At 71.8% G+C, this 57,671-nt stretch carries 42 protein-coding genes (1 of these 42 running past the window's edge); 30 read left to right on the top strand and 12 right to left on the bottom strand.

Features of this window, described 5'->3' with window-relative positions:
- Nucleotides 1-300 precede the first annotated feature (300 nt).
- Nucleotides 301-978, top strand: coding sequence for a phosphatase PAP2 family protein (locus tag P3T39_RS23060; RefSeq protein ID WP_280700498.1), 678 nt, complete (start codon nt 301-303; stop codon nt 976-978).
- Between the two features lie 197 nt (nt 979-1,175).
- Here the strand turns inward: P3T39_RS23060 and P3T39_RS23065 are convergent, their stop codons facing one another.
- The gene (locus tag P3T39_RS23065) at nt 1,176-1,736 is read right to left on the bottom strand and encodes an acetate uptake transporter (RefSeq protein ID WP_280700502.1); all 561 of its coding nucleotides are present in this window, start codon (nt 1,734-1,736) and stop codon (nt 1,176-1,178) included.
- 359 nt (nt 1,737-2,095) lie between these two features.
- Nucleotides 2,096-4,651 carry a SpoIIE family protein phosphatase gene (locus P3T39_RS23070; RefSeq protein ID WP_280700504.1) on the bottom strand — a complete coding sequence of 852 codons (2,556 nt, stop codon included), beginning with the start codon at nt 4,649-4,651 and terminating at the stop codon, nt 2,096-2,098.
- 457 nt (nt 4,652-5,108) lie between these two features.
- Between P3T39_RS23070 and P3T39_RS23075 the strand changes: the two genes are divergently transcribed.
- The 9 genes from P3T39_RS23075 to P3T39_RS23115 all read left to right on the top strand — a co-directional run bounded on the left by P3T39_RS23075 (nt 5,109) and on the right by P3T39_RS23115 (nt 18,563).
- Nucleotides 5,109-9,761 (top strand): HAMP domain-containing protein, encoded by a 4,653-nt coding sequence (locus P3T39_RS23075; RefSeq protein WP_280700506.1) that lies wholly within the window; start codon nt 5,109-5,111, stop codon nt 9,759-9,761.
- A gap of 323 nt (nt 9,762-10,084) precedes the next feature.
- A complete protein-coding gene (locus P3T39_RS23080) occupies nt 10,085-10,720 on the top strand; it encodes a response regulator (protein WP_280700715.1) in 636 nt (211 codons plus the stop codon).
- Between the two features lie 251 nt (nt 10,721-10,971).
- Nucleotides 10,972-13,692 carry a DNA translocase FtsK gene (locus tag P3T39_RS23085; RefSeq protein ID WP_280700507.1) on the top strand — a complete coding sequence of 907 codons (2,721 nt, stop codon included), beginning with the start codon at nt 10,972-10,974 and terminating at the stop codon, nt 13,690-13,692.
- 307 nt (nt 13,693-13,999) lie between these two features.
- On the top strand, nt 14,000-14,908 hold the full coding sequence (locus tag P3T39_RS23090) for a helix-turn-helix domain-containing protein (RefSeq protein WP_280700508.1): 909 nt from the start codon (nt 14,000-14,002) through the stop codon (nt 14,906-14,908).
- Between the two features lie 73 nt (nt 14,909-14,981).
- Nucleotides 14,982-16,427 carry a 30S ribosomal protein S12 methylthiotransferase RimO gene (gene rimO / locus P3T39_RS23095; protein ID WP_280700511.1) on the top strand — a complete coding sequence of 482 codons (1,446 nt, stop codon included), beginning with the start codon at nt 14,982-14,984 and terminating at the stop codon, nt 16,425-16,427.
- Entirely contained in the window at nt 16,424-17,062 is a 639-nt protein-coding gene (gene pgsA, locus P3T39_RS23100) for a CDP-diacylglycerol--glycerol-3-phosphate 3-phosphatidyltransferase (RefSeq protein ID WP_280700513.1), read from the top strand. The genes rimO and pgsA overlap by 4 nt, the downstream gene beginning before the upstream one ends.
- Nucleotides 17,059-17,568 (top strand): CinA family protein, encoded by a 510-nt coding sequence (locus tag P3T39_RS23105; RefSeq protein WP_280700515.1) that lies wholly within the window; start codon nt 17,059-17,061, stop codon nt 17,566-17,568. Before pgsA ends, P3T39_RS23105 begins: the two co-directional genes overlap by 4 nt.
- Before the next feature lie 286 nt (nt 17,569-17,854).
- Nucleotides 17,855-18,223 carry a helix-turn-helix transcriptional regulator gene (locus P3T39_RS23110; protein WP_280700517.1) on the top strand — a complete coding sequence of 123 codons (369 nt, stop codon included), beginning with the start codon at nt 17,855-17,857 and terminating at the stop codon, nt 18,221-18,223.
- A 49-nt stretch (nt 18,224-18,272) separates the two neighbouring features.
- Nucleotides 18,273-18,563, top strand: coding sequence for a hypothetical protein (locus P3T39_RS23115; RefSeq protein WP_280700518.1), 291 nt, complete (start codon nt 18,273-18,275; stop codon nt 18,561-18,563).
- Between the two features lie 99 nt (nt 18,564-18,662).
- Here P3T39_RS23115 and P3T39_RS23120 read toward each other — a convergent pair whose 3' ends face one another.
- Nucleotides 18,663-23,315: an ATP-dependent helicase gene (locus P3T39_RS23120; protein ID WP_280700520.1), complete on the bottom strand. Its 4,653-nt coding sequence runs from the start codon at nt 23,313-23,315 to the stop codon at nt 18,663-18,665.
- 195 nt (nt 23,316-23,510) lie between these two features.
- On the opposite strand from P3T39_RS23120, the gene P3T39_RS23125 reads away from it, so the two are divergent.
- The 7 genes from P3T39_RS23125 (at nt 23,511) to rny (ending at nt 31,143) form a co-directional block, all read left to right on the top strand.
- Nucleotides 23,511-25,106: a S8 family serine peptidase gene (locus P3T39_RS23125; RefSeq protein ID WP_280700522.1), complete on the top strand. Its 1,596-nt coding sequence runs from the start codon at nt 23,511-23,513 to the stop codon at nt 25,104-25,106.
- A 37-nt stretch (nt 25,107-25,143) separates the two neighbouring features.
- Nucleotides 25,144-25,716, top strand: coding sequence for a GNAT family N-acetyltransferase (locus P3T39_RS23130; protein ID WP_280700524.1), 573 nt, complete (start codon nt 25,144-25,146; stop codon nt 25,714-25,716).
- Nucleotides 25,717-25,736: 20 nt separating this feature from the next.
- A complete protein-coding gene (locus P3T39_RS23135; protein WP_280700526.1) occupies nt 25,737-25,931 on the top strand; it encodes a DUF3046 domain-containing protein in 195 nt (64 codons plus the stop codon).
- Between the two features lie 103 nt (nt 25,932-26,034).
- Nucleotides 26,035-27,306 carry an AI-2E family transporter gene (locus P3T39_RS23140; protein WP_348534378.1) on the top strand — a complete coding sequence of 424 codons (1,272 nt, stop codon included), beginning with the start codon at nt 26,035-26,037 and terminating at the stop codon, nt 27,304-27,306.
- Nucleotides 27,307-27,454: 148 nt separating this feature from the next.
- Nucleotides 27,455-28,567, top strand: coding sequence for a recombinase RecA (gene recA / locus P3T39_RS23145; protein ID WP_280700529.1), 1,113 nt, complete (start codon nt 27,455-27,457; stop codon nt 28,565-28,567).
- 5 nt (nt 28,568-28,572) lie between these two features.
- Complete coding sequence (recX, locus tag P3T39_RS23150) at nt 28,573-29,409, top strand: recombination regulator RecX (protein WP_280700531.1); 837 nt, start codon at nt 28,573-28,575, stop codon at nt 29,407-29,409.
- A gap of 273 nt (nt 29,410-29,682) precedes the next feature.
- Nucleotides 29,683-31,143 carry a ribonuclease Y gene (gene rny / locus P3T39_RS23155; protein WP_280700533.1) on the top strand — a complete coding sequence of 487 codons (1,461 nt, stop codon included), beginning with the start codon at nt 29,683-29,685 and terminating at the stop codon, nt 31,141-31,143.
- A gap of 271 nt (nt 31,144-31,414) precedes the next feature.
- Here the strand turns inward: rny and P3T39_RS23160 are convergent, their stop codons facing one another.
- From P3T39_RS23160 to P3T39_RS23180, 5 genes are all read right to left on the bottom strand, one after another.
- Nucleotides 31,415-33,091, bottom strand: coding sequence for an FAD-dependent monooxygenase (locus P3T39_RS23160; RefSeq protein WP_280700538.1), 1,677 nt, complete (start codon nt 33,089-33,091; stop codon nt 31,415-31,417).
- A gap of 149 nt (nt 33,092-33,240) precedes the next feature.
- The gene (locus tag P3T39_RS23165; protein WP_280700540.1) at nt 33,241-34,077 is read right to left on the bottom strand and encodes an amino acid ABC transporter permease; all 837 of its coding nucleotides are present in this window, start codon (nt 34,075-34,077) and stop codon (nt 33,241-33,243) included.
- Nucleotides 34,074-34,724, bottom strand: a complete 651-nt coding sequence (locus tag P3T39_RS23170) for an amino acid ABC transporter permease (RefSeq protein WP_280700542.1) — start codon at nt 34,722-34,724, stop codon at nt 34,074-34,076. The genes P3T39_RS23165 and P3T39_RS23170 overlap by 4 nt, the downstream gene beginning before the upstream one ends.
- 81 nt (nt 34,725-34,805) lie before the next feature.
- On the bottom strand, nt 34,806-35,723 hold the full coding sequence (locus tag P3T39_RS23175; RefSeq protein ID WP_280700544.1) for a glutamate ABC transporter substrate-binding protein: 918 nt from the start codon (nt 35,721-35,723) through the stop codon (nt 34,806-34,808).
- Between the two features lie 153 nt (nt 35,724-35,876).
- On the bottom strand, nt 35,877-36,644 hold the full coding sequence (locus tag P3T39_RS23180; RefSeq protein WP_348534379.1) for an amino acid ABC transporter ATP-binding protein: 768 nt from the start codon (nt 36,642-36,644) through the stop codon (nt 35,877-35,879).
- A 450-nt stretch (nt 36,645-37,094) separates the two neighbouring features.
- Here P3T39_RS23180 and P3T39_RS23185 point away from each other — a divergent pair, with 450 nt between their 5' ends.
- Both P3T39_RS23185 and P3T39_RS23190 read left to right on the top strand, forming a co-directional pair.
- Nucleotides 37,095-37,838, top strand: a complete 744-nt coding sequence (locus tag P3T39_RS23185) for a response regulator transcription factor (protein ID WP_280700546.1) — start codon at nt 37,095-37,097, stop codon at nt 37,836-37,838.
- Between the two features lie 6 nt (nt 37,839-37,844).
- Nucleotides 37,845-39,266 carry a HAMP domain-containing sensor histidine kinase gene (locus P3T39_RS23190; RefSeq protein ID WP_280700548.1) on the top strand — a complete coding sequence of 474 codons (1,422 nt, stop codon included), beginning with the start codon at nt 37,845-37,847 and terminating at the stop codon, nt 39,264-39,266.
- Nucleotides 39,267-39,310: 44 nt separating this feature from the next.
- Here P3T39_RS23190 and P3T39_RS23195 read toward each other — a convergent pair whose 3' ends face one another.
- Entirely contained in the window at nt 39,311-40,321 is a 1,011-nt protein-coding gene (locus tag P3T39_RS23195; protein ID WP_280700550.1) for a TAXI family TRAP transporter solute-binding subunit, read from the bottom strand.
- Between the two features lie 78 nt (nt 40,322-40,399).
- On the opposite strand from P3T39_RS23195, the gene miaB reads away from it, so the two are divergent.
- Complete coding sequence (gene miaB, locus P3T39_RS23200) at nt 40,400-41,977, top strand: tRNA (N6-isopentenyl adenosine(37)-C2)-methylthiotransferase MiaB (protein WP_280700552.1); 1,578 nt, start codon at nt 40,400-40,402, stop codon at nt 41,975-41,977.
- Between the two features lie 179 nt (nt 41,978-42,156).
- Nucleotides 42,157-42,855 (top strand): class III extradiol dioxygenase subunit B-like domain-containing protein, encoded by a 699-nt coding sequence (locus P3T39_RS23205; protein WP_280700554.1) that lies wholly within the window; start codon nt 42,157-42,159, stop codon nt 42,853-42,855.
- 9 nt (nt 42,856-42,864) lie between these two features.
- Here P3T39_RS23205 and P3T39_RS23210 read toward each other — a convergent pair whose 3' ends face one another.
- Entirely contained in the window at nt 42,865-43,161 is a 297-nt protein-coding gene (locus tag P3T39_RS23210; RefSeq protein ID WP_280700556.1) for an antitoxin, read from the bottom strand.
- A 59-nt stretch (nt 43,162-43,220) separates the two neighbouring features.
- On the opposite strand from P3T39_RS23210, the gene miaA reads away from it, so the two are divergent.
- The 5 genes from miaA to hflX all read left to right on the top strand — a co-directional run bounded on the left by miaA (nt 43,221) and on the right by hflX (nt 50,108).
- Nucleotides 43,221-44,153 carry a tRNA (adenosine(37)-N6)-dimethylallyltransferase MiaA gene (gene miaA, locus P3T39_RS23215; protein ID WP_280700558.1) on the top strand — a complete coding sequence of 311 codons (933 nt, stop codon included), beginning with the start codon at nt 43,221-43,223 and terminating at the stop codon, nt 44,151-44,153.
- A 257-nt stretch (nt 44,154-44,410) separates the two neighbouring features.
- Entirely contained in the window at nt 44,411-44,899 is a 489-nt protein-coding gene (locus P3T39_RS23220) for a hypothetical protein (RefSeq protein ID WP_280700560.1), read from the top strand.
- An 81-nt stretch (nt 44,900-44,980) separates the two neighbouring features.
- Entirely contained in the window at nt 44,981-45,892 is a 912-nt protein-coding gene (dapF, locus tag P3T39_RS23225) for a diaminopimelate epimerase (protein WP_280700721.1), read from the top strand.
- 217 nt (nt 45,893-46,109) lie between these two features.
- On the top strand, nt 46,110-48,473 hold the full coding sequence (locus tag P3T39_RS23230) for an HD domain-containing protein (protein ID WP_280700562.1): 2,364 nt from the start codon (nt 46,110-46,112) through the stop codon (nt 48,471-48,473).
- A gap of 129 nt (nt 48,474-48,602) precedes the next feature.
- On the top strand, nt 48,603-50,108 hold the full coding sequence (gene hflX, locus P3T39_RS23235) for a GTPase HflX (RefSeq protein ID WP_280700564.1): 1,506 nt from the start codon (nt 48,603-48,605) through the stop codon (nt 50,106-50,108).
- A 76-nt stretch (nt 50,109-50,184) separates the two neighbouring features.
- Here the strand turns inward: hflX and P3T39_RS23240 are convergent, their stop codons facing one another.
- Nucleotides 50,185-51,348 (bottom strand): hypothetical protein, encoded by a 1,164-nt coding sequence (locus tag P3T39_RS23240; protein WP_280700566.1) that lies wholly within the window; start codon nt 51,346-51,348, stop codon nt 50,185-50,187.
- 47 nt (nt 51,349-51,395) lie between these two features.
- Nucleotides 51,396-52,547 carry a trypsin-like peptidase domain-containing protein gene (locus P3T39_RS23245; RefSeq protein ID WP_280700568.1) on the bottom strand — a complete coding sequence of 384 codons (1,152 nt, stop codon included), beginning with the start codon at nt 52,545-52,547 and terminating at the stop codon, nt 51,396-51,398.
- Nucleotides 52,548-52,926: 379 nt separating this feature from the next.
- On the opposite strand from P3T39_RS23245, the gene P3T39_RS23250 reads away from it, so the two are divergent.
- The 4 genes in view from P3T39_RS23250 to P3T39_RS23265 are tightly spaced (at most 21 nt apart) and all read left to right on the top strand, a layout consistent with a single transcriptional unit that may run on beyond the window.
- Entirely contained in the window at nt 52,927-54,738 is a 1,812-nt protein-coding gene (locus tag P3T39_RS23250; protein WP_280700570.1) for an IucA/IucC family protein, read from the top strand.
- Complete coding sequence (locus P3T39_RS23255; protein ID WP_280700573.1) at nt 54,735-55,337, top strand: GNAT family N-acetyltransferase; 603 nt, start codon at nt 54,735-54,737, stop codon at nt 55,335-55,337. The genes P3T39_RS23250 and P3T39_RS23255 overlap by 4 nt, the downstream gene beginning before the upstream one ends.
- 21 nt (nt 55,338-55,358) lie before the next feature.
- On the top strand, nt 55,359-56,720 hold the full coding sequence (locus P3T39_RS23260) for a SidA/IucD/PvdA family monooxygenase (protein WP_280700722.1): 1,362 nt from the start codon (nt 55,359-55,361) through the stop codon (nt 56,718-56,720).
- Nucleotides 56,698-57,671 carry the 5' portion of an IucA/IucC family siderophore biosynthesis protein gene (locus P3T39_RS23265; protein WP_280700575.1) on the top strand. Its footprint extends 910 nt past the window's final position, so only the first 974 of its 1,884 coding nucleotides appear in the window; the start codon lies at nt 56,698-56,700; its stop codon lies beyond the right edge, outside the window. Before P3T39_RS23260 ends, P3T39_RS23265 begins: the two co-directional genes overlap by 23 nt.

The raw sequence follows: 57,671 nt of genomic DNA on the forward strand, positions 1-57,671 counted from the left end.
TGCAGGGGGGACCCTGTGGGAGAGTAGGACGCCGCCGAACAAATTTTGACAGTAGAAAGCCCCCTCCCGGGATCGGGAGGGGGCTTTCTGCGTTAATCTCTGCGGATGCAGAACCTGACCCTTACGTGGCAGACCTCCGGCGGAACGTCGATGGTCCTGTTCGGAGCGGCGTATGCGGTCAAGTGCGCTACCCGCACGACTCCTACCAGTCGGGTTGCCGGAGCGCCCGCCGTTCTCTGGGAGGCCGGCACTCTGCTGGCGCTCTTCGCACTGTGGCAGCTGGTGGGTCATCTCTCAGTGATGAGTGCGGATCATGCGCTGGATCGGGCGGAGTGGATCCACCGGACAGAGCTTCGGCTCGGCCTGCCCGACGAGGCGTCCTGGCAGCGTGCGGTCGAGCCGCACCCGTGGCTGGTCACCGCCGGCAACTACTACTACGCGACCATGCACTTCGGCGTGATGCTCGCAGTGCTGCTCTGGCTCTTTCTGCGTCATCGCGACCGGTACTCGTGGGCTCGGAACACGGTGGTGCTGACCACGGCTGCCTGCCTGCTCATCCAGTTCATCCCGGTCGCGCCGCCCCGGATGCTGCCGGACAACGGATTCGCCGACCTGGCGGCGGAGTACGGGCAGTCGGTGTACGGCGGTGCCGTGGGCGGGGTGGTCGCCGATCAGTTGTCCGCGATGCCTTCGGTTCACGTCGCCTGGTGCGTGATCGTGGCCGTGGCCGTCGTGCGGGTGGCGCGTGGACCGTGGCGCTGGCTGGTCGTACTGCATCCGCTCATCACCGTCATCGTCGTCGTGGTGACGGCGAATCACTTCTGGGCGGACGGGCTGGTGGCGGTGGCGCTCCTGCTGGTCGTGTACCTGGTGCAGTACGCCGTCAGCGGTTGGAGCACGGCCGGTGACGAGTCGTCGAGCTCGCCTGCGGAGGAGCCGGACCTGCTGGACGCACGGACGCCGGTCGGCCGGCCGTAGAGCCGAGCTGAGCCGAGCAGCGCGAAGTCGGGGGTGAAGCCGAGCGTGAAGCCGGCCGCCAGGCAGTAGCCCGGCGCAGACCCGGCAGCGGCAGTGTGAACAGCGGGCCGGAGCGGCGAAGGGTGGGCCTGGACTCGCCAGGGAGTCCAGGCCCACCCTTCGCCTGCGCAGGTGTAAGTTCTCTCAGCCGTGTCCGCTTACTTCAGCGGCAGGGCGTTCCGCCCCCACCCGCCGTTGGTCAGGGTGGCGGTGGCCCAGTACCAGGCGGCCACACCCGCCAGTGCGGCGGCCCAGCCGGCCACCTTGGCGAGCCCGCCGTTGCCTCCGAGCGTGGCGATGGCGGTGAGCAGCAGCGCGACCGTCAGCAGGCCGTACACGACGCGGTTGAAGAGGCCGGAGGTCCAGCCGGCGACCGCGAGGCTGAGGGCGAGCAGCGTCCACAGCAGCAGGAAGAGGCCTGCGGCGTGCTTGCTTGCGCCGGCTGCGACGGACCAGGTGGCCCAGAACGCGCCGAGGCCGGTGAAGGCGGTGCCGGTGAAGGTGTCGCCGCCGCGGAGCTGCCAGAGACCGGCGATGAAGAGGGTGACCCCGCCGACGACGTGGGCGAGGGCGACTGCGTCCTTGACCCCGGTACCGCTGAGGATGCCGGTGGCGAGCAGGCCGTATGCGAGAAGGGTCAGTCCGAGGGCCAGGTATCCGAGGGGGGCCGCGTCGGCGCCTGTGGGTTGGGCGTTCGCCCCGGTAGCTTCGTTGCTCACCGGAGGCTCCTTTCGCTCTGTGTGCCGGGTGACGGCTTCGGTGCGACAGAGGGTTGGTGCGCGATGCCGAGCCACAGGCGCACGGACATGGCGCGGCATCGCATGAGAAGGCATGGGATGGCGCGGCATGGCGTGCGGGTGGCTGCGGCTGAGTGAAGAACCAGCATGTCCGGCAGGTGGGGCCGGAGATCGGCTGGTGGTCGATGTCCCCTCCGGGGGGATTCCCCGGTGAATCCGGTGTACCCGCCTCCGGACCCTTGTACCCTTGTGAATCTCACATTCTGTACAGTCGTCAGCTGTAGGGCGGCCATGGATGGCCGGTTGCTGAACGGGAGTGAGCGGGCAGGTGGATCAGGCGGTCAGCCGGCCCGCTGGGTGGGCACCCGGAGGGTGAGGATCGCCATGTCGTCCGAGGGCGGCTCCGGTGCGAAGCGTTCCACCGCGCGCTGGACGCGCGCCGCCACGGCTCCGGCGGTGAGCCCGGTGCAGCCGCTGAGGACCTGGGTGAGGCCGTCCTCGCCCAACATCCGTCGGCCCTCCCGGCGTTCGGTGACCCCGTCGGTGACGCAGAGCAGGACTTCGCCGGGACGCAGGACCAACTCCTCGGCCTCCAGGTCGAGTTCGTCCAGTACGCCGAGCAGTGGCTGTGGCGAGGCGGCCTGGTCGACCTGACCGTCGGTACGCAGGCGCAGCGGCAGCGGATGGCCGGCGCAGACCAGGGACAGGGCGGTGCTCCCGTCCGGGCGGGGCGTCAGCTCGCCGTACAGCAGGGTGAGGAAGCGGCTGCGGGCGCCCTCGTCGAGGATGGCGGCGTTGAGCCGGGTGAGTACCTGCGGGGCGTCCAGGCCCTCGCGGGCGAGCAGGCGCAGCGAGTGCCTGGCCAGTCCGGTGACCGAGGCCGCCTCGGGTCCGGTGCCGCAGACGTCGCCGATGGCGAAGCCGTAGGTGCCGGGGCGGATCGGGAAGATGTCGTAGAAGTCGCCGCCGACTTCGTTTCCTTCTCCGGCGGCCTGGTAGAAGACCTCCACCTCGACGCCCGGGATCTTGGGCAACTCGGGTGGCAGCAGGGCGCGTTGGAAGGCCTGGCTGGTGGCGGTGCGCTCGGAGTAGAGACGGGAGTTGTCGAGGGCGAGGGCGGCTCGCCTGGACAGGTCCTCGGCGAGTTCGAGCATCTCCTGGCGGAAGCGGACTCCGGTGCCGACGCCGAGGACGAGCAGGCCGATGACCCGGTTGCGGGCGGCCAGCGGAAGGACGACGGTCTCGCCGAGCAGTCCGGCCAGGTCGGGGCTGTCGGCCAGGCCCGCGCTGCGGGCGGTCTCGGCGGGGGCCTTCCAGAACCGGGCGCCGGGTGCGGGGTCGGCCTCCGGGGCCGGGGTCTTGTCGAGCAGGGCGCGCAGCGGGTCGATCCGGTCCTCGTCCTCGTGCAGGACGAAGGCGAGTCCGGTGCCGCCGTTCTGGTCGGCGGTGGTGTAGACGGCGCACCAGGCGGCCAGCGTCGGCACGGCCATCTGTGCCATCAGTGCGAGGGTCTGCTGGTGCTCCAGGGTGCCGGCGAGCAGGTCGGAGGCTTCGACCAGGAAGGAGAGCGAGCCTCTGCGCAGGCGTTCGAGTTCGGTGAGCCGGGCGCTCTCCAGCGCGAGGGCGATCCGGTCGGCGGCGAACTGGAGGCGGAGCGCGTCCTCGTTGTCGTACCGTCCCGGGACGCCGGCGGCGACGCCGAGTGAGCCGGTGAGGCGGCCCTCCACCTTGAGCGGGACGGTGATCAGCGAACGCAGGCCGGTTCCGGCGAGCAGCGGTGCCGAGCTGGGGCGGACGGAGAGGTCCTCGTGGACGGCGGGCAGCCGGGCGGAGTCGTAGCGGCCTGCGCCGGAGTCGACGGGGATCGGGCCGTGGTGGCGGCCCATGGGGCTCAGCCCGGAGGCGGCGCGGACCTCGAACTCGGTCTCGTCGTCGGTGGTGAGCATCAGGTAGGCGGCGTCGGCGTCGAGCAGGTCGCGGGCTCGTTCGACCACGCGTTGGAGCAGGCCGCCGAGGTCGTGCTGGTCGATCGGGCCGACCAGCAGGTCCAGCGGTTCGATGGCGGAGGGGGTCTCGACGGCGGTGCCGGGGGAGCGCAGTACGCCGCGGTCGGTCTCGCGGACCAGCAGACAGAGCGTGGACGGCGTGCCGTGGGTGTCGCGGACGCGGACCTGGAGGCCGTACACCTCGGTGACCTGGCCGTCGGCGCGGCGCAGTCCGAAACTGCCCTCCCAGCGGGCCAGGCGCAGCGTCTCGGCGAGGTCCAGGCCGATTCCGGCGGACTGCGGCCAGGCGGCCAGGTCGCTCCAGGGGCGGCCGACGACCTGTTCGGTGGGGTGCTGGAAGAGCGCCTCGGCGTCCGGGTTCCAGGAGCGGACCAGGCCGTGCTCGTCGACCTGGACGACGCCGACCCTGACCGGCCCCTCGGCATCGGGGAGTTCACCGCCGGGCAGGCTGGGGAGGGCGTAGCGGGTACCGGCCTGGTGGGCGGGGAGCGGCAGGCGGAACCAGACGGTCTTCTGTCCGGCTGCGTACTCGACGCCCCAGCGGGTGGAGAGCGCGGAGCACATCAGCAGGCCGCGGCCGCCCTCGCCGTCCGGGTCGGCGTAGCGGTCGGAGGAGGCGGCGGGGACGTTGGCGAAGGAGGGCAGGCCGCGCTCGGGGTGGCGGTCGGTCACCTCGATCCGTACGGAGTCCTCCTCGCGCAGGCAGGCGACCTCGGCGGCGGTGCCGGCGTGCACCACGGCGTTGGTGACGAGTTCGCTGACCAGTACCACCGCGTCGTCGACGACTTCGGGCAGGCCCCAGCCGAGCAGGGCGTCGCGGACGAAGCCGCGCGCGGCGGCGGCCGACCGGCCGACCGGTTCGAAGGTGGCGGTTGCGCGCGCGGTGACCACGTGCCACTTCTCCCATCAGGTCGATCGACAGCTCTGCTCCGGCCCGTTGGTACCGTCCGGGAATGCCTTCCCGGTGGTACCGGCCGGGAACCCCTCCCGGCCTGGCCGACCTGGCACCGGGTGTCGGAGGCGGGCGCCGGCAGCGCCCGTGGCCAGGTACAGCGCTCCACCCTACTTTCCGCTCGGTGCCCCGTGGGCCCTGGGCGGGGAAACAGGCACCTGCGGGTGAACCGGGGCCGGAGTTTCCACAGGTTTCATCATCGGCTGGTGGAGACCCTGTGCAACGGGCCGGACACGGAGCGCCGGGGCTGACAGACTGGGGGGTCCGCAGCATGCGGCCGACGCAGTACGGTCGATGAGGCGTCGGTGGCTGTCCGCAGCGGCCGGGGCGGTGTTCGGGGTCGGGCCGTTGCCCGCTGCCGAGCAGTACGGAGCAGTCACGATGTGGGAGGGCCCGTTGAGTTCGGCCACCAAGGACGTACCCGGTACGACTCCGGCGACCGCGCGCGGCAGCCGGGCCGGGCAGACGCGCGCCGGTCTGGGGCGACGCGTGAGCCACAACCGGGGGGCCGAGCCCGCCGACCTGCGCAAACTGCTGGCGGCACTGACGGCGATGCGGGACGGCAACTTCCGTCGCAGGCTGACCGTTCCGGGGGACGGTCCGCTGGCCGAGATCGCGGCGGTGTTCAACGAGGTCGCCGAGCGCAACCAGCATCTGACCGGCGAGCTGGCCCGGGTCCGCCGGGCGGTGGGCCGGGAGGGGCGGCTCTCGGAGCGGCTGGAGAGCGGGGTCGGCGAGGGCGCCTGGATGGCGGCCGTCGACAACTGCAATGCGCTGATCGACGACCTCGCCCGGCCGATGGCCGAGGTGGGCCGGGTGCTCTCCTCGATCGCCGAGGGCGACCTGGACCAGCGGATGGAGCTGCGCTCGGTCCATAGCAACGGGGTGAGCCATCCGCTGCGCGGTGAGTTCCTCAAGGTGGGCCGGACGGTCAACGGCCTGGTGGACCAGCTGTCGGAGTTCACCGACGAGGTGACCAGGGTCGCCATCGAGGTGGGTACCGAGGGCAAGCTGGGTGGCCAGGCCCGGGTGCGCGGTATGTCGGGCAGTTGGAAGGACCTGGCGGACTCGGTCAACACCATGGCCGGTCGGCTGACCGCCCAGGTGCGCAATATCGCCGAGGTGACCACGGCGGTGGCCAAGGGCGATCTCTCGCACAAGGTCACGGTGGACGTGGCCGGCGAGATGCTGGAGCTGAAGAACACCGTCAACACGATGGTGGACCAGCTCAACTCCTTTGCCGCGCAGGTCACCAGGGTGGCCCGGGACGTGGGGACCGAGGGTCGGCTCGGTGGTCAGGCGCAGGTGCCCGGCGTGGCCGGGGTGTGGCGTGATCTCACCGACTCGGTGAACTTCATGGCCAACAACCTGACGGCGCAGGTGCGCAGTATCGCCCAGGTGACGACGGCGGTGGCCCGGGGCGATCTGTCGCAGAAGATCGAGGTCGATGCGCGGGGCGAGATCCAGGAGCTGAAGAACACCATCAACACGATGGTGGATCAGCTCTCCGGCTTCGCCGAGCAGGTGACCCGGGTGGCGCGCGCTGTGGGCACCGAGGGCATTCTGGGCGGCCAGGCGCAGGTTCCCGGCGTGGCCGGGGTCTGGAAGGACCTCACCGAGAACGTCAACTCGATGGCCAACAACCTCACCAACCAGGTGCGAAACATCGCTCAGGTGACGACGGCGGTGGCCAAGGGCGATCTGTCGCAGAAGATCCAGGTGGATGCGCGGGGCGAGATCCTGGAGCTGAAGAACACCATCAACACCATGGTCGACCAGCTCGGTGCCTTCGCCGACGAGGTGACCAGAGTGGCCAGGGATGTCGGCACCGAGGGCATCCTGGGCGGGCAGGCGAGCGTTCCCGGAGTGTCCGGGACGTGGAAGGACCTGACCAACAGCGTCAACTTCATGGCGTCCAACCTGACCAGTCAGGTGCGCAACATCGCCGAGGTGACCACGGCGGTGGCCCGTGGCGACGTCTCGAAGAAGATCACCGTCGATGCCCGCGGTGAGATCCGCGAGCTGGTGATGACCGTGAACACGATGGTCGATCAGCTCTCGGCGTTCGCGGACGAGGTGACCCGGGTCGCCCGTGAGGTCGGTACGGAGGGGATCCTGGGCGGTCAGGCCCGGGTGAGCGGAGTCTCCGGTATCTGGCGGGACTTGACCGACAACGTCAACTTCATGGCCTCCAACCTGACCAGCCAGGTGCGGAACATCGCCGAGGTCGCCTCGGCGGTGGCCCGGGGTGACCTCTCCAAGAAGATCACCATCGAGGCGCAGGGCGAAGTCGCGGCCCTCGCGGGCACCTTGAACACCATGGTCGACCAGCTGTCGGCCTTCGCCGTCGAAGTCACCAGGGTGGCCCGTGAGGTGGGCACCGGCGGCATCCTGGGCGGGCAGGCCAGTGTGCCCGGTGTCGCCGGGATCTGGAAGGACCTGACGGACAACGTCAACCAGATGGCCAACAACCTGACGGGTCAGGTCCGCAACATCGCGCTGGTCATCACGGCCGTCGCGCGCGGCGATCTCTCGCAGAAGATCGACGTGGACGCCAGCGGTGAGATCCTCCAGCTCAAGACCAGCATCAACACCATGGTCGACCAGCTGAGCGCCTTCGCGGACGAGGTCACCCGAGTCGCCCGCGAGGTGGGTACCGACGGCCGCCTCGGCGGCCAGGCCCGCGTCCCCGGCGTGGACGGCACCTGGCAGGACCTCACCGAGTCGGTGAACGAGCTCGCCAACAACCTGACCCGCCAGGTGCGGGCCATCGCCCAGGTCGCCACCGCCGTGACCAGGGGCGACCTGAGCCTGCGGATCGACGTGGACGCGTCCGGAGAGCTCGACGAGCTCAAGGACAACATCAACCAGATGATCGCCAACCTGCGCGAGACCACCCGCACCAACCAGGAACAGGACTGGCTCAAGACCAACCTGGCCAGGATCTCCGGTCTGCTCCAGGGCCGCCGGGACCTGGAGGCCGTCGCCTCGCTGATCATGACCGAGCTGACCCCGGTGGTCTCCGCCCAGCACGGCGCCTTCTTCCTCGCCCAGCCGGCCGGCCGCACCGCCGAGCTGATCACCGAGGACGACGACGAGAACGACACCGTGCTCCGCCTGATCGGCAGCTACGGCTACCAGCGCCGCGCGATGCCGACCACCTTCCGGCCCGGCGAGGGCCTGGTCGGCCAGGCGGCGGTGGAGAAGCGCTCGATCATCCTCAAGGAGACCCCGCCCGGCTATCTGAAGATCGCCTCCGGTCTCGGCGAGGCCAGTCCCGCCCATGTGGTGGTGCTCCCGGTGCTCTTCGAGGGCCGGCTGCTCGGCGTGATCGAGCTGGCCACCTTCAGCTCCTTCACCACCGTCGCGCTGGACTTCCTCAACCAGATCGCCGACCTGATCGGCGTCACCGTCAACACCATCAGCGTCAACACCAAGACCGAGGGCCTGCTGCTGGAGTCCCAGCGGCTCACCGCCGAACTCTCGATGCGGTCCGCCGAGTTGGAGGCCCGTCAGGAGGAGCTGGAGCGCACCAACGAGGAGTTGCAGGAGAAGGCCGAGCAACTCGCCCAGCAGAACCGCGACATCGAGATCAAGAACAGCGAGATCGAGGAGGCCCGCCAGGTCCTGGAGGAGCGCGCCGAGCAGCTCGCGCTCGCCTCGCGCTACAAGAGCGAGTTCCTCGCCAACATGTCGCACGAGCTGCGCACCCCGCTCAACTCGCTGCTGATCCTGGCCAAGCTGCTCTCCGACAACAACGAGGGCAACCTCTCCTCCAAGCAGGTCGAGTTCGCGGAGACCATCCACGGCGCCGGCTCCGACCTGCTCCAGCTGATCAACGACATCCTCGACCTCTCCAAGGTCGAGGCGGGCAAGATGGACGTCCGCCCGGCCAAGATCGCCCTCGTGCAGCTGGTCGACTACGTCGAGGCCGCCTTCCGCCCGCTCACCGTGGGCAAGAACCTGGACTTCGCCGTGGTGGTCGCCTCCGATCTCCCGGTCACCCTGCACACCGACGAGCAGCGGCTTCAGCAGGTGCTGCGCAACCTGCTCTCCAACGCCTTCAAGTTCACCGACTCCGGCGCCGTCGAACTGCGGATCCGCCGGGCGGGCAGCGGAGTTCCGCAGCACGTACGGGAGCAACTGCTGGAGAACGGCGCGATCACCGACCCCGACGAGCCGCTGATCGCCTTCTCGGTCTCCGACACCGGTATCGGCATCCCCGACAACAAGCTGCGGGAGATCTTCGAGGCCTTCAAGCAGGCCGACGGCGGTACCAGTCGCAAGTACGGCGGCACCGGGCTCGGGCTCTCCATCAGCCGGGAGATCGCCCGACTGCTCGGTGGCGAGATCCACGCCGAGAGCGAGCTCGGCCAGGGCTCCGCCTTCACCCTCTACCTGCCGCTGCGCAGCGAGGCGCCGGGCCTCGCCGTCACGCTGGAGCGCCAGTCCCCGTCGATCCGGGCGGCCGTCGCGGTGACCCCGGCCGGCACGCCGGTGCCCGTGGGGGAGAACCCGGCCGAGCACTGGGCGCAGGAGGTCCGCGAGCTGGCGGAGGAGCGCAGGCGGGGCGAGGCCGAGCGGCGCCGGGTGGCGGCCGAGGAGTCGGCGAACGGGTCGGGCGCCGAGCCCGCCGCGCGGTCGAGTGCCTGTGCCCAGTTCCAGGGCCGCTTCGACGGCCAGCGGGTGCTGATCGTGGACGACGACGTCCGCAACGTCTTCGCCCTGACCAGCGTGCTGGAGCAGTACGGGCTGACGGTGCTGTACGCCGAGAACGGGCGGGAGGGCATGGAGATGCTGGAACAGCACGAGGACGTGGCCCTGGTGCTGATGGACATCATGATGCCGGAGATGGACGGTTACGCGACCACCGAGGCGATCCGCCGGATGCCCCAGTTCTCCGGCCTGCCGATCATCGCGCTGACCGCCAAGGCGATGAAGGGCGACAAGGAGAAGAGTCTGGAGGCGGGTGCCAACGACCATGTCACCAAGCCGGTCGAGACCGACCACCTGCTGGCGGTCATGCGCCAGTGGCTGCCCGGCAAGTAGTCGCCACCGCGAGCGAGCGGCGCCTGTGCCGGGGCGGAGCGCCCCGGCGAGGCCGCGCCGCAAACGGGAATCCGGGTTTCCGGCTGGGCTGGCGGGTCGAGCCGGGAACCCGGTAGGGTCACCCATCGTTGCGAACAGTGACCGAATGGTGACAAGGCGCTCTGGCGGCCCGGCCACGGTTCGGCGGTGTCTCCACGAAGTCTGCGGGCCGCATTTGCGCACAGCGATGTGGCGGGCGAGGGGGTGCGGCTAGCATGACCGGGGCAGTGGTGGGCGGCACACGGGTGTCTTCCCTCGGAAAACAACCGGCAGGAGGGCGGGTCCTGGTGCAGAAGGCGAAGATCCTCCTGGTCGACGACCGGCCGGAGAACCTGCTCGCGCTGGAGGCGATCCTCTCGGCGCTCGATCAGACCCTGGTCCGCGCCTCGTCCGGCGAGGAGGCGCTCAAGGCGCTGCTCACCGACGACTTCGCGGTGATCCTGCTGGACGTCCAGATGCCCGGCATGGACGGCTTCGAGACGGCCTCCCACATCAAGCGCCGGGAGCGCACCCGGGACATCCCGATCATCTTCCTGACCGCGATCAACCACGGGCCGCACCACACCTTCCGGGGCTATGCGGCCGGTGCGGTGGACTACATCTCCAAGCCCTTCGACCCGTGGGTGCTGCGCGCCAAGGTCTCGGTCTTCGTGGACCTCTACACCAAGAACTGCCAGCTCAAGGAGCAGGCGGCGCTGTTGCGGCTGCAGCTGGAGGCGGGTGAGCAGTCGTCGATCGGCGGTGGTCTGCTCGGCGAGCTGTCCGCGCGGCTGGCCTCGGCGGAGGAGCAGGTCGAGGCACTCACCAAACAGCTGGCCGGTTCCAGCGAGGCCGGGGCGGCGGTCACGGCCGCGCACCTGGAGCGCAAGCTCTCCAGTCTGCGCCAGGCGCTCGAAGCTCTGCGACCGGGCGCGAGCTGAGCGCCGGGGGCGCGTAGGCGGCTTCACGCGCGCCGGTGCACCTCCAGCGCCGCCCGCGCGCTCCAAGCGCCCTGACGGCGCTGCAGGGGGCTTCTGGCGGATGCCGCCACAGGCGGCAGGTATGACCGCGCCCCGGACCGTGTCCGCCGAACGGGTGGCTGTGCCGGACTGACGGGGTGTCGGCGACACGCGACCGGGCCGGTGATCGGTCACATGTGCAGGGAAGACGCCCCCCGGTAGGCTGCTGACCCATGGCCACACGTACGCCCGGAAGTGACATCAGCGGCTCACGCCGGGGGGCGGCACGCAACTCGAAACCCGGGTCGGCCAAGAAGACCTCCGCCGCCAAACCCGCCGTGAAGAAAGCCCCCGCCGCCAAACCGGTCGCCAAACCGGCCGCCAAGGCGCCGGCCAAGCGGGCACCCGCGAGGCGGGCCGCCGCCAAGCCGCCGGCGGGCCCGCCGCCACCCGCGCCGAGGCCGATACTCTTCCGGGCCGTCCGCGCCCTCTGGCTGGGCCTGGCGCACAGCATCGGCGCGGTCTTCCGGGGTTTCGGCGACGGCGCCAAGAATCTCCACCCCGCGCATCGCAAGGACGGGGTGGCGCTGCTGCTGCTCGCGCTGGCCCTGGTCACGGCGGCCGGTACCTGGTTCAGCCCGCAGGGCTGGCTGGGCGAGGCGGCGACCAGTGTGGTCTCCGGCCTCTTCGGCCGGCTCGACGTCCTGATCCCGCTGCTGCTCGGCACCCTGTCGATCCGTCTGATGCGCCACCCGGGGCTGCCGGAGTCCAACGGCCGGGTCGCGATCGGCCTGAGCGCCCTGATCGTCGGCACCCTGGGCCTGGTCCACATCGGCTGCGGGGCGCCCGCCATGTCCACCGGTGCGACCCGGATACGGCTGGCCGGCGGCATCCTCGGCTGGGCCGTCTCGACGCCGATGATGGCCGCCGCCGGACCGCCGCTCGCGGTGCCGCTGCTGCTGCTGCTCGCCTTCTTCGGCCTGCTGGTGGTCACCTCCACGCCCGTCAACCGCATCCCCGAGCGGCTGCGCCTGCTCGGTGAGCGCCTGGGTGTCGTCGAGCCGTCGTTCCTGGAGGACTCGGACGAGGCGTACGGCCACGAGTTCTCCACCGAGCCGCCCGAGGACGCCGACCCCGGCGCGCTTCCGTTCACCATCGAGGACACCCCGGGGGACGAGGTGGCGGCCCGGCGCCGGCGCCGTCGCAAGAAGGTGGACGAGCCGGAACTGGCCTCCGCCGTCCCCGACGTGTTCGTCAAGGACCCGTACGCGACCAGGGACATCGCCGCCGGGGTCGCCGCCGACCTGGACGGCGCCCTGGTGCACGGCGTGCCCGCCTCCCCGGCCGTGGCCAGCATCATGAACCAGGTGCAGGACCGCACCGCGCCGCCGGAGGAGCCCGCCGTCCCGGCCGCCCGGGGCGCCGGCGCGGTCGATCTGGACAAGCACGGGGCGGCCCCGGTGCGGATGGAGCAGCTCCAGCTGTCCGGTGACGGCACGTACACGCTGCCGCCGCTGGACCTGCTGGAGTTCGGAGCGCCCGCCAAGGCCCGCAGTGCGCTCAATGACGAGGTGGTGGCGCAGCTCTCCGGTGTCTTCGCCGAGTTCAAGGTGGACGCCCGGGTCACCGGCTTCACCCGGGGCCCGACGGTCACCCGCTACGAGGTCGAGCTCGGCCCCGCCGTGAAGGTCGAGCGGATCACCGCGCTGGCCAAGAACATCGCCTACGCGGTGGCCAGTCCGGATGTGCGGATCATCAGCCCGATCCCCGGCAAGTCGGCGGTCGGTGTGGAGATCCCCAACCGCGACCGGGAGATGGTCAACCTCGGCGACCTGCTGCGCTCGCGCACCGCCGCCGAGGACACCCACCCGATGGTGGTCGGCATGGGCAAGGACGTCGAGGGCCACACCGTGATGGCCAACCTCGCCAAGATGCCGCACATCCTGGTGGCCGGTGCGACCGGCGCGGGCAAGTCCTCCTGCATCAACTGCCTGATCACCTCCGTCCTGGCCCGGGCCACCCCGGACGAGGTCAAGATGGTGCTGGTCGACCCCAAGCGGGTCGAGCTGACGGCCTACGAGGGCATCCCGCACCTGATCACTCCGATCATCACCAACCCCAAGAAGGCCGCCGAGGCCCTCCAGTGGGTGGTCCGTGAGATGGACCTGCGCTACGACGACCTCGCGGCCTTCGGCTTCCGGCACGTGGACGACTTCAACGCGGCCGTCCGGTCGGGCAAGGTCACCCCGCCGCTGGGCAGCGAGCGCGAGCTGAAGCCGTATCCGTACCTGCTGGTGATCGTGGACGAGCTGGCCGACCTGATGATGGTCGCCCCGCGCGACGTCGAGGACTCGGTGGTCCGGATCACCCAGCTGGCACGCGCGGCCGGTATCCACCTGGTGCTGGCCACCCAGCGGCCCTCGGTGGACGTGGTCACCGGCCTGATCAAGGCCAACGTCCCGAGCCGGCTGGCCTTCGCCACCTCGGCGATGGCCGACTCCCGGGTCATCCTGGACCAGCCCGGCGCCGAGAAGCTGATCGGCAAGGGCGACGCGCTGTTCCTGCCGATGGGCGCCAGCAAACCGGTCCGGATGCAGGGCGCCTTCGTCACCGAGGCCGAGATCGCCAGGGTGGTCCAGCACTGCAAGGACCAGCTCACCGCGAGCTACCGGGACGACGTCACGGTCGGCGGCGGCCCGAAGAAGGAGATCGACGAGGAGATCGGCGACGATCTGGACCTGCTGATCCAGGCGGCCGAGCTGGTGGTCTCCACCCAGTTCGGCTCGACCTCGATGCTCCAGCGAAAGCTGCGGGTTGGCTTCGCCAAGGCCGGGCGGCTGATGGACCTCATGGAGTCGCGCGGCATCGTCGGGCCGAGCGAGGGCTCAAAGGCCCGCGATGTGCTGGTCAAGCCGGACGAGCTGGACGCCGTCATCCTCACCATCCGGGGGTGACACCGCTGGCGCCCGCCCGCCCGGCTCACCCCTGCGGCGGAGTCGTCGGCCGGCGCCGGCGGCGTCGGTGCGTCCTTCGGCCCAGCGGGCAGGGGTCTCACTCGTTCGGACGAACCGGGTGAGCCCTGCCGTCGCCCGGCAGGGCGGGAACCGGCGGCCGGGGCCGTACGTCCCTGCCAGGGCAGGGGAGTTCGGTGGGCCCGCCCGGCTGACTGCACATCGGCACCGACCGGCCGTGGCGCGCACTTTCGGGCCCGTTCCGCTTGAGAAAGGCTCGGCCTCCGCCCCTAGACTGTCTTCTCAGCAGATGGCCAATGCTCGAAAGGCGCGCCCAGTGACCATCGGCAAGTCCCCCCGCCGCGACAGCCGCCGGCTCCCCGCCGATTCTGAGGGTGCCGCGCCGGAGCAGCAGGCGCCCGCTGAGCCCGCCGACGAGACGGAGAGCATCGGTCGGCTGCTCTGTGCGGCCCGGCTGGCAGCCGGGCTGACGGTCGATCAGGTGAGTGCCGGCACCCGGGTGCGGGTGCCGATCGTGTACGCCGTCGAGGAGGACGATTTCAGCCGCTGCGGCGGTGACTTCTACGCCCGCGGCCACATCAGGGCGATCGCCAAGGCCGTCGGCGTCGACGGCGAGCCGCTCGTCGCCCGGTACGACGCCGCGCACGGCGGCGCGCCGGGCGTGCAGCGTGCCACCCAGCTGCTGGACACCGGCTCGATCAAGGTCACCGACCACCGGCGCCCGAACTGGACGGCCGCGATGGTGGCCGCGATCGTCGCGGTGGTCGCGCTGATCGGTTTCAACCTCCTCGTCGGCAAGCCGACCCGCTCGACGGCGGGCGACGCCAGCTCCCCGCGGTCCGCCGTCTCCGCGCCGGTCACGCCCACCGTCCAGCCGCCCGCCCTGGTGCCGAGCACCGCCGCATCGAGTGTCGCGGCGATCGCGGCCGCCCCGGCCGACAAGGTCACCGTCAAGCTGGTCGCGGAGAAGGACACCAGCTGGGTCTCGGCGGTGGACAGCAGCGGCAAGTCGCTCTTCCAGAACAACCTGGACCAGGGTGCCGACCAGACCTTCACCGATCCCAAGCAGATCAAACTGGTGATCGGCAACGCGGCCGCCGTACACGTGTACGTCAACGGCAAGGACCTCGGACCGGCGGGCCAGGACGGCCAGGTGGTGCACCTCACGTACACCCCCGGAGACCCGCAGGCAGGCTGAGCGGAACCGTACATTCGGGGCGCGCGACCTCCGGGGCGAACGACACCTGAGGTCGCGCGTTAATCTTGGCCCTATGCCTGAACGCCGTACAGTCGCCCTTGTCACGCTCGGATGCGCCCGCAACGAGGTGGACTCCGAGGAACTCGCCGGGCGACTGGAGGCCGATGGCTGGCAGCTCGTCGACGACGCCTCCGAAGCCGATGTCGCCGTGGTCAACACCTGTGGCTTTGTCGAGGCCGCCAAGAAGGACTCCGTCGACGCCCTGCTGGAGGCCAACGACCTCAAGGGCAACGGCCGCACGCAGGCCGTCGTCGCGGTCGGCTGTATGGCCGAGCGCTACGGCAAGGAACTTGCCGACGCGCTGCCCGAGGCCGACGGGGTGCTCGGCTTCGACGACTACGCCAACATCTCCGACCGGCTGCAGACCATCCTCTCCGGCGGCCACCACGCCGCACACCTCCCGCGCGACCGGCGCAAGCTGCTCCCGCTGACCCCGGTCGAGCGCCAGGCGGCCGCCGCCGAGGTCGCCCTGCCCGGTCACGGAGCCCCCGAGGACCTTCCGGAGGGCGTGGCCCCCGCCTCCGGCCCGCGCACCCTGCGAAAGCGCCTGGACGACAACCCGGTCGCCTCGATCAAGCTGGCTTCCGGCTGCGACCGCCGGTGCTCCTTCTGCGCCATCCCCGCCTTCCGCGGCTCCTTCATCTCCCGCCGTCCCTCCGACGTGCTGCACGAGGCCCAGTGGCTGGCCGAGCAGGGCGTCCGCGAGGTGGTCCTGGTCAGCGAGAACAACACCTCCTACGGCAAGGACCTCGGCGACATCCGGCTCCTTGAGACGCTGCTGACCGAGATCGCCGCCGTCGAGGGCATCGAGCGGGTCCGGGTGAGCTACCTGCAGCCGGCCGAGATGCGCCCGGGGCTGATCGACGCGATGACCGGCACCCCCGGCGTCGTCCCGTACTTCGACCTCTCCTTCCAGCACTCCGCCCCGGCCGTGCTGCGCCGGATGCGTCGATTCGGCAGCACCGACCAGTTCCTGGACCTGCTGAAGACCATCAGGGACAAGGCCCCGCAGGCCGGCGCCCGCTCCAACTTCATCGTCGGCTTCCCCGGTGAGACCGAGGAGGACTTCGCCGAGCTGGAACGGTTCATCACGCACGCCGGGCTGGATGCGATCGGTGTCTTCGGCTACTCCGACGAGGACGGCACCGAGGCCGCGACCTACGACGGCAAGCTGCCCGAGGACGTGGTCGCCGAGCGCCTGGCCAAGCTCTCCCGGCTCGCCGAGGAGCTGACCGCGCAGCGTGCCGAGCAGCGGATCGGCACCGAGGTCCTGGTGCTGGTCGAGTCGGTCGAGGACGGAGTGGTCGAGGGCCGGGCGGCCCACCAGGCCCCCGAGACGGACGGCCTGACCACCCTGCTGGGCGCCGAGGACGTCAAGGTCGGCGAGTTCCACCGCGCCCTGGTGGTCGGCACCGAGGGCGTCGACCTCGTCGCGGAGCTGCTTGGGGCCGAGGCATGACCCAGGGGCCAGGCGCCCCGGCAGCGCCGCACCCGGGCCGCCCGGGTGCGGCGCTGCCGCCGCAGCCGGGCCTCTGGAACATCGCCAACATCCTGACGATGGTCCGGCTGCTGCTGGTGCCGGTGTTCGTGGCGCTGCTCTTCGCGGCCGGGGGCCACGACCCCAAGTGGCGCTCGGTGGCCTGGGCCGCCTTCGCCATCGCGATGATCACCGACCTGTTCGACGGGGAGCTGGCCCGGCGCAAGGGCCTGGTCACCGACTTCGGAAAGATCGCCGACCCGATCGCGGACAAGGCGATCATGGGTGCGGCGCTGGTCGGCCTCTCCGTCCTGGGCGACCTGGCCTGGTGGGTCACCGTGGTGATCCTGGCCCGTGAGCTGGGCATCACCGTGCTCCGCTTCTGGGTGATCCGCTACGGCGTCATCCCCGCCAGTCGCGGCGGCAAGCTGAAGACCCTCACCCAGGGCATCGCGGTCGGCATGTACGTCCTGGTGCTCACCGGCTGGCTGGCCACCGGGCGGGCCGTGCTGATGGGTCTGGCCGTGCTGCTCACCGTCGGCACCGGGCTCGACTACATCGGGCAGGCGATCAGGCTGCGCCGAGAGGGCATGGCCAGGGAGCGCGCCGAGCGATGAACGACACCGCCCCCTCCCAGGACCACCGGCTCGCCGATCGGGCGCATACGGCGCTGCGCGGACGCGGTGCCACGGTCGCCGTCGCTGAGTCGCTGACCGGCGGGCTGCTGGCCGCCGCCCTGGTGGACGTCCCCGGTGCCTCGAAGAGCTTCCGAGGCTCGGTCACCGCGTACGCCACCGACCTGAAGGCGTCCGTACTGGGCGTGGACGAGGGTCTGTTGGCCGTGTACGGACCTGTGCACCCCGTGGTGGCCCGTCAGATGGCCGACGGCGTACGCAGACTGCTCGGCGCCACCTACGGCCTGGCCACCACCGGCGTGGCCGGTCCCGACCCGCAGGACGGTCAGGAGGTCGGCACCGTGTACCTGGCTCTGGCAGGACCCGGGGGCACCCAGGTCGTCTCGCCCGGGCTGTCCGGGGCACGTGACAGAATCCGTGCCGATGCGGTGACCGCGGCGCTGGAGCTGCTGAGCGATCACGTATCGGTTGAACCCCCGTCGTGTTGAGGTTTCCGGCTGTTTTCCTGAATTGGCACTGAACTGGCTGCCAGAGCTGGAGGATCGTGTTACACCAGATGGCCTGGTTGGGCAGATACCAGGTAGCTGACGAGTCGCGTGGCCTCGGCCGCGGGCCCGGAGCGGGCGCGCGGACAGTCCGGGCGGGGAACAAACAGGGGAGGGGACAGCCTTGCAGCCCAGAGTGAACACGACCATGGTCCCCGCACGCGATGCGGACAAGGCGGTACGGTGGGGGCGTGACATCTCGATCCGCAGTCCGAGGAGGGAGGCACCGATGATCCTGCTCCGTCGCCTACTGGGCGATGTACTGCGTCGGCAGCGCCAGCGCCAGGGCCGCACACTCCGCGAGGTGTCGGCGGCCGCCAGGGTTTCGCTCGGTTACCTCTCCGAGGTCGAGCGGGGGCAGAAGGAGGCGTCCTCCGAGCTGCTCTCCGCCATCTGCGACGCACTCGATGTCCGGATGTCCGAGGTTATGCGCGAGGTCAGCGACGAGCTGTCGCTCGCCGAACTTGCGGCAATGGCCACCCTCTCGGAGGGTGAGCTGCTGAGGCCGGTACTCGAACCGGTTCCGCTGCCCGCTCCCGGCGACCGGATGAGCGGCATCTCGCCCAAGGCTGCGGCCGTGGACGTGGTGGCGGCCTGACCGGACCTCGCCCTCCCCGTGCGCTGCGGGGGACGAGTGAAGGAGGCCGATGGTGCGAAGGGTCCGGTCGGCGTGTGCCGACGTACGACTGAACGTCCTCGGGCGAATAGGCCAGGATCGGCGCTGGGGCACGGCCGTGGTGCTCGGTGTGCTGTGCTGGGGGCTGCTGCTGGGCACCGGGCTCCGGAGCGGTGGCGCAGCGCTGGGAATGCTCGCTGCGGGAAGCTGGGGAATCGGCTTCGTCCCGGTGCACAGCAACCGTCGGCTGACCGAACCACAACGCCGTACGGGTGAACCGTCGGCGGGGGAACCGGCTGCGCCACTTGACCGACACCTCTGAGCCGTTCCGAAAGCTTTTCCGGATCTCCATCCGGCCGGGGAGCCCGCAGGACCGTGCCCCTACCGGGCGCACGGTGCTGCGGGCTCCCCTGCGTGCCGGTCAGCTGCGCAGGCGCAGGCCGCGCGGGGTGGGGTGGAAACCGGCCTCCTCCAGCAGGCGGCCGAGCTCGGAGGTGAGTGCGGCCTCGCCGTTGGCGCGCTCGATGGTGACGCTGCTGCCCAGGGCGCCGTGGCGGACCGCCTCCGCCAGCGCCTCGACCGGGGCGGATCGGCTCTGCCAGGCCAGCAGGGACTTCCCGCCGCGCTCGACGTAGAGGGCGAGCTCGCCGTCGACCAGCACCACCAGGGCGCCTGCCTTGCGGCCGGGGCGATGGGCGGCGGCAGCGGGCTTGGCGCCCGGTACGGCCGGTGGCTCGGGCCAGGGCAGCGCGGCGCCGTACGCATTGGCCGGGTCGGCGGCGGCCAGCACCAGGACCTGGGGCGGCTCGGTGCCCGTGCCGCTGCCGGGCCATTCGGTGGCGGCGGCCCGCTCCAGCCGGCCGTTGACCGCGCGCAGGCGGTCGGCGGCGCCGTCCATGGCGAACTGGGCGCCACCGAGACCCTCGACGAAGTAGCCCCGCCGGGCCCGCCCCCGCTCCTCGAAGGCGGACAGCACCCGGTACACCCCCGCGAAGCCGCCCGGGACGCGCTCGGCCGCCACCGTGCCCCTGGTGAGCACACCGTGCCGGTCGAGCAGGCACTGCGCCTGTGCGGCGGCCCGGGTGGTCAGGTCATCGGAGAACTCGGGCAGCAGCGACCAGCGCCCGGCGGCCGTGGAAGGACCGGAGCGCAGCGCGCTCGCCGGGCGGCCGAAGCCCCGGCCCGCCCCGCCGTACCGGCCGCGCGGCGTCGACCTGGGCGCGCGGTGCGCCGTCGCGCCGGCGGTACGGCCGGAGCCGAGCAGGGCACGCAGCGGCGCCAGAGTGTCGTTGGTCACGTAACCGGCCCAGACCAAGTCCCAGAGGGCCTCGACGATTTCGGGCTCGGGTGTGTCGGGCACGCGCTCGGCAAGCTGCCGGAAGAACAGGCCGTACCCGCCGGCGAGGGCGTCCAGCAGGGCGGTGTGCACCGGTGTCACGGCGGGGGGTACGGGTTCGGGGCGCAGCAGGTGGGCGGAGTCGGGCAGGTGCAGGCTGATCCAGCCGTCCTTGCCGGCCAGGGCGCCCGCGCCGGACCAGCCGACCTCACCGGCCGCCGTGAGCTCGTCCAGCATCCCCGGGGTGTAGTCGGCCAGCCGGGCCGGGAGGATCAGCTTCTCCAGCGCGGAGGCGGGCAGTGCCGTCCCCTGGAGCTGCTCGACCACGCGCAGCAGGCCGTCCGGGCCGCGCAGGCGGTGGCCCGCGAGATGCTGCCACTGCGGCAGGAAGGCGGCCAGTGCACGCGGCGGGACGGGCTCGACCTCCTGGCGCAGCGCGGCCAGTGAGCGGCGGCGTAGTCTGCGCAGCACTTCGGCGTCGCACCATTCGACGGTGGCGGTGTGGCCCTCGACCGGGCGGAACTCGCCCTGGACCAGGCGGCCGGCGGCGGTGAGCCGGTGCAGGGCGCCGGTGACCACGGCTGTGCCCAGGCCGAATCTCGAAGCGGCCTGGGCCCCGGTGAACGGGCCGTGCGTACGGGCGTACCGGGCGAGCAGATCGCCGAGGGGATCCTTGACGGGCTCGGTGAACGCCTCCGGGACGCCGACCGGCAGCGGGGTGCCGAGGGCGTCGCGCAGCCGCCCGGCGTCCTCGATCGCCGCCCAGCGGGGCTCGCCGGCGATCCGGACCTGGATGGCGCCGCGGGTGGCCTCCAACTCCAGCGGCCAGAGCGGTTCGGCGCCCCGTGCCGTCAACTCGGCCTCGCTGAGCGGCCCGAGCAGCCGCAGTGCGTCGGCGACGCCCTCGACGTCCTTGATCCGGCGGTCGGGGGTGAGGCGTTGAAGCTCGGCCTCCAACTCGGCCAGCACGGCCGGGTCGAGCAGCTCGCGCAACTCGGCCTGGCCGAGCAGCTCGGAGAGCAGCCGGGAGTCCAGCGAGAGTGCGGCGGCGCGCCGCTCGGCGAGCGGGGAGTCCCCCTCGTACAGGAACTGGGCGACGTAGCCGAAGAGCAGCGAGCGGGCGAAGGGGGAGGGTTCGGGGGTGGTGACCTCCACCAGCCGTACGGCGCGCGACTCCAGATCGCGCATCAACTCGACCAGCCCAGGTACGTCGAAGACGTCCTGGAGGCACTCGCGGACGGCTTCGAGGACGATCGGGAAGGAGGCGTACTCGGCTGCCACCTCAAGGAGTTGGGAGGCGCGCTGGCGCTGCTGCCACAGGGGCGTGCGCCGCCCCGGGCTGCGCCGGGGGAGCAGCAGGGCGCGCCCGGCGCACTCGCGGAAGCGGGAGGCGAACAGCGCGGAGCCGCCGACCTGGTCGGTGACGAGCTGTTCGATCTCCTCGGCGTCGAAGAGCGCGGCGTCGGCGCCGACCGGGGCCTCGTCCGTGACGGGTTTCTCCGACGGAAAGTCGAGGAGGTCGGCGTCCGGGAGGCGGAGCACGATGCCGTCGTCGGCGTGCATCACCTGCGGATCGAGGCCGTGCTTCTCGCGCAGACGGGCACCGAGGGCGAGCGCCCAGGGGGCGTGCACCTGGGCGCCGAAGGGGGAGTGGATGACGATCCGCCAGTCGCCCAGCTCGTCGCGGAAGCGCTCGACCACGATGGTGCGGTCGTCGGGCAGGTGGCCGCAGGCGGCGCGCTGCTCGGCGAGATAGGTGAGCAGATTGCCCGAGGCCCAGTCGTCCAGCCCGGCTGCGCGCAGGCGCGCGGTGGCCTCCTCAGGTAGGAGGGCGCCCAGCTCGCGGACGAAGGCGCCCACGGCGCGGCCGAGTTCGAGTGGGCGGCCGAGGGTGTCGCCCTTCCAGAACGGCAGCCGCCCGGGGATGCCGGGTGCCGGGGTGACCAGCACCTTGTCGTGGGTGATCTCCTCGATCCGCCAGGAGGTCGTCCCGAGGGTGAAGACATCGCCGACCCGGGACTCGTACACCATCTCCTCGTCCAGCTCTCCTACTCGGCCGCCTCCCTTCTTCGGGTCCGTGCCGGCGATGAAGACGCCGAACAGGCCGCGGTCGGGGATCGTCCCGCCGGAGGTGACGGCGAGGCGCTGGGCGCCGGGGCGGCCGGCCACCGTCCCGGCGACCCGGTCCCAGACCAGGCGGGGCCGCAGCTCGGCGAAGGCGTCCGACGGGTAGCGGCCGGCGAGCATGTCGAGCACGGCGTCGAAGGCGGACTGCGGCAGGGAGGCGAAGGGCGCGGCCCGCCGGACCAGGGTGAGCAGCTCGTCCACGTCCCAGGTGTCGAGGGCGGTGATCGCCACGAGCTGCTGGGCCAGGACGTCCAACGGGTTGCGCGGGACGCGCAGGGCCTCGATCCGGCCCCCGCGCATGCGTTCCGTCACCACCGCCGACTGCACCAGGTCGCCACGGTACTTGGGGAAGACCACGCCGGTGGAGACCGCGCCGACCTGGTGCCCGGCCCGGCCGACCCGCTGCAGGCCGGAGGCGACCGAGGGCGGAGACTCCACCTGGACCACCAGCTCCACCGCGCCCATGTCGATGCCCAGCTCCAGGCTGGAGGTGGCCACCACGGCGGGGAGCCGGCCGGCCTTCAGTTCCTCCTCGACCAGGGCGCGCTGCTCCTTGGAGACCGAGCCGTGGTGCGCCCTGGCGAGTACCGGCGGGGCGCCCTTCGCGACGCCGGACTCGGCCATCAGCTGTGCCGGCGCGTGCGACTCGGGCAGTGGGCGACCGGTGGCGCGCTCCACGGCGATCTCGTTCAGCCGGTTGCAGAGCCGCTCGGCGAGGCGGCGGGAGTTGGCGAAGACGATGGTCGAGCGGTGGGCCTGGACGAGGTCGACGATGCGCTCCTCGACGTGCGGCCAGATCGACGCCTGCCGGGACGGGTCGTCGTCGGCGTTGGCGGGCAGCTCGTCCAGATCGGGCACCGGCACGACCACCGAGAGGTCGAACTGCTTGGCGGAGGGCGGCTGGACGATCGCGGCCCCGCGCTGCGGACTGAGGAACCTGGCCACCTCCTCGACCGGGCGGACGGTCGCGGAGAGGCCGATCCGGCGGGCCGGGCGCTCCAGCAGCTCGTCCAGCCGCTCCAGGCTGAGCGCCAGGTGCGCACCGCGCTTGGTGCCCGCGACGGCGTGGACCTCGTCCAGGATCACCGTGTCGATGCCGCGCAGCGCCTCCCGGGAGGCGGAGGTGAGCAGCAGGAAGAGCGACTCGGGGGTGGTGATCAGGATGTCCGGAGGGTGGGTCGCGAAGCGGCGGCGGTCGGCGGCCGGGGTGTCGCCGGAGCGGATGGCGACCTGGACCTCGGGCTCGGGCAGCCCCAGCCGGACGGCGGCCTGACGCAGCCCGGCGAGCGGGGCGCGGAGATTGCGCTCGACGTCCACCGCGAGGGCCTTGAGCGGCGAGATGTAGAGGACCCGGCAGCGGTGCTTGGGATCGGCCGGGGGTGGGGTGCTGCTGAGCCGGTCGAGTGCGGAGAGGAAGGCCGCCAGCGTCTTGCCGGAGCCGGTGGGCGCGACCACCAGGACGTCCGTCTGCCGCTGGATGGCGGCCCAGGCCTCGGACTGGGCCGTGGTGGGCGCGGTGAAGGCGCCCGCGAACCAGGCCCTGGTCGCGGGGGCGAACCCCGCGAGCGGGTCGGGGGCGTCGATCGGGTCTGCGGTGGTGCGTCGCGCCATGCCCCCATGGTGCAGCGTGCCACTGACAACGGGGCCGCCGCCGCTTCCTGCGTGCGCAGGGCGCCGGTGACGACGGGGCTCGGAGCCTCGGTGAGGGGCCGTCTGACCTAGCCGATCAGGCAATTAGGACAATCCGCTCATATCGTGATGTCTCAGCCAGGTGATCACGGGGTCCCGAGGAGCGGAGGCGGCGCGATGGAACGGGTAGACCCGGCCGACGGCAAGCCCGCCAAGCATCCGAGCGTCCCGGTGCGAGCCCTGTTCGCCATGCTGCTGACCGCCCTGCTGCTGGGCGGCGCCGTCCCTTACATGTCCGGCTCGGGCCGCTCGTACCTCAGCTACCTGGTCCTGGCCGACCGGCAGGATGCCCAGGGCACTGCGCAGGCGGCCGAACAGGCCAGGTCGGCGGGCGGGCGGGTGGTCCAGGAGTACCCGCAGATCGGGGGCGTGCTCGCGTACGGCAGCGGCGGCTTCGGCGACCGGCTGCGCGGTCGGCCCGGGGTCGTGGCCGTCGGGGCGACCAGGACGTCCGCCGTACCGGGCCCGCCCGGCCCGCTCACCGGCGTCGGCGACTTCCGGCGCAGCGGCGGCACTCTCGGTGCCGCAGGGAGAGGCCGGGCTCCGGTCGACGGCGGGGGTGGCCCGCAGCCGGCCGCCGGTGGGGGGTCCGGCGAGGCGGGGGACGAGAGCGAGGCCACCATGCCCGACCCCGCCGAGTCCGCCGACTGGAACCTCGCCATGATCGGTGCGGTCGACGGCCCGAGGGGTGACACCGCGCTGCTGCGCACCCCGGCCCCCGACCGGGCCCCGAACCGGCCGCTGCCCTCCGTCCAGCAGCTGCGCCGGGTGATCGTGGCGGTACTGGACTCCGGCGTCGACGACACCCACCCCGACCTGCGCGGCGCCGTCGACCCCCAGGCCTCGGCCTCCTGCGCCGACGGCCGTCCCGATCCCCGGTACGGCGCCTGGCGCCCCGACCCGGGCGTGACCGAGAGCGGGCACGGCACCCATGTCGCCGGGATCGTCGGCGCGGCCCAGGACGGCAAGGGCGTGACCGGAGTCGCCCCCGGCGTACGGATCGCCGCCGTCCGGCTGCTCGGACCGCTCGGCCAGTACTACGCCGAGAACATCGTCTGCGGCCTGCTCTGGGCGGCCGACCACGGTGTCAAGGCGATCAACGACAGCTACTTCGCCGACCCCTGGAAGTACAACTGCCCCGAGGACCCGGACCAGTCCGCGCTCATCATGGCCGTCGGCCGGGCCGTCGCCTACGCCCAGCGGCAGGGCGCCGTGGTGGTGGCCTCCGCGGGCAACGACGGGCAGGACCTCGGCGCCGCCCGGGCCGACCAGCGCAGCCCGAACGACCGGGTGTCGGGACCGGCGCAGGACCGCCACCTCGGCACCGAGTGCATCCGCCTGCCCGGCGAACTGCCCGGAGTACTGACGGTCGGCGCGGTGGACCGCAGCGGGATGCCGACGGCGTACTCCAACTACGGGCGCGGCCGGATCTCGCTGACCGCCCCCGGCGGCGATCCGGACGGCGGGGTGCTCGGGGCGATCGTCTCGGACTGGCCCGGCGGCCAGTACGCGGCGCTGGCCGGTACCTCGATGGCCGCGGCGCACGTCACCGGGGCCGTCGCCGTGGTGGCCGCCGAACACGTCGACTGGGGGCCGGGCCAGACGGTCGCGCTGCTGCTCCAGGCGGCTGCGGCCAACTGCCCGCTCGGCAAGGGCCGCTGCACGGAGCGCGACTACTACGGTGCGGGGGTGCTGGCGCTGCCCGGAAAATAGCGGGCGGCGGGGCGGCCGGCTCGGGCATCATCGGCCGATGATGGTTCATCTGGAGACCGAACGCCTGGTCCTGCGCCGGTTCACCCCCGGAGACACCGACCTCCTGGTGGAGCTCGACTCCGATCCCGAGGTGATGCGCTGGCTCACCGGCGGCCGGGCCACGCCCCGCGAGGAGGTGGAGGGCACAGTCCTGCCGGTCTACTTCTCCTCCTACCGGCGCTTTCCCGCCTTCGGCCACTGGGCCGCGCTGGAGCGGACGAGCGGTGAGTTCCTGGGCTGGTTCGAGTTCCGGCCGCCGGAGCCCGACCGCCCCCGGGAGGTGGAGCTCGGTTATCGGCTGCGGCGTCCGGCCTGGGGGCGCGGCTACGCCACCGAGGGCTCGCGCGCGCTGATCCGCAGGGGGTTCACCGAGCTCGGCGTGGAGCGGGTGTTCGCACAGACCATGACGGTCAACCACAGGTCGCGGCGGGTGATGGAGAAGTCCGGGCTGCGCTACGTCCGCACCTTCTTCGCGGACTGGCCCGAGGCCATCGAGGGCTCCGAGCACGGTGAGGTCGAGTACGTCCTGGAGCGGGCCGAGTGGCAGGAGCTCCAGCGGGCTGCGCGGTAGCGGAGGGGATACTGGAGCGCATGAGGCTGACCGAGTTCTGGCGACGGATGTACGAGCACTTCGGTGAGGCGTACGCGGAGTCCTTCGCGAGCGACCATGTGATGACCGAGCTCGGCGGGCGGACGGTCCGGCAGGCGCTGGAGGCCGGCTGGGAGGCCAAGGACGTCTGGCGGGTGGTCTGCGACAGCCAGGGGGTCTGCGGACTGCTGCGCTGAGCGTCCGGCACCGCTGCGCCGAGCGGTCCGGCCCTGGGCGGGGCCCGACTCACCGGGGCGGGGGCCGCCCGGATCGGATCGGGCGATGGGTGAGACTGGGCGGGTGGTTAGCAGCGAAGAGCCCCAGAATACCGACCGGACCTCCTCCTCCACCGCCGACTCCCCACCCGCCCGAAGAGGCGCCCTGTGGGGCGAGGCGATGCCCCGCTGGCTGCCGAAGGCGATGATGCTGGCGCTGCTGCTGGTCGGCGCGTTCAAGCTCGCCGACTGGGCGTTCCACCAGCTCATCGACCTCTTCGTGATGCTGCTGGTGTCCTTCTTCCTGTCGCTGGCGATCGAACCGGCGGTGGACCGGATGGCCGCCCGTGGCATACGGCGCGGGCTCGGTACCTTCCTGGTCTTCATCGGCCTCGCAATTGCCGTCGCGGGCTTTCTCACCTCGCTCGGCACCCTGCTGGTCGACCAGGTGGCGAAGATCGCCGGCGATCTGCCGCACCTGGTCAACAATCTGATCGACTGGATCAATCGGACGTTCCATCAGAATCTGTCGATGGATCAGCTCCACGAGCGGGTGCTCAAGGACTCCGGGAGCATCGAGAAGTACGCCCAGCAGGCCGCCGACAATGTGTGGGGCCTGTCCAGCACGCTGATCGGCGGGCTGTTCCAGGCGTTCACCGTCGGCCTGTTCACCTTCTACTTCACCGCCGACGGCCCCCGGGTGCGGCGGACGGTCTGCTCGCTGCTGCCGCCCGCCAAGCAGGCGGAGGTGCTGAGGGCCTGGGAGATCGCGCTGGCCAAGACCGGCGGCTACCTCTACTCCCGGGCTCTGCTGGCGGTCGCCTCGGCCATCGCGCACTGGGTGGTGTTCGTGATCCTCGGCCTGCCGTACGCGGGAGCGCTGGCGGTCTGGGTCGGCGTGATGTCGCAGTTCGTGCCGACCATCGGCACCTATCTGGCCGGGGCACTGCCGGTGATCGTCGCGCTCACCCTGGAGCCGGTGGACGCGCTCTGGGTGCTGGCCTTCGTGATCGTCTACCAGCAGATCGAGAACTACCTGCTGCACCCCAGGATCACCGCGAAGACGGTGGACGTGCACCCGGCGGTGGCCTTCGGTGCGGTGATCGCCGGGGCCGCGCTGCTGGGTGCGGTCGGCGCGCTGATCGCGATCCCGGCCGCCGCCACCCTGCAGGGCTTCGTAGGGAGCTATGTCCGGCGGTACGAGGTGGCGACCGACCCCCGAATCGACCGCGGGGAGGAACGCAAGCGGGCCGCCAGGGAGCGCAGACTGGAGACCGCGCGCCGGTTGCGGCGGATGGTCGGCGGCGGCGGAGTGGACGATTCCGCAGGTCAGGGCGGGGACGGCGAGAACAGGTAGCCGCTCTCGGTGGATTCGAACGCCTGTTCCCTATACTGTTCGGCGACGAGTTTTCCACAGGCGGAGCCCGATCTGGGTCGATTGTCGGTGGGACGCGCTAGCGTCGAGGACGATGAAGCGCACAGCACAGAACCCGAGGGTGGAAGCCATGGCAGGTACGGACCGCGAGAAGGCTCTTGAGACCGCACTCGCCCAGATTGAGCGGCAGTTCGGCAAGGGCTCGGTGATGCGCCTCGGCGACCAGTCCCGTGCCCCGATCGACGTGATCCCCACCGGGTCCACGGCCCTCGACGTCGCCCTCGGCGTGGGCGGTATCCCGCGCGGCCGAGTCGTCGAGATCTACGGCCCCGAGTCCTCCGGTAAGACCACGCTGACCCTGCACCTGGCGGCCAACGCCCAGCGCATGGGCGGCACGGTCGCGTTCGTGGACGCCGAGCACGCGCTCGACCCGGAGTACGCCCGCAAGCTGGGCGTGGACACCGACGCGCTGCTGGTCAGCCAGCCGGACACCGGTGAGCAGGCCCTGGAGATCGCCGACATGCTGATCCGCTCCGGCGCGATTGATCTGGTGATCATCGACTCCGTCGCGGCGCTCGTCCCGCGCGCGGAGATCGAGGGCGAGATGGGTGACTCGCACGTCGGTCTGCAGGCCCGGCTGATGAGCCAGGCGCTGCGCAAGATCGCCGGCGCGCTGAACCAGTCGAACACCACTGCGGTCTTCATCAACCAGCTGCGCGAGAAGATCGGTGTGATGTTCGGCTCCCCGGAGACCACGACGGGTGGCCGCGCGCTGAAGTTCTACGCCTCGGTGCGTCTGGACATCCGCCGTATCGAGACCCTGAAGGACGGCACCGAGGCGGTCGGCAACCGTACCCGGGTCAAGGTGGTCAAGAACAAGGTGGCTGCACCGTTCAAGCAGGCCGAGTTCGACATCCTCTACGGCGTCGGCATCAGCCGCGAGGGCGGCCTGATCGACATGGGCGTCGAGCACGGCTTCATCCGTAAGTCCGGCGCCTGGTACACCTACGAGGGCGACCAGCTCGGCCAGGGCAAGGAGAACGCCCGCAACTTCCTGCGGGACAACCCGCAGCTGGCCGACGAGATCGAAAAGAAGATCAAGGACAAGCTGGGCATCGGCGTGAAGGCCGACCCGGCCGGTGAGACCGCCGCTCCGGTCGCCGAGGCCGAGGGCGCCGCCAAGCCGATCACCGCCACGGCAGCCAAGACCGCGGCGAAGAAGACGGCGGCCGCCAAGGCCTGAGCACGTTGATCTACGAGAATGAGCGGTCGCCGGGGGCCGAGCCCGGCGACCACGGCCCACCGGACTGGTGGACCGGCAGCGCCGAGGAGGAGCCCCCGCCGGACGTGGCCTCGGAGCTCGGGGTGCTCCGTGCGTCCGAGCTGCCTTCGGGCCGGCGTCGGCGACGTACGGCGGTGGCGGCCGAGGGGGAGCCCTCAGCCTCGGCCGAGTCGTCCGTCTCGGCTGTTGCCGGAGCCGCTCCCGACCGGCCCCGACGGGAGCGGAGTCGCAGCGCCCGGGGGGAGGGGCGCGGCGCTCGCGCGGAGCGGTCGACGGCGTCGGCGCGCCCGCTGCGGGAGGAGCCGGCCGATCCTGCGGCCAAGGCGCGGGACATCTGCCTGCGCCTGCTCACCGGCACCGCCAAGACCCGAAAGCAGCTGGCCGATGCCTTGCGCAAGCGCGAGATCCCCGACGACATCGCCGAGGAGGTGCTCTCGCGGTACGAGGAGGTCGGGCTGATCGACGACGCGGCCTTCGCCGAGGCGTGGGTCGAGTCCCGGCACGCCGTCCGAGGCCTGTCCCGGCGGGCGCTGGCCCAGGAGCTCCGGACCAAGGGAGTGGCGGGGGAGGTCGTCGAACAGGCCGTCGCCCAGCTGGATGCCGACGACGAGGCACAGGCCGCCCGCGCACTGGTGGATCGCAAGCTCCGGGCCACCCGAGGGCTGGAGCGCGACACCAGGGTCCGGCGCCTGGTCGGCATGCTGGCCAGGCGTGGCTACTCCGAGGGTCTGGCCTTCAGGGTGGTGCGGGAGGCGCTCTGTGACGAAGGAGCGGAGGGCGGCGAGCCCGCGCAGGAGTGGTGACAGTGGAACAGGGCAGGGGCGGTCGAGTGGCGATCGCATCTTGACCGTTTCGTAACCCGCACCTAGCCTCACAAGCAGTGAGGGATCACTTCGATCATGCATCCTGCCGGGCTTCTGCTCCGGCACGAACGCATCGGATCGTGTGTGCAGGACCGTAAACGTCGGGCCCAGCGGGCCGGTCGGAGCCGGTCCGATGCTGCTCATCGCCCTGCGGGACCTCGGGCTCCCTCACCACGGGGGCGGCCGAGCGCGCAGGGACGGGGAGTGGTGCGGATGAAACTCGCGACGGGTGTCGGGCCAACGGCCGCCGTTCTCTCGGTGAGTCTGCTCTGTCTGCTCCTCCTGGTCCTGGTGGCCGTCCTGATGGTGAGCCAGTCGCGGGCGGCCCGGCGGCGTTCCGCCGAGGAGGCGGTCAGGGCGCACGAATTGGCCGAGGGGCACGCCGCGCAGCTGCGCGCCGAACTCGATCGCCGGGAGGAGCGACTCTCCGAGGAGCTTCGCCATCTGCATGCGCAGGAGGCCGGACTGGCCCTTCGCTCCGCCGAGTTGGACAAGCGGCAGTCCGAGGTGCGGGCGTTGGAGGCGCAGTCCCAGGGCGCGCTTGAGCGGGCTGCCGGGCTGACGGTGGACCAGGCCAGGGCAGAGCTTGTGCAGACGGTCGAGGCCGAGGCGAGGCGTGAAGCCGTCCTGGCCGTACGGGAGATCGAACGGCGGGCCAAGGCGGAGGGGGACCAGCGGGCGAGGGAGATCATCGCCGCCTCGATCCAGCGGCTGGCCGGGGAGCAGACCGCCGAGACGGTGGTCACCGCGTTCCGGCTGCCCAGCGAGGACCTGAAGGGCCGGATCATCGGACGCGAGGGCCGCAATATCCGCGCCTTCGAAGCCGTCACCGGGGTCAACCTGGTCGTGGACGACACCCCCGGGCTGGTCCAGCTCTCCTGCTTCGACCCGGTGCGCCGGGAGACGGCCCGGCTCACCCTGGAAGCGCTGGTCGCGGACGGCCGGATCCACCCGGTTCGGATCGAAGAATTCCATCAGCGCAGCCGGACCGAGGTCGAGCGGCTCTGCCTGCGGGCCGGTGAGGACGCGTTGGTGGTCACCGGAATCGACGATATGCACCCCGAACTGGTCCGTACCCTGGGTACGTTGAGGTACCGGACGTCGTACGGGCAGAACGTGCTCGGGCATCTGGTGGAGTCCGCGCACATCGCCGGGATGATGGCGGCCGAACTGGGCGTGGACGCGGGGGTGGTGAAGCGGGCCGCGCTGCTGCACGACATCGGGAAGGCGATGAGCCATGAGATCGCGGGCAGCCATGCGGCGATCGGGGCGGAGTTCGCCCGGCGGCACGGGGAGTCGGCCGAGGTGGTGCACGCGATCGAGGCGCACCACGGCGAGATTGATCCCCGTACGGTCGAGGCGGTGCTGACCCAGGCCGCCGACGCCTGCTCGGGTGGCCGGCCGGGGGTGCGGCGGGAGTCGTTGGAGGCGTATGTGCGGCGGCTGGAGCGGCTGGAGGAGATCGCCGCGGCCCACGACGGGGTGGCGAAGGTGTTCGCGATGCGGGCCGGTCGGGAGGTGCGGGTGATGGTCCAGCCGGAGGTGGTGGACGATCTGGGTGCGCAGCTGATCGCCCGTGAGGTGGCCAAGCAGGTGGCGGACGAGCTGACCTTCCCCGGACAGATCCGGATCACCGTGGTACGGGAGAGCCGGGTCACCGAGTTCGCCCGCTGACACGCGGCCCCCTCCGGCGCGGGCGAACCACACAGGGGCGCGGGCGAACCTCAGGGGCAAGGGCGAACCAATAGGGGCGCGGGGAACTGCGCGAATCGGAAGGCAACGGCGCCGCACCGACCTGCGGTCGACAAGTTGCACCACCTCACCGATGGGTCACGAGGCGCAACTGGCCCGCCGGGCCCGGCTGCACGTGGTCACCTTCCGTTTCGCGCAGTTCCTCGCGCCCCTGGAGGGTGCATGGCTGACCTCGTGCCCGGGGGTGGGGCAGTCAGCTTTCTGCGCCGGTGAGGGATGCCGGGCCGCCACGGGCGCGGTCGGCGAGGGTCTGGAGGTCCTCGGCGTGGCAGCCGTGGGTGGTACCGACCAGGTGGCCGTCGGGGCGTACCAGTAGGACGGTGTGCGGCTCGGCGCCCGGGTACCTCTCGGTGACCAGTACCTCGGCGGGTACCGGCAACGCGGCCGCGACCTCGGCGAGTTGGGGCATCAGCCCGGCGCTCAGCCAGTGCTGGGAGGACCAGACGGCGGTGCCGGGGGCCACCAGTAGCAGCAGGAATCCGGCACCCAGCCGGGCCCGGAGGAAGTCGGCGGAGCCCTCCATGGTGACCACGGGTACGTCCGGGACGAGTACGCCGGGGGCGGTCGCGGGCAGGCGCTCGGTGAGCGCGGTGCCTCGGCGGGCCCCGCGCTGCACCGGCACCCGGCCGGGTACGCCGGACGGCGCCGCGGGGTACGCCGGCGCGCCGCCGAAGCGGCCGGTGCCGAGCTGGCCGTCGGCGAGCAGCGGGGCGTGCTTGCGGAAGGAACCGGTGAGCAGCGAACGCCTGGTCTGCTGCCAGCCGCGCAGCGGCCGCAGCAGCGGCATGGCCTGGTCGACCGCGCGCAGCCGTGCGCCGACCGCGCCGCGCCGTTCGGCCTCGTACCCGTCGAGCAGCGAGCCGCCCGGCTGCGGTCCGCCGGAGTGCAGGTGCCAGGCGAGGGCGAGTCGCCAGGAGAGGTTGTCGGCGTCCCGGAGGCCGTCCACGAGGTTCTGCATGCCGAGGGCGCCGTGCAGGTGGGCGGCGTCCCCGGCGAGGAAGCAGCGGCCGACCCGGAAGCGGGCGGCGAGGCGCTGCTGGTAGGTGTGGTCGGCGGCGGCGAGCAGCTCGTACTTGGGCAGTTCGCCGCACCAGCCGGTGAGGGTGGAGTTGACCCGGGTGAGCAGGGTGTCACCGGTGACGATGCCGGGCCAGGTGGCGTGCGGGTCGACCGGAGCGGTGGGGGCGGGGCGGCCCGGGGGCAGCCGCCAGTCGAGCCGCCAGAGGCCGTCGGGCAGCGGGCGGGCGGCGGCTTCGCGGTCGCCGCGCCACGGGGGTTCGCGGTGGATGCGGGCCTCGCCGGGGAAGGGCAGGTCGACGCGGACGGTGGCGACGGCGTGCCGGTCCACGGCCGGGCGCCCGGGAAAGCGGATCTTGAGCAGCCTGCGGACTCCCGAGCGGGCGCCGTCGCAGCCGACCAGGTGGCTGCCGCGCCACCAGGTGTGGGTGCCGTCCTGGGTGTGCTGGGTGCGGACGCTGACGCCGTCCCGGTCCTGGTCGAGTTCGATCACCCGGCTGAGCGGGCTGAGTTGGATCAGCGGGGTGGCGGTGACGGCGTCTCTGAGGCCGCGTTGCAGGCGGTGCTGCGGGAGGTGGAGGACCGGGGTCTCGTCCAGGGCGAGCCGCAGCACCTCGGAGCGGCGGCGCCAGATGCCGAAGGTGTCCCAGCGGGCGGCGTCGGAGGCGGCCCTGGTGTAGCCGAGCCGGGTGAGCAGGGTGGTGCTGTCGTCGCCGAGGACGACGGTGCGGGGGCCTTCGGGGCAGACGCCCGCGCCTTCGTCCAGGACGATACTGGGGACCTCGTGCCGGGCCAGGGCGAGTGCCAGTGCCAGGCCGACCGGGCCGGCGCCGACCACGATCACGGGGTCCACGTGGGGACCTCCGTCCGGGCCTGGGCAGGCGTCGGGACCTCCGCGCACGCGCGGCGGACGAGGGAGGCGGCCGATGCGGCGCCGGCTGTCGCGCAGGAGGTCCCGGGTGGTGTCACGAAGAGCAATGCAACAGATCGCCTGCGTGTCCGTCAAGCAGCGACCGATGTACGCCGGTTCGCGCCGCGGCGTCCGCGCGCCTCGATCCACTTCGCCAGCGCCGTCAGAGCCAGGCACATACCGATGTAGATCACGCTGATCACGATGGTAACCGGGATGTAGGGGTAGCCCTGTGGGGTCGAGGTGTTGCTCGCGATCAGCTTCCCCACGTAGAGCAGCTCGGAGTAGGTGATCAACCACCCGAGCGAGGTGTCCTTGAGGGTGACCACCAGCTGGCCGATGATCGCGGGAAGCATCGATCGGACGGCCTGCGGCACCAGGATGGTCAGCATCACCTGGCTCTTGCGCAGTCCGAGCGCGAAGGCGGCCTCGCTCTGGCCGCGCGGCACCGCGTTGACGCCGCCACGGATGATCTCGGCCTGGACGGCGCCGTTGTAGAGCGTCAGACCGGTGACCAGCGCCCAGAACGGGGAGGTGGCGAACATCGAGTGGTAGAGCGCGAAGATCATGATCAGCAGCGGCATCGCGCGGAAGAACTGCACGATCGCGGTGGCCGCCGCGCGGACGGGCCGGTGGTCCGAGAGCCGGCCGGCCGCCAGCAGGGCGCCCAGGACGAGCGAGAGGGCCGCGGCAACGCCGAAGGCGCTCAGGGTGTTCAGCAGGCCGTCGACGATCCGCTGCTGAACTGCCGTGTACTGGAACGGATTCCACATCGCGGCGCTGAACTGGCCGGTACTGGCGAGGCGGTCGTACGCGTACCAGAGCAGGGCCGCGATGCCGAGCAGCGAGAGGACCCCGAAGCCGCGGTAGCGGACCTTGGCACGCGGGCCCGGGGCGTCGTACAGGACGGTCGAGGAGGAGGAGCTCATCGGGCCACCGCCAGTCGGTTCTCCAGGAAACGGAAGATCAGGCCGATCACAGCGCTCAGGAACAGGTAGGCCAGGGCCACCCAGAAGAAGATCGTGAGGATGCTGTAACCGCGCTCGTTCAGGGTCTGCTGGGCTCCGTACAGCTCGGAGATGCTGAACGCGCCGGCGATCGCCGAGTTCCTGGGCAGGGCGATGAAGACGCTGCTCATCGGGCCCAGTACGGTGCGCGCCGCCTGCGGCAGCACGATCAGGGTCAGGGTCTGGCCGAAGCCCATGCCCAGGCTGCGGGCGGCCTCGGCCTGCCCCAGCGGCACCGTGTTGATCCCCGCGCGCAGCACCTCGCAGACGAAGCTGGCGGTGTAGATGCCGAGCGCGAGCACCGCGAAGACGAAGCTGGAGTAGTGGACGTCGAGCCTGGGGAGGCCGAAGACCACCGCGAAGAACAGCAGCGTCAGCGGGGTGTTGCGGAAGACGTTGACCCAGACGGTGCCGAAGGCGCGGAGCGCCGGTACCGGGGAGACCCGGAAAGCCGCCAGCAGGGTACCGATCAGCAGCGCGAGCAGTGCGCTCAGCGCGCTGAGCTCGACCGTCTGCAGAAAGCTGTCTCGGAACAGCGCGAAGTTGCCGTCCTCGAAGAGTATGCCCATGCCGGCGGCCCTCCTCTCGATCAAAGGGACTGTCAGATAGTCAGGGGGATCTCAGACCTGAACGGTCGTCGATGTCCGGGCTCAGTAGCGGTCCAGGGCGGGGACGGGCGGGGCGCCGGCGCCGGAGCGCCCGAGGGTGGCGTCGTACGCCTTCTTCCAGTCGCCGTTGTCCTCGTGGGCCTTGAGAGCGTCGTTGATCGCGTCGCGCAGGACCTTGTCGTCCTTGGCCAGGCCGACGCCGTACGGCTCCTGGGTGAAGCGGTTGCCGACCACCTTGAGCTTGTCGGGGTTCTTGGCGGCGTAGCCCTTGAGGATCGCGTCGTCGGTGGTGAGCGCGTCCACCTCGTTGGTCAGCAGCTTGTCCACGCACTGGGAGTAGGCGTCGTACTTGGTCACCTTGGCGCCGTACTTCTCGATGTTGGCGATCGAGGTGGAGCCGGCGACGGTGCAGACGGCCCTGCCCTTGAGCGAATCGGGCCCGGTGATGTCGGTGTTGCTCTTCAGCACCAGCAGGTCCTGGCCGGCCACGTAGTACGGACCGGCGAAGGAGACCTGGGCCTTGCGGCCGGCGTTGATGGTGTAGGTGCCGACGTAGTAGTCGATCTGGCCGCTGGAGATGGCGTTCTCGCGGTTGGCCGAGACGATCGTCTTCCAGTCGATCTGGGAGGGGCTGAAGCCGAGGTCGGCGGCGATCATCTTGGCGATCTCGATGTCGAAGCCCGACCGGGCACTGGCACCGGAACCGGCCGAGAGGTCCTCGAAGCCGAGGAAGGGCTGGTCGGACTTGGCGCCGATGACCAGCCTGCCGCGCTTCTTGGCGGCGGCGTAGGTCGGCGAGTTGTCCAGCTTGACGTCGGTCTTCACCTGGTACGTCGGGAGCTGCGGAGCGGCGCTGGTGCCATCGGCCGAGTCGTTGGGCGAACCGCTCTTGCCGCAGGCGGCGACGGCGGTCAGGGTGAGCACGGACATGGCGATGGCGATGGTGCGACGGGTCCTCATGAGGGTTTGCTCTCCTCGGTCTTGGCCGCGGGTCAACCGGGCTGCTGGGTCTTGGAGTTCCTGGCGCGGTGCCCACGCGCCCCACCGGTGTGGCAGGGCACGCCTTCGGGCCCGGCCGCCGGGATCGGCTCTGACGCTAGATCAGAGGAGCTCTCAGTGGTGCAGGATCTTCGAAAGGAAGTCCTTGGCGCGGTCGCTGCGCGGTGCGGTGAAGAACGCCTCCGGGGAGTTCTCCTCGACGATCCGGCCGTCCGCCATGAACAGCACGCGGTTGGCCGCAGAGCGGGCGAAGCCCATCTCGTGCGTCACCACGACCATCGTCATGCCCTCGGCGGCGAGCGAGCGCATGACCTCCAGCACCTCGTTGACCATCTCGGGGTCGAGGGCCGAGGTGGGCTCGTCGAAGAGCATCACCTTGGGCTTCATCGCCAGCGCGCGGGCGATCGCCACGCGCTGCTGCTGACCGCCGGAGAGCTGGGCCGGGTACTTCTCGGCCTGCGCGCCCACGCCGACCCGGTCCAGCAGGGTGCGGGCGGTCTGCTCGGCCTCGGCCCTCGGCACCTTGCGCACCTTCACCTGGGCGAGCACCACGTTCTCCAGCACGGTCTTGTGCGCGAAGAGGTTGAAGCTCTGGAACACCATGCCGACCTCGGCCCGCAGCCTGGCCAGCTCCCGGCCCTCGGCGGGCAGCGGCCTGCCGTCGACGGTGATGCTGCCGGAGTCGATGGTCTCCAGCCGGTTGATCGTCCGGCACAGGGTCGACTTGCCGGACCCGGAAGGACCGATCAGCACCACCACCTCGCCCCGGGCGATCTCCAGGTCGACGTCCTGGAGCACGTGCAGTGCCCCGAAGTGCTTGTTGACGCCGCTCATTACGACCAGGGGAGTGCGCTGGGAGTCGTCGACGGTGGTCTCGGTCATCGCGCCATGCTCCCTCGGGTCCGACCCGGGGAGTCCCCCGGACTGCGGTGCTGGTGGTGCCAGTGGTGCCAGTAGTTCCGGGGGCCGAAAGCCGGCGGAGCCCGCAGCCCCCGGTGGGCAGACCATAGGAGCGCCGACGATGTCATGTCAGCCGATCTGAGGGGAACTTGAGCATCACGATCCGGCCACGCAGTACGCACACACCGGCGCCGAGAGCGACGGGTGGGAGGCGGCCGGGCCGAAGGAGGGAGCGCCGGTGCCGGGCCGAAGTGCCCGGGGGCGGGCCGACCCCGGAGAATGGGCGCCGGAACCGGGTGAAGCACCCGGAGACGAACGAGCGAGTGACCGCGGCCTGATGACAGGAGGGAGGGGACTCGACCATACTCCGCAAGGACCGGGCCAGGACCCGGAACGTTCACCCACAGGACAGGCCACGGAAAGGAGGCAGGGATGCGCTTGCTGCTCGTCGAGGACGACGAACGAGTCGCCGCGGCACTGGTGGCCGTACTCGGCCGGCACGGTTTCCAGGTCCGCCACGCCCGCAGCGGGCACGAGGCGCTGGATGCGCTGGTACCCGACGGCAACGAGCCGTACCGGGTGGTCCTGCTCGACCTCGGGCTGCCCGACCGGGACGGTTTCGAGGTGTGCAGCCGGATCCGCGCGCACAGCGCGGTGCCGGTGATCATGGTGACCGCGCGGGCCGACGTCCGCTCGCGGATCCACGGTCTCAACCTGGGCGCCGACGACTATGTCACCAAGCCCTACGACATGGGCGAACTGCTCGCCCGGATCCACGCGGTGGCCCGCCGCGGCCTGGCCGCCGCACCCGCCTCCGAGTCCGGTGAGCGCCCCGCGCAGCCCGGATCGCTGGAGTCGCGCGGCATCTCGATCGACCGGGAGCGCCGCCGGGTCAGCGTGGACGGCCGCGATGTGCCGCTCACCCGCAAGGAGTTCGACCTGCTCGCACTGCTCGCGCAGAGCCCGGGCGTGGTCTACCGCCGCGAACAGATCTTCAGTGAGGTCTGGCGCAGCGGCTGGGAGGGCAACGGCCGCACCCTGGAGGTGCACGTCGGGTCGCTGCGCAACAAGCTCGGTCTGCCGGGACTGGTCGAGGCCGTCCGGGGCGTGGGCTACCGGCTGATCCCCGAACAGCCCGCCGGGACGGATGCGACCGCCCCCGAACCGGGGCGCTGACCGCGGGTGCGCAACCGTCTGCTCGGCATCCTGCTCTCCCTGATGGCCTGTGTACTGGCTGCCCTCGGGGTGCCGCTGGCGGTTGCCATCGCGGCGGCCGAGCAGAGCCGGGTCGTGGTGGACCGGATCGACGACGCGGCCCGCTTCGCCCAGGACCTGCCCACCCAGGGCCGCCCCAGCGCGGACACCGCGATCAAGGGGGACCCCGTCCCGGACCCGGGCGACAACGGCCGCACGCACGCACTGGCCGTCGAGGCCGTGCGCTACCACGACCTGTACGGCATCCGGATCGGCATCTTCCAGCGCAACGGCAGCGTCGTGGCCAGCGCACCCGAGGGCTGGCGGGTGCCGACGAGCGGTGTCGGCGCCCAGGCCTTCCAGGAGGCGCTGGCCGGCCGTCGCAGCTACAACCCTCCGCCGGTCTGGCCCTGGACCCCGAACCGGACGCTGACCGTCGCCACCCCCGTGGTCCGCGACGGCGACGTGGTGGCCGTGGTGGTGACCGACTCCCCGACCGGGCCACTGCGGTCCCGGATACTGCACCGCTGGCTGCTGCTCGGCGCGGGTGAGGCGCTGGCCATGAGCGTCGCCGTGCTGCTCGCGGTACGGCTCACCGGCTGGGTGATGCGCCCGGTCCGCACCCTGGACCGGGCCACCCACGACATAGCGACCGGACGGATGAACGCCCGGGTCGCGGCCAGTGCGGGACCGCCCGAGCTCCGGCGCCTCGCCCGCTCGTTCAACCACATGGCGGACAACGTGGTGCTGGCCATGGACCAGCAGCGGGCCTTCGTCGCGGACGCCTCGCACCAGCTGCGCAACCCGCTCGCAGCCCTGCTGCTGCGGGTCGAACTGCTCGGCCTCGAGCTGCCCGAGGGCCATGAGGAGGAGCTCGGCGGCGTCCGCGAGGAGGGGGTCAGGCTGGCCCGGGTGCTGGACGACCTGCTGGGCCTGGCCACCGCGGAACACGCCCGCCCCGAGCCCGAGCAGATCGACCTGACCGCCCTGGTACTGGCCAGGATCGACGCCTGGCGCCCGGTCGCCGAGCAGCGCGGCCAGCAGCTGGACTGGGAAGGTCCGTCGTCGGCCCGCGCGCTGGCCGACCCGATCGGCCTCGGCAGCGCGCTCGACGCCGTGCTCGACAACGCGCTCAAGTTCACCCCGGCCGGGGGGCGGGTCCTGCTGGGCATCGAGACGCGCAAGCGCGAGGTCGCCCTGACCGTCACCGACGAAGGCCCCGGGCTCACCGAGGACGAACTGGCCAGGATCGGCGACCGTTTCTGGCGCAGCCCCAGGCACCAGAACATCGACGGCTCCGGGCTCGGCCTCTCCATCGCCCGGACCCTGCTGCTGGCGGGCGGCGGCTCACTCGACTTCGCCCCGGTGGAGCCGAGCGGCCTCGCCGTGACCCTCACCGTTCCTCGGTGACCCTCGGAGAGATCTTCCGCAGAGCCTCGCGCCCCTGAAGAACCTCAGGGCTTGACCGAGGTGTAGTAGCGGCGGGCGCCCTCGGCCAGCGGCAGCGGGTCGGTGTAGACGGCGGTGCGCAGGTCCACCAGCTGGGCGGCGTGCACCTTGGCACCGATCGAGTCCCGGCTGTCGATCACCGCCTTGGTCAGGCCCTGCACCAGGCGCGGATCGACATCGTCCCTGGTCACCAGGAGGTTGGGCACCGCGAGCGTGGGCACCGCCGTATCGCTGTTCTGCGCCTTGGGGTAGGCGTCGGGCGGGATGGTCGCGGCCCGGTAGGCATCGGTGCCGCCGCCCTCCTGCTGGTACACCGATTCGGCCAGGTCGCCGAGCGGGACGATCCGGATCGGGAAGCGCTCGGAGAGATCGGTCAGCGCCGAGGTCGGCAGGCCGCCGGACCAGAAGAAGGCATCCAGCTTTCCCGCGCTCAGCTGGTCGGCAGCCTCCCCGACACCCAGCATGGACGCGCGGATGTCGCGGTCCGGGTCGAGACCGGCGCCGGCCAGCAGCCGTCTGGTCACCAGGTTCACCCCGGACAGGCCGCCGCCGACGCCCACCCGCAGCCCGCGCAGGTCCGCAGCCCGGTGCACCGGCGAGTTCGCCGGGACGACCAGTTGCAGGTAGTCGTCGTACAGCCGGGCGATCCCCCGCAGCCGGGACCTCTTCGCGGCCGGGTAGTCCGCGACGGCGTCGGCGGTCGCTATCGCGAAGGCGTCCTGGCCGGAGGCCACCCGCTCCAGGTTGTCGATCGAGCCCTGGGTGTTGTCCAGCCGCAGCTTCAGCCTGGGCATGTTGTCGGCCAGGTACACGTGCAGCAGCAGCCCGTACCGGTCGTACACCCCGCGTGACACCCCGGTCGCGAGAGCGGCCTCGCCGCTGGGGTAGCCGTCCGTGTTCCCGCTGCTCCGCCACCAGCCGACCAGCGCGCCGAACACCAGCAGCAGCGCGGCGGCCACCCGGCCGAGCCGGCTGCGGGCCACCGCGCGCAGCACGGTGCCCGGCGCGGAAGTCATGCGGGGGATCCTGCCAGGCGCGGGCCGTGAACGGGAGAGGGTCACGCGGGCGGACTGCCGTCTCGTACGCTTGGGTCCGTGGGTACGAGCCAGGATTCCAAGAGCTACAAGGTCGTCACGTACGGCTGTCAGATGAACGTCCACGACTCCGAGCGCCTCGCCGGTCTGCTCGAGGACGCCGGGTACGTGAAGGCCGAGCAGGGAGGTGACGACCCTGACCTGGTCGTCTTCAACACCTGCGCGGTGCGGGAGAACGCCGACAACAAGCTGTACGGCAACCTCGGCCAGCTCGCGCCCGTCAAGAGCCGCCACAAGGGGATGCAGATCGCCGTCGGTGGCTGCCTGGCGCAGAAGGACCGCGACACCATCGTGCGGAAGGCACCGTGGGTGGACGTGGTCTTCGGCACCCACAACATCGGTCATCTGCCCGCGCTGCTGGAGCGGGCCGCCGTCGAGCGCAAGGCCCAGGTCGAGATCCTGGAGTCGCTGGAGACCTTCCCCTCCACGCTGCCCACCCGGCGTGAGTCCGCGTACGCCGCCTGGGTCGCGATCTCGGTCGGCTGCAACAACACCTGCACGTTCTGCATCGTGCCCGCGCTGCGCGGCAAGGAGGAGGACCGCCGTCCCGGCGACATCCTCGCCGAGATCGAGGCCCTGGTGGCCGAGGGCGTTGTCGAGGTCACCCTGCTCGGCCAGAACGTCAACGCCTACGGTTCCGACCTGGGCGACCGCGAGGCCTTCTCCAAGCTGCTGCGCGCCTGCGGGCAGATCGAGGGCCTGGAGCGGGTCAGGTTCACCTCGCCGCACCCGCGCGACTTCACCGACGACGTGATCGCCGCGATGGCCGAGACCCCGAACGTGATGCACCAGCTGCACATGCCGTTGCAGTCCGGCTCGGACACCGTGCTCAAGGCGATGCGCCGCTCGTACCGGCAGGAACGCTTCCTCGGGATCATCAAGAAGGTGCGCGAGGCGATGCCGGACGCCGCCATCTCGACCGACATCATCGTGGGCTTCCCCGGCGAGACCGAGGAGGACTTCGAGCAGACCATGCACGTGGTCCGCGAGGCCCGCTTCACCAACGCCTTCACCTTCCAGTACTCCAAGCGGCCCGGCACCCCCGCCGCCGACATGGAGAACCAGATCCCCAAGGCCGTGGTGCAGGCGCGCTACGACCGGCTGATCGCCCTCCAGGAGGAGATCTCCTGGGAGGAGAACAAGAAGCAGGTCGGCCGCACCCTGGAGGTCCTGGTCGCCGAGGGCGAGGGCAAGAAGGACGACCGCACCGACCGGCTCTCCGGCCGTGCCCCCGACAACCGCCTGGTGCACTTCAGCCAGCCCGCAGAGCCGGTGCACCCCGGCACCGCGCTGTCGGTCGCCGGCTCCGCTCTGCGGCCCGGCACTGCGCTGTCGGTCGCCGGCTCCGCTCTGCGGCCCGGCGACATGGTGACCGTCGAGATCACCTACGCCGCCCCCCACCACCTGCTTGCCGAGGGCCCGACACTGGCCGTACGTCGCACCCGGGCGGGCGACGCCTGGGAGAAGCGCCAGGCCACCCCGGCCGCCAAGCCCGCGGGTGTGATGCTCGGCCTGCCGACGATCGGCGCTCCCGCGCCGTCGGCCGTCGCCCCGAGCAGCGGCTGCGGCAGCTGCTGACCGGTTGACCCGGTGCCGGGCCTGCCGGGAGTTCGCTCCCGGCCGGTCCGGTGGACACCCCCGAAGACGGCGACCAGGCCGCACCCCGGGGTGCCGCGTGGTCACGTCGCTCTCCTGCGCAGGGCCTGGTGCCTGAGAGTGGCGCAGCGCGGGCGGGCTTCGCGGTTAGAGTGATCGGCATGCTGGTTGCCGCCGCCGTCTGCCCCTGCCCGCCGCTGCTCGTACCCGAGGTGGCCGCCGGGGCCGCTCCCGAGCTGGAGCCGCTGCGCGCGGCCTGCGCCGAGGCGGTCGAGGACCTGCTGGGCTCGGGCGCCGAGCTGATCGTGGTGGTCGGCACCGGCGAGCAGGCGGAGGTCTGGACGGAGGGCGGCGCAGGCTCCTTCCGCCGCTACGGCGTGGACCTGGCCGTCCGGCTGCCTTCCGGCGGGGTCGAAGGGCCGCAGCTCGCGCCCTCGCTCACCCTCGGCGCCTGGCTGCTGACCCAGGCCGAGGCCAAACTGCCGACCCACGCCTGTGCGGTGCCCGCCGACGCCGCGCCCGCGCGGATGCTGGGCCTCGGCAGGGGCCTCGCCGAGCTCGCCGACCGGGTCGGTCTGCTGGTCATGGGCGACGGCAGCGCCTGCCGCTCGGTCAAGGCGCCCGGTTACCTGGACGAGCGCGCAGAGGGCTACGACGCGGACGCCGCCCGCGCCCTGGAAACCGCCGACACCGAGGCGCTGGCCGCCCTGGACCCGGTTCTCGCCGCCGAGCTGCTGGCCGACGGCCGCGCACCCTGGCAGGTCCTGGCGGGCGCTGCTCAGGGCACGGGACTCGGCGCGAAGCTGCACTACGCCCAGGCGCCGTACGGAGTCGGCTACTTCGTCGCCTCCTGGCGCTGACCCGGCCGGTCAGTTGGCCGGGGGCTGACCCTCGTCCTTGGGCTTGGCGGCGAAGCCGTCCACCGCGTCCTTGGCCTTGGCCGTGCCGTGCTCGATCTTGTCGGTGTACTTGTGCTTGGTCGCCTTGTCCACGGCCTGGCCGGTCTTCTCCACCATCTCGTCGATCTTCTCGTTGTGCTTGCCCGCGAGCTCGCTGGCCTTCTCCCTGAGCTCCTCGGCCTTGCCCTTGAGGTTGTCCATCAGGCCCATGGCAGTCTCGCTCTCCTCGTGCTTCGGCTGTTCCGACTGGTTCAACGTCGGGAACACTCTCGTTGTTCTCCGGTGCCGGGGCACGGTGCCACTCCCGACTTTGCGAGACTTGGTCCGTGAGTAGCTCCCGTGTCATCCCGCCTCGCGTCGTCTCGGTCGTCGGTGCGACCGCCGCCGGCAAGTCCGACCTGGCGGTCGCCATCGCCCGCAGCCTCGGCGGCGAGGTGATCAACACCGACTCCATGCAGCTGTACCGGGGCATGGACATCGGCACGGCCAAGCTCACCGAGGCCGAACGCGGCGGCATCCCGCACCACCTGCTGGACATCTGGGACGTCACCGAGGCGGCGAGCGTCGCCGAGTACCAGCGCCTGGCGCGGGCCGAGATCGACCGGTTGCTGGCCGCCGGGCGGACACCGGTGCTGGTCGGCGGCTCCGGGCTGTACGTCCGGGCGGCGATCGACGAGATGGAGTTCCCCGGAACCGACCCCGAGGTCCGGGTCCGGCTGGAGCAGGAGCTGGCCGAGGAGGGCTCCGGTCTGCTGCACCGGCGCCTGGCCGGTCTCGACCCGGCCGCCGCGGCGGCGATCCTGCCCAGCAACGGCCGTCGGATCGTCCGCGCGCTGGAGGTCATCGAGATCACCGGCCGCCCGTTCACCGCGAACCTGCCGGGCCACAACTCCGTGTACGAGACCGTGCAGATCGGCGTCCAGGTACCGCGCCCCGAGCTGGACGCGCGGATCGCGCTCCGGGTTGACCGGATGTGGGCGGCGGGACTCCTTGACGAGGTGCGCGAACTGGAGAAGCTCGGCCTGCGCGAAGGCCGGACGGCCGGCCGGGCCCTCGGCTACCAGCAGGTGCTCGACCACTTCGCGGGCGAGTGCACCGAGGACGAGGCCCGGGCCGAGACGGTCAGGGCGACCAGGCGATTCGCCCGCCGCCAGGAGTCCTGGTTCCGCCGTGACGACCGGATCCACTGGCTGGAGCGCCCCGCCGGGGCCGACCCGGTGGAGCTGCTGGAGCGCTCGCTGGAGCTGATCGCGGACTGAGTCCGTCGCACCTCGGGACCTGATTCGGCCTCAGAGCCGATGGATTCCGGCCAACAGGCAGTGCACCTGCATGTGCATGACGAACCGGGGGTTACGACCGCATCACGTCCTGGCCACGGATCACCCGCCGACCCCTCGGGACGCCCTGTCGGAAACCCCGGACATGCCATCATCGAAAGCATCTGGGGTCGGTCGCGCGGGCCGACCTCACCGTTCGCGAGTCGTCAAGCTCGTGTCGAAGCGTCAGGGGAGGCCGCGTGTCGCCGGGTACCGGCCCCGAGACCGAGCAGTTGCAGAACGGCGCCAACGACAGCGCCGAGGTCACGCTGCCCGAACTGGCCGTGCCGACGACGTCGTACGCCGTCGCCCTGCCCGCGATCGCGGATCTGGCCACGCCCGGTGTGGTGCGCGAGCGGGAGATCCGCCCCCGGCGCAGACTCCGCTGGTGGCAGACCCTGCCCATCGTGCTGGTCGCCACCCTCGGCTCGCTGATGTTCGCCTTCCCGCTCGCCTTCGGTTCGAGCGACAGCGCTTCGGCCATGATCGGGATGCTCGGCCTGCTGCTCACCGCCGCCTCGGTCGGCTGGGGTGCGATGGCGGCCCGGGTCGCCGGGTACAAGTGGCCGGGCCTGCCGCGCCGGGGCACCGGTCAGCGGGCCAGCCGCCGGGCGATCGCCGTCTACACCCTGATCGCCGTCGTGTCGGTGGTACTGGCCCTCTGGCGGGTCGTCCGCCTCAGCGGCTGAGCGCTCCCGGCGGTGCGCCCGGGGGCCGGACACGGTGACCGGGCCGGTTCGAAGGTCAGTACCATCGGCTCTGTGAGCACCATCAGTACTTCGAGCGCAGCCGCCGGCACGGGTCTGTCCTTCCTCAAGGGACACGGGACCCAGAACGATTTCGTGATCATTCCCGACCCGGAAGGCCTGCTGGACATCGGCCCGGCCGCCGTCGCCAGGCTGTGCGACCGCCGGGCCGGGATCGGTGGCGACGGACTGCTGCGAGTGGTGCGCTCGGCCGCGGACCCGGCCGCCGCCGCGCAGGCGGGCCAGGCCGAGTGGTTCATGGACTACCGCAACTCCGACGGCTCGATCGGCGAGATGTGCGGCAACGGCGTCCGGGTCTTCGCGCGCTACCTGGTCCAGGCCCGACTGGCCGAGCCGGGTGCGCTGGCGGTCGCGACCCGGGCCGGGGTGCGGCAGGTGGTGGTCGCCGAGGACGCCGCCGACGGCACGCCGGGCGAGGTCACCGTGGACATGGGCCGTGCGCTGCTGCCCGGCCCCGACGGGATCGAGGTCACGGTCGGCGCGCGCAGCTGGCCGGCCCGCAACGTCAACATGGGCAACCCGCACGCGGTCGCCTTCGTCGCCGACCTCGGCCACGCGGGCGATCTGCTGTCGGCGCCGCTCACCAGCCCGGAGGGTGTCTACCCGGAGGGTGTCAACGTCGAGTTCGTGGTGGACCGGGGGCCGAAGCACGTCGCCATGCGGGTGCACGAGCGGGGCTCCGGCGAGACCCGCTCCTGCGGGACGGGTGCGTGCGCGGTTGCGGTGGCCGCCGCGCGTCGGGACGGTCTCGACCCGGCGGTCACCGGCGAGCCGGTGACCTACACGGTGGACGTCCCCGGCGGCCGGCTCGTCATCACTGAGCACCCGGACGGCCGGGTGGAGAAGACCGGCCCGGCCGAGATCGTCGCCACCGGCACCATCGACCCGACCTGGCTGGGCGGGCTGCTCGCCTGAACACCTCGCCCGGGCCGGCCGCGGTGCCGTTTCGTGGGACGGCGGCGCGAGTGGTGCTCCGGGTGCAGCGCTTTCCCCCGTTGCAGGGTGGGCGAATCCCCCCGATCGGGTGATCTCGGTGACGGGTGGGAAGCAGGGCATCGCGGAACGTGTTGTGCTCGGTAGCATGGACCACCGGGGTCGGGAGCCGCTCCGGTGATCGCTGCCGGAGGTGCAGATGACCATCGACGCGGACCGGCCCCTGGCCGGTCAACCAGCAGTCGGCCTACCCTCGATCAGCCAGCCCTCGATCGGCCACCACGGCGAGGCCAAGGCGCCGCCAGGGCGGCTCAACCGGGCCGCTTTCGGCCGCGCCGCGCTCGGCCGGGCCGGGCGCGCGGCCCTGCTGGCCACCGGCCGTACGCCGGTCCCCGACGCCATCGAACCGATCGTGGAGGCGCACCGCCGCCACCACCCGCAGGCCGATCTGACCCTGCTCGGCCGGGCGTACCGGACGGCCGAGACCAGTCATCGGGGCCAGCTGCGCAAGAGCGGCGAGCCGTTCATCACGCACCCGCTCGCGGTGACGATGATCCTGGCCCAACTCGGCGCCGGTACCACCACGCTGGTCGCCTCGCTGCTCCACGACACCGTCGAGGACACCGAGATGACGCTGGCTCAGGTCGGTGCCGAGTTCGGCCCCGAGGTGGCGTACCTGGTCGACGGCGTCACCAAGTTGGAGAAGGTGGACTTCGGCGCGGCCGCCGAGGCCGAGACCTTCCGCAAGATGCTGGTGGCCACCGGGGCCGACGTCCGGGTCATGGTGATCAAGCTGGCCGACCGGCTGCACAACATGCGGACGATCCGTCATATGAAGCCCGCCAGCCGGATCAGGATCGCCAAGGTCACCAGGGACGTCCTGATCCCGCTGGCCGAGCGGCTCGGGATCCAGGTGCTGAAGGCCGAGTTGGAGGACATCGTCTTCGCGACGCTCCACCCGGAGGAGCACGCCCGCACCCGCGCGCTGGTGGCGGCCCACGAGGCGGAGCCGGACGGGTTGCTCCAGCCGTTCGCCGAGGCGCTCACCCGGCAGCTGGCCGAGTCGGGGGTGGCGGCGAGCGTCACCGTCCGGGCCCGGCACTGCGTCTCGGTGCACCGCATCCTGCTCAAGCGCTCCGCCGCCGCCGGGCCGGACGGCCTGCCCCAGGCGCTCCAGCCCGCCGACTTCGGCCGGCTGCTGGTGACGGTCGAGGAGAACGCCGACTGCTACGCCGTCCTCGGCGAGCTGCACACCTGCTGGACACCGCTTCCGGGCGAGTTCAAGGACTTCATCGCCACGCCCAAGTTCAACCTCTACCAGTCCCTGCACACCGCTGTGGCGCTGGACGGGGGAGCGGTGGTGGAGGTGCTGGTCCGCTCCAGGCAGATGCACCGGGTGGCCGAGTTCGGGGTCGTCGCCCTGGGCGATCCGCACCACCCCGGCGGCCAGCAGCAGCCCGGCGAGCAGGCAGGTCAGCAGCCCGTCGGCCGGCCCGGCGAGCCGGAGCGAACCGAGGGGGGAGACCCGGCGCGGCCCGGCTGGCTCAGCCGCCTGCTGGAGTGGCAGCAGGAGACCCCGGATCCGGACATCTTCTGGTCCGCCCTCACCGCCGATCTCTCCGACGACCGCGAGATCACCGCCGTCACCGAGGACGGCGAGCGGCTCCAGCTGCCCGCCGGCGCCAGCTGTGTGGATGCGGCGTACCTGCTCGGCGAGGAGACCGGCCACCGCTGCCTCGGTGCCCGTGTGAACGGGCGGCTGGTCGCGCTCTCCACGGTGCTCGGGGACGGCGACGTGGTGGGCGTCCTCACCGAGCAGGCCGGGCCGTCGGGGCCGGCCCCCGAGTGGCTGGAGTACGCCCGGACGCCGGCCGCCCGGCTGGCCATCGAGCGCTGGCTGGCCGAGCATCCGGCCGGTGCCCCGAGCACCGCCCCCGCCGGGCCGCAGGCCGGTCCTGGTGGCAGGCCGTCGTCGGACGTCCCGGCCGCCCCCAACGCCGACCCCGGTGCCGCGCGTGGTGAGACTCCTCCGGTGGCCGTGCCGGGCAGCCCCGGTGCGCCGGTGCGGCTGGCCCGCTGCTGTACGCCCGTCCCGCCGGACGCCGTGGTCGGGTACGGGATCAGGGGCGGTGCCTTCGCGGTGCACCGGGTCAGCTGCCCGGCGGGGGAGCGGCTGCTGGAGGCGGGCCGTACCCCGGTCGAGCCCGTCTGGGTCGCCGGGGCCTGCCCGCCGTTCGGCTTCCGGGTCACCCTGGAGGCCCTGGCGCTGAACCGGCCCCGGCTGCTGGCCGACCTGACAGCGGTGATGTCCGCCGAGGGCATCGGCATCGTCGCGGCCGCCGTGGAGCCCCCGCAGGACCTCAGGGTGCGGCACAGCTACACCGTCGAACTGCCCACCGCCGAGATGCTGCCCGCGGTGATGCGGGCGATGCTGCGGGTCTCCGGGGTGTACGACGTCTACCGGGCGGGGCTGCGGCACCGAAATGGGGATGACCCGCCCAGCGCGGGCATGCGACCATCGAGGGGAATTCACGGCCGGTCCGCGGCGTTCACCGACACGTAGTAGTGCCGGTGCAGACCGTGGCCTGCAGGGGTAGCTCATCACCTCCGTCCGATAGCAGTGGCGGGTTTCTGGGCAGGCTCCGAGGTGCGCAGGGCTGCGCACCGGCCCTCCCGACATGCAAAGGATGAGATGACCTCCACGTTCGACAGCCGCAACAATTCCAGTGAGTCCGCTCGTCGGCTCACGGGCCTGAAGGCGGAAGCCCTCATGGACGAGGACCTCGCGGCGATCGACGAGGACCTCGACCAGAACTTCGACGGCGAGCAGTACGACCGCAGCGAGCGTGCCGCACTCCGCCGCGTCGCCGGTCTCTCCACCGAGCTCGAGGACGTCACCGAGGTCGAGTACCGCCAGCTCCGCCTGGAGCGGGTGGTACTCGTCGGCGTGTGGACGGACGGCACGGCGGAGGAGGCCGAGAACTCCCTGGCCGAGCTTGCCGCGCTGGCCGAGACGGCCGGTTCCGAGGTGCTCGACGGCGTGATCCAGCGCCGTGACAAGCCCGACGCTGCGACGTACATCGGCTCGGGCAAGGCAAAGGAGCTGCGGGACATCGTCGCCTCCACCGGCGCCGACACCGTGGTCTGCGACGGTGAGCTCACCCCCGGCCAGCTGATCCAGCTGGAGGATGTCGTCAAGGTCAAGGTCGTCGACCGGACGGCCCTGATCCTGGACATCTTCGCCCAGCACGCCAAGTCCCGAGAGGGCAAGGCACAGGTCTCCCTGGCGCAGATGCAGTACATGCTGCCGCGTCTGCGTGGCTGGGGTCAGTCGCTCTCCCGGCAGATGGGTGGTGGTGGCTCCGGCTCGTCCGGCGGCGGTATGGCCACCCGTGGTCCCGGTGAGACCAAGATCGAGACCGACCGTCGTCGGATCCGCGAGAAGATGGCCAAGCTCCGCAAGGAGATCGCCGACATGAAGAAGGGCCGGGACACCAAGCGCCAGGAGCGCAAGCGTCACCAGGTCCCCTCCGTGGCCATCGCGGGCTACACCAACGCGGGCAAGTCCTCGCTGCTCAACCGGCTCACCGGTGCGGGCGTGCTGGTGGAGAACGCACTGTTCGCCACCCTGGACCCGACGGTGCGCCGGGCACAGACCCCGAGCGGCCGGATCTACACGCTGGCCGACACCGTCGGGTTCGTCCGGCACCTGCCGCACCACCTGGTCGAGGCCTTCCGTTCGACCATGGAGGAGGTCGCCGACGCGGACCTCATCCTGCACGTGGTGGACGGCTCGCACCCCGAGCCGGAGACGCAGCTGGCCGCCGTCCGTGAGGTGATCGTCTCGGTCGAGGCACAGAACGTGCCCGAGATCGTGGTGATCAACAAGGCCGACGCCGCCGACCCGCACGTGCTGCAGCGGCTGCTGCGCCGTGAGCCGCACGCCATCGTGGTCTCGGCGCGTACCGGGCTCGGTATGGAGGAGCTGCTGCAGCTGATCGACGACGAGCTGCCGCGCCCCGCGATCGAGGTCCAGGCCCTGGTGCCGTACACCAGGGGCGACCTGGTCTCCCGCGTGCACGCGGAGGGCGAGCTGATCGACACCGAGCACACCGGTGACGGGACGCTGCTGCGCGCCAAGGTCTCCGCCGAACTGGCGGCCGAGCTGGAGCGCTTCGCGGTCGTCGCCCAGGGCTGAGTCGACCGACGCTGCGCAGACCGACACCGAGGGCCCCGGCCGTCCACTGCGGACGGCCGGGGCCCTCGGCGTGTGCTCAGTTCCTCTTCCTGCTGATGTAGTCGAACATCTTCTTCGCCTCGTCGCCCAGCGAGGGGCCGGCCAGCCAGGCCGCCGGGCGCGGGCCGATCGAGTTGTTGCTGATCAGTGCGGGCCTGCCGTCCTTGTTGACGAACCAGCCGCCGCCGCTGGCGCCGCCGGTCATGGTGCAGCCGATGTTGTACATGGCCGGGCGGGTGGTGTCGAAGGAGAGCCTGGCGGGCCTGACCTGGGAGTCGCAGTGCTCCAGCTCGCGGCCGTCGAAGGGCGCGTCCTGCGGGTAGCCGTAGGCGGCGGCCCCGGCGATCTGGTCGCGCGGGGCGTCGAACCAGACCGGTACCGAGCTGCCGACCGCCTCCTCCAGCGAGCGGCTGTCGCCGTCCTCGGAGTGCACCCGGATGATGCCGAAGTCGTACTGGCTCACCGGGCCGCCGCGCTGGCCGCCCTCTTCGATCCACTGCGGTGAGACCACCGCGTAGTCGGCGGTCCACCAGCCGTACGGGGCGAGCTGCTGCTCGCTGGCGCGCCTGCCGCCGCTGGCGGCGCCGCTGCGGTTGAAGGAGGGGACGAAGCTGATCTTCTTGAACCAGTCGCCGCCCTTGCCCTGGTGCAGGCAGTGGGCGGCCGTCCAGACCAGGTTGCTCTTCCCCGGGTGGGCCGGGTCGCTGACCACGGTGCCCGAGCAGACCGCGCTGCTGTTCTGGTCGACCGTCATGAAGATCTTGCCGAGTACGGCGGTGCCCGGGCTGTACGGGTGCTGCTGCGGCTTGGCATTGATCACGGCGGGCTGCGGGTCGTTCTCCGATGCCGTGCTGGTGGACTGGATGGCCGCCTCCTGGGGCTGCATGCCCTGGGCGGCCTCCATCTTGGCCTGGTTCCAGAAGCCCTTCACCAGGTCGTTCTTGAAGCCGTGGGCCTCGGCCCACTTGGACCAGTCGTCCATGCTCCAGTTCTTCAGGTTCTTGAGGTCCTGGAGGCTCCTGGGCAGAGCGAGGCCCGGTTTGCCGCTGCCGGCGGCGGTGGTGGAGGGCGCGGCCGCCTGCGAGGAGGTGCCGCCCGTGGCCGGGCCGCAGGCGGTGGCGGTCAGCGCGAAGGCGGTGAGCACGGCGGCGGTCACAGCGGCGTGGCGGCGCGGGCGGGCGGTACGGGTGGCTGAGGGCATGAGGGTTCCCCGGGGACGGATACGAACGTTCACGGTCGGCTCGGTGGTCACTTCTTGCTGATGTAGTCGAGGGCCTGCCTGGCCACGCTCTCCAGGTACGGACCGCTGAGCGAGGTGTGGTCCAGGGTGCCGATGGAGGTGTTGCTGACCAGGGCCTGGCGTCCGTCCGGCATGGTGGCGAACCAGCCGCCGCCGCTGGAGCCCGCGGTCATGGTGCAGCCGATGGTCATCATCGAGGGCCGCTTCGGGTCGAACGAGAGCCGGACCGGCTTGCCGCCGTCGCAGCGGTCCAACTCCTGCCCGTCGAAGGGCTTGACGGCCGGGTAGCCCCAGGCGGAGACGGACAGTTGGTCGCGCGGTGCGTCGAACCAGACCGGCATCGCGGTGCCGACCGTCTCCTCCAGCGACTTGCCGCCGCCGTCCGGGTTGTGCACCTTCAGCACGGCGAAGTCGTACTGGTTGGCCGCGTTGCCGCTGTGGCTGCCCTCGGCCGTCCACTGCGGGGAGGTGATGACGTTGTCGGCCCACCACTGGCCGAGCGGGGCGACCTGCTGGACGGTGGCCTTCCTACCGGCGCTGGCGGCACCCGAACTGTTGTAGGCGGGCACGAAGATGATGTTCTTGAACCAGTCGCCGCCCTTGCCCTCGTGCACGCAGTGCCCGGCCGTCCAGACCAGGTTGCTCTTGCCCGGGTGGGCCGGGTCGGCGATCACCGTGGCCGAGCACTGGCCGGTGCCGCCGTTCGGCGCGTTGAAGAAGACCTTCCCGGAGGCCGCGAACCTGGTGTACGGGCGGGCCACCGCGACGGCATTGACCGCGGCGGGATCGGGATCGGTCACGCCGGAGTCGGCGGGCGGCGGGGTCGCGGGCGGCTCGGGCTGCTGCGGCTGAGCGCCCTTCATCCTGTCCGGGTTCCAGAGGTCGCGGACGACCGGGTTGTTGAAGATGTGCTTGGACGCCCAGCGGTCCCAGTCGTCGTACTTCCACTTCTTGAGTTCGTCCCAGCTCTTGGGCAACCCGTCCAGCAGGCCCGAGGGCAGGGCGGTCGGCAGGTGCAGTTTGCCGCCGGGCCCGGCGGAGGCCGTCTCGCTCGCGGACGGTGACGCCGGCTTGCCGTCTCCCTCGGTGCCGCAGGCGGCGACGGTGAACAGGGTCGCCGCGGTGAGCACCGCGCAGACCGTACGACGTATGGATGACATGGCCAGTCCCCCGGTGGCTGCTGTGATCGAGCGGCCCGGGCAAAGTACGCCGGGCCCTGTGGAGTCTCCCACTTCGGAGCACGACAGCCATGGCCGCCCCTGACACCTCCACTGACGGATGGTCACCGCCGTGTGCCCGGCGTACCCGGGCCGGTAGGACAGGCCGAGGGCCAGTACCTCAGATTGATCACTCCCAGGGGTGAGTGATCCGGTGGTATTCACCGGAACGAGTGAGCTGATCTTGTGATCACTCGTCAGGCATAGGTAACCCTTACCTGTCGCCTGCCGGAAGCGCGCCGCGCGACTCTGCGCACCCCCCACGACTCCCCGCGCCCGCGACCGCTCGCGTCCGCAGCCCCACGCGCCCCAAGGAGCAGCCTTGAGCACCGCCCTCACCGGAGCCCCGCCCGCCGACGCCCCCCACCGGAGCGCCGATACCGACACCGACCCGCTCCTCCATCCCGACCCCGCGGTGGCCGCCGAACACGCCGCCGTGGAGAGCCTGCTGCGCTGCTGGGTGCGCGAGACCGGGGCGGCGCCCGGCGCCGACGGACTGCTGCGGATCCCGGTCCTGGGCGGGGCGGCGCAGCTCGCGGCGCCCGTACGGTACTGGTCGGCCTGCGGCTGGCACCGCTTCGACGCGGTCACCCTGGACGGCCCCGGCGGGCTGGCCGGCCGCAACGGCGTGGCCGGTGCGGGGGCGCCGGTGGACGCCGTCACCCTCGCGGCGCTGGTCGCGAGCGCCGCCGCCGAGCGACCCGACCCCGGCCAGATCGCCGACCTCGCCGCCCGGGTCGCCGACTCCGTGGTCCGTACGGCCGATGTGCTCGCCTACCGCCGCCGGGCGAAAGAACCGACCGACTGGCCCTTCCTGCAGGCCGAACAGGCCCTGCTGCTCGGCCACCCGCTGCACCCGACCCCGAAGAGCCGCGACGGACTCGGACCGGCCCAGAGCGCCGCCTACTCGCCCGAACTGCACGGCACCTTCCGGCTGCACTGGTACGCGGTGGACCGCGAGCTGCTCGCCGCCGACTCGGCGGCCGAGGACCCGGCCGAAGAACTCACCGCCCGACTCCTCGGCGGAACACACCTGTTGCCGCCGGGAACCGCCGCCCTGCCGCTGCATCCCTGGCAGGCCAGGGAGTTGGTGCTGCGCCCCGAGGTGGCCGCGCTGATCGAGGCGGGGCAGCTGCACGACCTGGGCGCACACGGGGAGTTGTGGCACCCCACCTCCTCCGTGCGCACCGTCTGCCGCCCCGGCACCCCGTGGATGCTCAAGCTCTCGCTCGGCCTGCGGATCACCAACTCCCGCCGGGAGAACCTCCGAAAGGAACTGCACCGGGGCGTGGAGATGCACCGGCTGCTGGAGAGTGGACTCGGCGCCGAGTGGCGGGCTGCGTACCCCGGATTCGACATCGTCCGCGATCCCGCCTGGATCGGAGTCGACCTGCCGGCGCTCGGCGACCCGAACGGCCTGGACACCATGCTGCGCAGTCAGCCCTTCGGTCCCCGGGAGCGCGCGCTCTGCGTGGCCGGACTGGTCGCCGAGCGGCCGATCGGGCACGGCAGCCGAGTGCCCTCCAGGCTGGGCGACGTGCTGCACGCCCTGGCCGGCCGCTCCGGGCGCCCGCTCCGGACCGTCGCCACCGAGTGGTTCCTGCGCTACCTGGACGCGATGGTGCTCCCGGCGCTCTGGCTGGACGGCCGGGCGGGGATCGCGATCGAGGCGCACCAGCAGAACAGCCTGGTCCTGCTGGACGGGTCCGGCTGGCCCATCGGCGGGCGCTACCGCGACAACCAGGGCTACTACTACCGGACTTCGCACGCGGAGCGGCTGGCCGCCCGGCTGCCGGGACTCGGCGTGCTCAGCGACACCTTCGTGGACGACAAGGTGATCGACAAGCACTTCGCGTACTACCTCGGCATCAACCATGTGCTCGGCCTGATCGGGGCCCTGGGCTCGCAGGGGCTGGCCGAGGAGGAGGTGCTGCTGGCCACTCTGCGCAAGTTCCTCGCCGGGCCGCAGGCCGCGGCCACCGGGTCGAGCATGCCGGGACTGCTGCTGGAGGAGCCCTCCCTGCACTGCAAGGCGAATCTGCTCACCCGGCTGCACGGCATGGACGAACTCATCGGCCCGGTCGCGACCCAGTCGGTGTACGTGGACATCCCCAACCCGGTGGCGGGGCTGTGAGCGGCTCCGGCGGCGCACCGCTGCTGGCCGGCGTCGCCGACTGGGGGGCCATGCCGACCGCCGCAGGCGAGTTCAGGCTCCGCCCGATCGCTCTCGGCGAGGAGCTGGAGCGCCTGACCGCCTGGATGAACGACCCCGAGGTGGCGGCCTTCTGGAAGCTGTCGGGACCGCCCGACGTGACCGAGCGGCATGTGTGCGCGCTGCTCGACGGCGACGGCCGCAGCGTCCCCTGCCTCGGTCTGCTCGACGGCGCCCCGATGAGCTACTGGGAGGTCTACCGCGCCGACCTCGACCCGCTCGCCGAGCACTACCCCGCCCGGCCGCACGACACCGGTGTCCACCTCCTCCTCGGCCCCGCCGAGACGCGTGGACGCGGTCTCGGAGCCACCCTGCTCGCCGCCCTCGCCGAGCGGATCCTGCAGGCCAGACCCGCCTGCGAACGCGTCCTCGCCGAGCCGGACGTCCGCAACGTCCGCTCCGTCCGCGCCTTCGAGCGCGCCGGATTCGAGCGCGCCGCCGACCTCGACCTGCCCACCAAGCGCGCCGCCCTGATGCTGCGTCACCGCCGATCCGCCGCCGCGCCCGCACCTAGGATCTAGGACCTTCCCCCCTTGGACACGATGGACAACCCGCAGTCCCGGCCCTACGACCTGCTCGGCGTCGGTCTCGGCCCCTTCAACCTGTCCCTGGCCGCGCTGGCCGACCAGGTGAGCAGCGTCAGCTCGCTGTTCTGCGAGGCCAGAGCGGAGTTCAGCTGGCACCCGGGGATGCTGGTGGACGGGGCGAGGATGCAGGTTCCGTTCCTGGCCGACCTGGTCTCGCTGGTCGACCCGACCAACCCCTGGTCCTTCCTCAACTACCTGCGGGAGCACCAGCGGCTCTTCCCGTTCTACTTCGCCGAGCGCTTCCAGCTGGCCCGCCGCGAGTACGACCACTACTGCCGCTGGGCCGCCGAACGGCTCGTCAACTGCCGCTTCGACGCCGCCGTGGCGGCTGTCCACTGGTCCGCCGAGGACGAGCTCTTCCGGGCCGAGACCCGGGCGGGCGAGGTGTGGGCGCGCAATGTCGTCCTCGGCGTCGGCACCAGGCCCGTCCACCCTGAGCCCTTCGCCACCCTGCGCGGCAACCCCCGGGTCTGGCACGCCGCCGACTACCTGGCGAAGCGCCACTCGCTGGCCCAGGCCAGGGACATCACCGTGGTCGGCTCGGGCCAGTCCGGCGCCGAGGTCTTCCTCGACCTGCTGCGCACCCGCGCGGGCGACGGCACCCGGCTGCGCTGGCTGAGCCGGACCAGGGCACTCGCACCCATGGAGTACTCCAAACTGGGCCTGGAGCACTTCACTCCCGACTACACCCGCTACTTCCACACCCTCGCGCCCGCGGTCCGTGACCGCCTGGTCGAGTCCCAGTGGCAGCTGCACAAGGCCGCCAGCGCCGAGACCCTCGCCGAGATCCACGACCACCTGTACGAGCGCACCATCGGCCGCCCGCTGGACGCCGACCCGGTCGAGATCATCCCCGGCACCGCCGTCACCGAGACGCTCGCCGGACCCTGCGGCGGCTTCGAACTGCGCTGCCGCCACCAGGACTCCGGCGCCGAGCACATCGTCCGCACCGAGGCGGTCGTCCTCGCCACCGGCTACCGGGCCGAACGGCCTGCCGCCCTCGACCCGATCGCCGAACTGATCGACTGGGACGAGCAGGGCCGCTACCGGGTCGACCTCGACCACCGGGTGGCCACCAAACCGCGCCTCACCGGCGGCCTCTACGTACAGAACGCCGAGCTGCACACCCACGGTGTCGGCACCCCCGACCTCGGCCTCGGCGCCCACCGCGCCGCCGTCATCCTCAACGCCGTGGCCGGCAAGACCGTCCACCACCTGCCCGAGCGCGCCGCCTGGACCAGCTTCGCCCCGCCCGCCGCCACCCCCGTCGTCCCTCGACCCCAGGAGGGGAACCGTGCCGCAACAGCCACCCGCTGACCAGCTGCTCCATCGGCCACCGCAGCTCACCGAGGAGCACTGGCAGCGGGCCTGCCGGGCCATGCTCGCCAAGATGCTCGGCGAGTTCGCCTACGAGGAGCTGATCACCCCGGTGGCGGACGCGCACGGCTACCGGCTGGACCTCCCCGGCGCCGGCTACCGCTACACCGCCCGGCGCGGCGCCTACGGCAGCTGGCAGGTGGACCCGGACTCGATCACCTGTACCACCGAGGACGGCCCGGGGCCTGCCGCGGACCGCGCGTCGGCGGTGCCGGCCGCAGCCGGCACCGCAGGCCCGGCGGGAGGTCCGGAACAGGCCCCGGACCCGCTGCGCTTCCTCCAGCACGCCCGGCGCCCGCTCGGCCTCACCGGCGACACCCTCGGGCACCTGCTGCGCGAGCTCACCGCCACCCTGCTCGCCGACACGCGGCAGCTCGCCACCGAACTGACCGCCGCCGAACTGGCCGACCTCGGCCACGTCGAGCTTGAGGGCCGGCAGAACGGCCACCCCTGGATCGTCCCCAACAAGGGCCGCATCGGCTTCTCCGCCCGTGACACCGCCGAGTGGACCCCCGAGGCCCGCACGCCGCAGCGGCTGCCCTGGCTGGCCGTGCACCGCAGTCTCGCGCAGTACCGGGGCCCGGCCGACCTCTACCAGCGCGAGCTGGACGCGCCCGAGAACTTCCGTGCGCTGCTCGGCGAGCGGGCCCAGGAGTACCACCTGCTGCCCGTCCACCCCTGGCAGTGGGACGAGGTGATCCTGCCGCTGTTCGCCCCCCAGATCGCCGCCGGCCTGATCGTTCCGCTGCCCAGCGACGGCGACCTACGGCTGCCGCAGCAGTCCATCCGCAGCTTCTTCAACCTCACCCGCCCCGAGCGCTGCACCGTCAAACTGCCCCTGTCCATCCTCAACACCCTGGTCTGGCGCGGACTGCCGACCGAACGCACCCT

Source organism: Kitasatospora sp. GP82 (assembly GCF_029892105.1).
Classification (GTDB): Bacteria; Actinomycetota; Actinomycetes; order Streptomycetales; family Streptomycetaceae; genus Kitasatospora.

Excerpts from the sequence above, each read along its gene's own strand:
- P3T39_RS23060 (WP_280700498.1), top strand. The coding sequence starts at position 301 with ATGAGTGCGGATCATGCGCTGGATCGGGCGGAGTGGATCCACCGGACA.
- P3T39_RS23085 (WP_280700507.1), top strand. The coding sequence starts at position 10,972 with ATGGCCACACGTACGCCCGGAAGTGACATCAGCGGCTCACGCCGGGGG.
- P3T39_RS23090 (WP_280700508.1), top strand. The coding sequence starts at position 14,000 with ATGGCCAATGCTCGAAAGGCGCGCCCAGTGACCATCGGCAAGTCCCCC.
- rimO (WP_280700511.1), top strand. The coding sequence starts at position 14,982 with ATGCCTGAACGCCGTACAGTCGCCCTTGTCACGCTCGGATGCGCCCGC.
- pgsA (WP_280700513.1), top strand. The coding sequence starts at position 16,424 with ATGACCCAGGGGCCAGGCGCCCCGGCAGCGCCGCACCCGGGCCGCCCG.
- P3T39_RS23105 (WP_280700515.1), top strand. The coding sequence starts at position 17,059 with ATGAACGACACCGCCCCCTCCCAGGACCACCGGCTCGCCGATCGGGCG.
- P3T39_RS23110 (WP_280700517.1), top strand. The coding sequence starts at position 17,855 with ATGATCCTGCTCCGTCGCCTACTGGGCGATGTACTGCGTCGGCAGCGC.
- P3T39_RS23115 (WP_280700518.1), top strand. The coding sequence starts at position 18,273 with ATGGTGCGAAGGGTCCGGTCGGCGTGTGCCGACGTACGACTGAACGTC.
- P3T39_RS23120 (WP_280700520.1), bottom strand. The coding sequence starts at position 23,315 with ATGGCGCGACGCACCACCGCAGACCCGATCGACGCCCCCGACCCGCTC.
- P3T39_RS23125 (WP_280700522.1), top strand. The coding sequence starts at position 23,511 with ATGGAACGGGTAGACCCGGCCGACGGCAAGCCCGCCAAGCATCCGAGC.
- P3T39_RS23130 (WP_280700524.1), top strand. The coding sequence starts at position 25,144 with ATGATGGTTCATCTGGAGACCGAACGCCTGGTCCTGCGCCGGTTCACC.
- P3T39_RS23135 (WP_280700526.1), top strand. The coding sequence starts at position 25,737 with ATGAGGCTGACCGAGTTCTGGCGACGGATGTACGAGCACTTCGGTGAG.
- recA (WP_280700529.1), top strand. The coding sequence starts at position 27,455 with ATGGCAGGTACGGACCGCGAGAAGGCTCTTGAGACCGCACTCGCCCAG.
- rny (WP_280700533.1), top strand. The coding sequence starts at position 29,683 with ATGAAACTCGCGACGGGTGTCGGGCCAACGGCCGCCGTTCTCTCGGTG.
- P3T39_RS23165 (WP_280700540.1), bottom strand. The coding sequence starts at position 34,077 with ATGAGCTCCTCCTCCTCGACCGTCCTGTACGACGCCCCGGGCCCGCGT.
- P3T39_RS23170 (WP_280700542.1), bottom strand. The coding sequence starts at position 34,724 with ATGGGCATACTCTTCGAGGACGGCAACTTCGCGCTGTTCCGAGACAGC.
- P3T39_RS23175 (WP_280700544.1), bottom strand. The coding sequence starts at position 35,723 with ATGAGGACCCGTCGCACCATCGCCATCGCCATGTCCGTGCTCACCCTG.
- P3T39_RS23180 (WP_348534379.1), bottom strand. The coding sequence starts at position 36,644 with ATGACCGAGACCACCGTCGACGACTCCCAGCGCACTCCCCTGGTCGTA.
- P3T39_RS23185 (WP_280700546.1), top strand. The coding sequence starts at position 37,095 with ATGCGCTTGCTGCTCGTCGAGGACGACGAACGAGTCGCCGCGGCACTG.
- P3T39_RS23195 (WP_280700550.1), bottom strand. The coding sequence starts at position 40,321 with ATGACTTCCGCGCCGGGCACCGTGCTGCGCGCGGTGGCCCGCAGCCGG.
- P3T39_RS23205 (WP_280700554.1), top strand. The coding sequence starts at position 42,157 with ATGCTGGTTGCCGCCGCCGTCTGCCCCTGCCCGCCGCTGCTCGTACCC.
- P3T39_RS23230 (WP_280700562.1), top strand. The coding sequence starts at position 46,110 with ATGACCATCGACGCGGACCGGCCCCTGGCCGGTCAACCAGCAGTCGGC.
- hflX (WP_280700564.1), top strand. The coding sequence starts at position 48,603 with ATGACCTCCACGTTCGACAGCCGCAACAATTCCAGTGAGTCCGCTCGT.
- P3T39_RS23240 (WP_280700566.1), bottom strand. The coding sequence starts at position 51,348 with ATGCCCTCAGCCACCCGTACCGCCCGCCCGCGCCGCCACGCCGCTGTG.
- P3T39_RS23245 (WP_280700568.1), bottom strand. The coding sequence starts at position 52,547 with ATGTCATCCATACGTCGTACGGTCTGCGCGGTGCTCACCGCGGCGACC.
- P3T39_RS23260 (WP_280700722.1), top strand. The coding sequence starts at position 55,359 with ATGGACAACCCGCAGTCCCGGCCCTACGACCTGCTCGGCGTCGGTCTC.